Source organism: Marinobacter alkalisoli (genome assembly GCF_045449795.1).
GTDB lineage: Bacteria > Pseudomonadota > Gammaproteobacteria > Pseudomonadales > Oleiphilaceae > Marinobacter.
This window is the reverse complement of sequence record NZ_JBJJLB010000011.1, coordinates 1-57,671: the sequence shown is the minus strand read 5'-3', so window position 1 is coordinate 57,671 and position 57,671 is coordinate 1. Positions and strand designations below refer to the sequence as shown.

The 57,671-nt window shown below is 56.7% G+C and carries 39 protein-coding genes, 1 tRNA gene and 1 pseudogene (1 of these 41 running past the window's edge); 21 read left to right on the top strand and 20 right to left on the bottom strand.

Going from position 1 to position 57,671, the window contains the following annotated elements; translation table 11 throughout:
* Both ACJO3M_RS03855 and purL read right to left on the bottom strand, forming a co-directional pair.
* Window positions 1–206, bottom strand: partial view of a YqfO family protein gene (locus tag ACJO3M_RS03855; RefSeq protein WP_406999867.1) — the 5' portion only. 106 nt of this gene lie to the left of the window's left edge; only the first 206 of its 312 coding nucleotides appear in the window; it begins with the start codon at window positions 204–206; its stop codon lies off the left edge, out of view.
* A gap of 438 nt (window positions 207–644) precedes the next feature.
* Entirely contained in the window at window positions 645–4,550 is a 3,906-nt protein-coding gene (purL, locus tag ACJO3M_RS03850; RefSeq protein ID WP_406999865.1) for a phosphoribosylformylglycinamidine synthase, read from the bottom strand.
* A gap of 377 nt (window positions 4,551–4,927) precedes the next feature.
* Here purL and mltF point away from each other — a divergent pair, with 377 nt between their 5' ends.
* Window positions 4,928–6,406, top strand: coding sequence for a membrane-bound lytic murein transglycosylase MltF (gene mltF, locus ACJO3M_RS03845; RefSeq protein WP_406999878.1), 1,479 nt, complete (start codon window positions 4,928–4,930; stop codon window positions 6,404–6,406).
* An 11-nt stretch (window positions 6,407–6,417) separates the two neighbouring features.
* Here the strand turns inward: mltF and ACJO3M_RS03840 are convergent, their stop codons facing one another.
* Entirely contained in the window at window positions 6,418–6,903 is a 486-nt protein-coding gene (locus ACJO3M_RS03840; RefSeq protein ID WP_406999864.1) for a regulatory protein RecX, read from the bottom strand.
* A gap of 172 nt (window positions 6,904–7,075) precedes the next feature.
* Here ACJO3M_RS03840 and ACJO3M_RS03835 point away from each other — a divergent pair, with 172 nt between their 5' ends.
* Entirely contained in the window at window positions 7,076–9,547 is a 2,472-nt protein-coding gene (locus ACJO3M_RS03835) for a DUF349 domain-containing protein (protein ID WP_406999862.1), read from the top strand.
* Window positions 9,548–9,558: 11 nt separating this feature from the next.
* Here the strand turns inward: ACJO3M_RS03835 and ACJO3M_RS03830 are convergent, their stop codons facing one another.
* Window positions 9,559–9,822 (bottom strand): late competence development ComFB family protein, encoded by a 264-nt coding sequence (locus tag ACJO3M_RS03830; protein WP_406999860.1) that lies wholly within the window; start codon window positions 9,820–9,822, stop codon window positions 9,559–9,561.
* Window positions 9,823–10,009: 187 nt separating this feature from the next.
* On the opposite strand from ACJO3M_RS03830, the gene ACJO3M_RS03825 reads away from it, so the two are divergent.
* From ACJO3M_RS03825 to ACJO3M_RS03810, 4 genes are all read left to right on the top strand, one after another.
* Window positions 10,010–11,218: an acetyl-CoA C-acetyltransferase gene (locus ACJO3M_RS03825; protein WP_406987729.1), complete on the top strand. Its 1,209-nt coding sequence runs from the start codon at window positions 10,010–10,012 to the stop codon at window positions 11,216–11,218.
* A gap of 33 nt (window positions 11,219–11,251) precedes the next feature.
* Complete coding sequence (locus tag ACJO3M_RS03820; RefSeq protein ID WP_406999858.1) at window positions 11,252–13,402, top strand: 3-hydroxyacyl-CoA dehydrogenase NAD-binding domain-containing protein; 2,151 nt, start codon at window positions 11,252–11,254, stop codon at window positions 13,400–13,402.
* Window positions 13,403–13,661: 259 nt separating this feature from the next.
* Window positions 13,662–15,818, top strand: coding sequence for a carboxy terminal-processing peptidase (locus tag ACJO3M_RS03815; RefSeq protein WP_406999856.1), 2,157 nt, complete (start codon window positions 13,662–13,664; stop codon window positions 15,816–15,818).
* Window positions 15,819–15,853: 35 nt separating this feature from the next.
* Entirely contained in the window at window positions 15,854–16,567 is a 714-nt protein-coding gene (locus tag ACJO3M_RS03810) for a helix-turn-helix domain-containing protein (RefSeq protein WP_406999854.1), read from the top strand.
* Here ACJO3M_RS03810 and mtnA read toward each other — a convergent pair.
* The gene (mtnA, locus tag ACJO3M_RS03805; RefSeq protein ID WP_406999853.1) at window positions 16,556–17,620 is read right to left on the bottom strand and encodes an S-methyl-5-thioribose-1-phosphate isomerase; all 1,065 of its coding nucleotides are present in this window, start codon (window positions 17,618–17,620) and stop codon (window positions 16,556–16,558) included. The genes ACJO3M_RS03810 and mtnA overlap by 12 nt on opposite strands.
* Window positions 17,621–17,803: 183 nt before the next feature.
* On the opposite strand from mtnA, the gene ACJO3M_RS03800 reads away from it, so the two are divergent.
* The 8 genes from ACJO3M_RS03800 (at window position 17,804) to rdgC (ending at window position 23,632) form a co-directional block, all read left to right on the top strand.
* Window positions 17,804–19,135 (top strand): TRZ/ATZ family hydrolase, encoded by a 1,332-nt coding sequence (locus ACJO3M_RS03800; RefSeq protein WP_406999851.1) that lies wholly within the window; start codon window positions 17,804–17,806, stop codon window positions 19,133–19,135.
* A 52-nt stretch (window positions 19,136–19,187) separates the two neighbouring features.
* A complete protein-coding gene (gene ubiG / locus ACJO3M_RS03795) occupies window positions 19,188–19,916 on the top strand; it encodes a bifunctional 2-polyprenyl-6-hydroxyphenol methylase/3-demethylubiquinol 3-O-methyltransferase UbiG (protein ID WP_406999849.1) in 729 nt (242 codons plus the stop codon).
* Window positions 19,913–20,572, top strand: a complete 660-nt coding sequence (locus tag ACJO3M_RS03790; RefSeq protein WP_406999847.1) for an HAD family hydrolase — start codon at window positions 19,913–19,915, stop codon at window positions 20,570–20,572. Before ubiG ends, ACJO3M_RS03790 begins: the two co-directional genes overlap by 4 nt.
* A 48-nt stretch (window positions 20,573–20,620) precedes the next feature.
* On the top strand, window positions 20,621–21,370 hold the full coding sequence (locus ACJO3M_RS03785; RefSeq protein WP_406999845.1) for a YciK family oxidoreductase: 750 nt from the start codon (window positions 20,621–20,623) through the stop codon (window positions 21,368–21,370).
* Window positions 21,370–21,603 (top strand): glutaredoxin family protein, encoded by a 234-nt coding sequence (locus tag ACJO3M_RS03780; RefSeq protein ID WP_127331718.1) that lies wholly within the window; start codon window positions 21,370–21,372, stop codon window positions 21,601–21,603. The genes ACJO3M_RS03785 and ACJO3M_RS03780 overlap by 1 nt, the downstream gene beginning before the upstream one ends.
* A 12-nt stretch (window positions 21,604–21,615) precedes the next feature.
* Window positions 21,616–22,386: a peroxide stress protein YaaA gene (gene yaaA, locus ACJO3M_RS03775; RefSeq protein ID WP_406999843.1), complete on the top strand. Its 771-nt coding sequence runs from the start codon at window positions 21,616–21,618 to the stop codon at window positions 22,384–22,386.
* 26 nt (window positions 22,387–22,412) lie between these two features.
* On the top strand, window positions 22,413–22,613 hold the full coding sequence (locus ACJO3M_RS03770; RefSeq protein WP_406987744.1) for a DUF2788 domain-containing protein: 201 nt from the start codon (window positions 22,413–22,415) through the stop codon (window positions 22,611–22,613).
* 89 nt (window positions 22,614–22,702) lie between these two features.
* Window positions 22,703–23,632, top strand: a complete 930-nt coding sequence (gene rdgC / locus ACJO3M_RS03765; protein ID WP_406999841.1) for a recombination-associated protein RdgC — start codon at window positions 22,703–22,705, stop codon at window positions 23,630–23,632.
* A gap of 22 nt (window positions 23,633–23,654) precedes the next feature.
* On the opposite strand, the gene ACJO3M_RS03760 is transcribed toward rdgC, so the two are convergent.
* A complete protein-coding gene (locus ACJO3M_RS03760) occupies window positions 23,655–26,399 on the bottom strand; it encodes a bifunctional acetate--CoA ligase family protein/GNAT family N-acetyltransferase (protein WP_406999839.1) in 2,745 nt (914 codons plus the stop codon).
* 203 nt (window positions 26,400–26,602) lie between these two features.
* Here ACJO3M_RS03760 and ACJO3M_RS03755 point away from each other — a divergent pair, with 203 nt between their 5' ends.
* Window positions 26,603–27,529 (top strand): histone deacetylase family protein, encoded by a 927-nt coding sequence (locus tag ACJO3M_RS03755; RefSeq protein ID WP_406999837.1) that lies wholly within the window; start codon window positions 26,603–26,605, stop codon window positions 27,527–27,529.
* Here the strand turns inward: ACJO3M_RS03755 and ACJO3M_RS03750 are convergent.
* Window positions 27,526–28,386: a flagellar protein MotY gene (locus ACJO3M_RS03750; protein WP_406999876.1), complete on the bottom strand. Its 861-nt coding sequence runs from the start codon at window positions 28,384–28,386 to the stop codon at window positions 27,526–27,528. The genes ACJO3M_RS03755 and ACJO3M_RS03750 overlap by 4 nt on opposite strands.
* Window positions 28,387–28,601: 215 nt before the next feature.
* Between ACJO3M_RS03750 and pyrC the strand changes: the two genes are divergently transcribed.
* Entirely contained in the window at window positions 28,602–29,639 is a 1,038-nt protein-coding gene (pyrC, locus tag ACJO3M_RS03745) for a dihydroorotase (RefSeq protein WP_406999835.1), read from the top strand.
* Window positions 29,640–29,705: 66 nt separating this feature from the next.
* Window positions 29,706–30,362, top strand: coding sequence for a ribonuclease T (gene rnt, locus ACJO3M_RS03740; protein WP_406999833.1), 657 nt, complete (start codon window positions 29,706–29,708; stop codon window positions 30,360–30,362).
* 58 nt (window positions 30,363–30,420) lie between these two features.
* Here rnt and ACJO3M_RS03735 read toward each other — a convergent pair whose 3' ends face one another.
* On the bottom strand, window positions 30,421–32,406 hold the full coding sequence (locus ACJO3M_RS03735) for an SDR family oxidoreductase (RefSeq protein ID WP_406999832.1): 1,986 nt from the start codon (window positions 32,404–32,406) through the stop codon (window positions 30,421–30,423).
* A 379-nt stretch (window positions 32,407–32,785) separates the two neighbouring features.
* On the opposite strand from ACJO3M_RS03735, the gene ACJO3M_RS03730 reads away from it, so the two are divergent.
* Window positions 32,786–33,085, top strand: coding sequence for a hypothetical protein (locus ACJO3M_RS03730; RefSeq protein WP_406987752.1), 300 nt, complete (start codon window positions 32,786–32,788; stop codon window positions 33,083–33,085).
* A gap of 20 nt (window positions 33,086–33,105) precedes the next feature.
* Window positions 33,106–35,958, top strand: a complete 2,853-nt coding sequence (locus ACJO3M_RS03725; protein WP_406999830.1) for an insulinase family protein — start codon at window positions 33,106–33,108, stop codon at window positions 35,956–35,958.
* A gap of 12 nt (window positions 35,959–35,970) precedes the next feature.
* Here ACJO3M_RS03725 and ACJO3M_RS03720 read toward each other — a convergent pair whose 3' ends face one another.
* Both ACJO3M_RS03720 and ACJO3M_RS03715 read right to left on the bottom strand, forming a co-directional pair.
* On the bottom strand, window positions 35,971–36,609 hold the full coding sequence (locus tag ACJO3M_RS03720) for a TIGR04282 family arsenosugar biosynthesis glycosyltransferase (protein WP_406999828.1): 639 nt from the start codon (window positions 36,607–36,609) through the stop codon (window positions 35,971–35,973).
* The gene (locus ACJO3M_RS03715) at window positions 36,593–37,333 is read right to left on the bottom strand and encodes a TIGR04283 family arsenosugar biosynthesis glycosyltransferase (protein WP_406999826.1); all 741 of its coding nucleotides are present in this window, start codon (window positions 37,331–37,333) and stop codon (window positions 36,593–36,595) included. The genes ACJO3M_RS03720 and ACJO3M_RS03715 overlap by 17 nt, the downstream gene beginning before the upstream one ends.
* 96 nt (window positions 37,334–37,429) lie before the next feature.
* Here ACJO3M_RS03715 and ACJO3M_RS03710 point away from each other — a divergent pair, with 96 nt between their 5' ends.
* Together ACJO3M_RS03710 and ACJO3M_RS03705 are read left to right on the top strand one after the other, a co-directional pair.
* Window positions 37,430–38,077, top strand: a complete 648-nt coding sequence (locus tag ACJO3M_RS03710) for an MBL fold metallo-hydrolase (protein WP_406999824.1) — start codon at window positions 37,430–37,432, stop codon at window positions 38,075–38,077.
* A gap of 62 nt (window positions 38,078–38,139) precedes the next feature.
* Window positions 38,140–38,216 (top strand) — tRNA-Arg (locus ACJO3M_RS03705).
* A 422-nt stretch (window positions 38,217–38,638) separates the two neighbouring features.
* On the opposite strand, the gene ACJO3M_RS03700 is transcribed toward ACJO3M_RS03705, so the two are convergent.
* The 10 genes and pseudogenes from ACJO3M_RS03700 to tnpA all read right to left on the bottom strand — a co-directional run bounded on the left by ACJO3M_RS03700 (window position 38,639) and on the right by tnpA (window position 57,589).
* The gene (locus ACJO3M_RS03700) at window positions 38,639–41,986 is read right to left on the bottom strand and encodes a DEAD/DEAH box helicase family protein (RefSeq protein ID WP_406999822.1); all 3,348 of its coding nucleotides are present in this window, start codon (window positions 41,984–41,986) and stop codon (window positions 38,639–38,641) included.
* A 10-nt stretch (window positions 41,987–41,996) separates the two neighbouring features.
* Window positions 41,997–45,320, bottom strand: a complete 3,324-nt coding sequence (locus tag ACJO3M_RS03695) for a DNA methyltransferase (RefSeq protein ID WP_406999820.1) — start codon at window positions 45,318–45,320, stop codon at window positions 41,997–41,999.
* Between the two features lie 45 nt (window positions 45,321–45,365).
* On the bottom strand, window positions 45,366–45,956 hold the full coding sequence (locus tag ACJO3M_RS03690; RefSeq protein WP_406999818.1) for a DUF4276 family protein: 591 nt from the start codon (window positions 45,954–45,956) through the stop codon (window positions 45,366–45,368).
* Window positions 45,956–47,056 (bottom strand): AAA family ATPase, encoded by a 1,101-nt coding sequence (locus ACJO3M_RS03685; RefSeq protein WP_406999816.1) that lies wholly within the window; start codon window positions 47,054–47,056, stop codon window positions 45,956–45,958. Before ACJO3M_RS03685 ends, ACJO3M_RS03690 begins: the two co-directional genes overlap by 1 nt.
* A 143-nt stretch (window positions 47,057–47,199) precedes the next feature.
* The gene (locus ACJO3M_RS03680; RefSeq protein WP_406999814.1) at window positions 47,200–50,073 is read right to left on the bottom strand and encodes an SNF2-related protein; all 2,874 of its coding nucleotides are present in this window, start codon (window positions 50,071–50,073) and stop codon (window positions 47,200–47,202) included.
* Between the two features lie 154 nt (window positions 50,074–50,227).
* Complete coding sequence (locus ACJO3M_RS03675) at window positions 50,228–54,004, bottom strand: hypothetical protein (protein ID WP_406999812.1); 3,777 nt, start codon at window positions 54,002–54,004, stop codon at window positions 50,228–50,230.
* Between the two features lie 276 nt (window positions 54,005–54,280).
* Window positions 54,281–54,843 (bottom strand): annotated as a pseudogene (locus ACJO3M_RS03670) (recombination directionality factor).
* A gap of 419 nt (window positions 54,844–55,262) precedes the next feature.
* A complete protein-coding gene (gene tnpC / locus ACJO3M_RS03665; RefSeq protein WP_406999692.1) occupies window positions 55,263–56,807 on the bottom strand; it encodes an IS66 family transposase in 1,545 nt (514 codons plus the stop codon).
* A 75-nt stretch (window positions 56,808–56,882) separates the two neighbouring features.
* A complete protein-coding gene (gene tnpB / locus ACJO3M_RS03660) occupies window positions 56,883–57,218 on the bottom strand; it encodes an IS66 family insertion sequence element accessory protein TnpB (protein ID WP_406999690.1) in 336 nt (111 codons plus the stop codon).
* Window positions 57,215–57,589 carry an IS66-like element accessory protein TnpA gene (gene tnpA / locus ACJO3M_RS03655; RefSeq protein ID WP_406999688.1) on the bottom strand — a complete coding sequence of 125 codons (375 nt, stop codon included), beginning with the start codon at window positions 57,587–57,589 and terminating at the stop codon, window positions 57,215–57,217. Before tnpA ends, tnpB begins: the two co-directional genes overlap by 4 nt.
* Window positions 57,590–57,671: the final 82 nt, after the last annotated feature.

The window sequence follows — 57,671 nt, the reverse complement described above, 5'->3', positions numbered from 1 at the left end:
TCGACCTTGTATTCATCCACCACTTCCAGCTCGCCCTGCTGACCAAGAAATGGCTGACTGCCATCCAGGGGACGGAACTGCCCCTGCCCCCGACATTGCCAGGCACAACAGTCGTAATCACCGATGCGGCCCGCCCCGGCTTCAAATAGCGCCGCTTTGGTTTGTTCCAGGTGTGTTTCCGGCACGAAATAACAAAGCTTGTACATGGCTTTCACTCCTCGAAACGAAACATCCGCCCCAACAACGTCGGATATTTTTTGTACAGATTAAGCATTTACCCACTTACCCACAGAATCTGTGGATAACTCTGGGGAAAGTTTTTGGGTACACGCCCCCATCCCCCGTGATTACTGCACTTTCGTTAAATTGGCGACAAATTCACCTAAAGCAATAAATCTTTATTTATCAATGAGTTAACAAAGTCGATTAAAAGTTGAACCAAAAATCATCTAATTGCTCATGGATCACACAACAGGGCACCAACAATGTGCATAAACGTAATGAGTCAAGAGAAAAAATAGCATTTCCAGGAGAAATTCCCCTTGAATTATGCACAGACTTGAGACTTGCAGGCACAAAAAAACCGGCCTGAAGACTTGCAGTTTTGCAACTCCTCAGGCCGGTTCCCGATTCAAGCAAAGCGATCAGCCAAACCAGCGACGCGCATTGCGGAACATCCGCATCCAGGGTCCGTCTTCCTGCCACTCGCCAGGACGCCAGGAATGCTGAACCGCCCGGAACACCCGCTCAGGGTGAGGCATCATGATAGTGACCCTGCCATCACGCGTGGTCACACCGGTAATGCCAGCCTCGGAACCGTTGGGGTTATAGGGGTACCGCTCGGTCGCCTGGGCGCGATTATCCACATACCTCAAGGCCACCAGCTCGCTTTCCTCCAGAGCCGCAGCGGAAGCCGCACCACCGAATTCGACGCGGCCCTCACCGTGGGCAACCGCAATGGGCATCTTCGAGCCCGCCATACCGTCCATAAACGCAGACGGAGAAGGCATGACTTCGGCCATCACCAGGCGCGCTTCAAACTGCTCTGACTGGTTGCGCACAAAGCGTGGCCACCCTTCGCTGCCCGGGATCAGTTCATGGAGGTTGGAGAGCATCTGACAGCCGTTACAGACACCCAGCGCCAGAGTGTCCTGACGGTTGAAGAATGCCGCAAACTGGTCCCGGACACGATCGCTGAACAAAATCGACTTGGCCCAGCCTTCGCCCGCTCCCAGTACGTCACCGTATGAGAAGCCACCGCACGCCACAAGGCTGTTGAAACCTTCCAGCGAAATGCGACCGGACAGCAGGTCACTCATGTGAACATCAACCGACTCGAATCCAGCCCGATCGAAGGCCGCCGCCATTTCAACCTGACCATTAACACCCTGCTCCCTGAGCACGGCAACCTTTGGCCGGGCACCGGTGTTCACAAACGGAGCAGCGATGTCTTCATTGATATCGTAACTGAGATCGACACTGAGCCCGGGATCTTCCCGATCCAGCAGGTTGTCGAACTCTTCCTGCGCGCACTCGGCATTATCACGCAGGGACTGGACGCGATAGCTTGTTTCCGCCCACAACCGCTGCAAATCAGCCCGGGCTTCATCGACCACCGCTTTGCCTTCAAAGGTAAAGCGGACGCGATCGTCCTCCCTCAAAGAACCAATCACCGAGGTATGATCACCAAGACCGGCTCCGGAGAACTGTTGCAGTACAAAATCGGTGTCTTCGCGGCGCACCTGGATGACAGCCCCGAGCTCTTCGTTAAACAGCTCCCGGGCAAACTGGGAGGCCTCTTCTGCCAGCCCGTCCAGCTTGATGTCGATGCCGGTGTGACCCGCAAAGCTCATTTCGGCGAGGGTTACGAACAGCCCGCCGTCCGAGCGATCGTGATAGGCCAGCAGTTTATTGTCGCCGTTGAGCCCCTGAATGACAGCAAAGAACGCCTTGATATCCTCAGGGTCGTCCAGGTCGGGAGCAACAGCGCCTACGTGGCGATATACCTGCGCCAGGGCCGACCCACCAAGACGGTTCTGCCCCGCGGCCAGATCAATCAGGATCAGGTCGGTGTCGCCGGCATCCGTTATCAGCTGCGGAGTCAGCGTTCGTGCCACGTCGGTAACCGGAGCAAAACCGCTGATAATCAGGGACAGTGGCGATGTCACGCTCTTCTGTTCACCGCCGTCTTCGTCCCAGACGGTTTTCATGGACATGGAATCCTTGCCCACCGGGATGGTAATGCCCAGCTCGGGGCACAATTCCATGCCCACCGCACGAACGGTTTCGTAAAGGTTTTCATCCTCACCCGGGTGGCCCGCTGCGGCCATCCAGTTCGCGGACAAGCGAATATCTGACAGCTCCGCAATGGACGCCGCGGCGAGGTTGGTGATCACCTCACCCACGGCCATGCGTCCGGAAGCCGGAGCATCAATCACGGCGACCGGGGTTCTCTCACCCATCGCCATGGCTTCACCGGTACGGACATCAAAAGAGCTTGCCGTAACGGCCACATCGCTGACCGGCACCTGCCAGGGTCCGACCATCTGGTCCCGGGCCACCAGCCCGGTGATGGTACGATCCCCGATCGTAATCAGGAAACTCTTGGAGCCAACCGATGGCAACCGTAATACCCGCCTGATAGCGTCGTTCAGATCCACCTTGGTGGAGTCGAAGATCGGCTTGGTAAAGGAAGACCGGGATACGCTACGGTGCATGCGCGGCGGCTTGCCGAACAGCACGTCCATGGGAAGGTCAACGGGCTTGTCATCAAAATAGGAGTCACCCAGCTCCAGGTGATGCGCTTCGGTGGCTTCACCAATGACTGCGTACGGGCAACGCTCACGACGGCACAGCACATCAAACTGTTCCAGGTTCTCCGCTGCCACTGCCATGACGTAGCGTTCCTGGGATTCATTGCACCAGATCTCAAGCGGGGACATGCCCGGCTCATCGCTGGGGATATCGCGCAGCTCAAACTTGCCGCCACGACCACCATCCTTGACCAGTTCCGGCATGGCGTTCGACAGGCCACCGGCACCGACATCATGAATGAAGGCGATGGGGTTGTTCTCACCCATCTGCCAGCAGCGGTCAATTACTTCCTGGCAACGGCGCTCCATCTCCGGGTTATCACGCTGTACCGAGGCAAAATCCAGGTTTTCGTTACTGGCGCCGGAATCCATGGACGACGCGGCACCGCCACCGAGGCCAATCAGCATGGACGGACCACCAAGCACAATCAGTTTGGCGCCGACCGGAATATTGCCTTTCTCTACATGCTCGCCCCGGATGTTGCCGAGACCACCGGCAATCATGATGGGTTTGTGATAACCGCGAACTTCCTCACCGGCCGCGCCTGGCACCAGCTCTTCAAAGGTGCGGAAGTAACCGGCCAGATTCGGACGGCCAAATTCGTTGTTGAATGCAGCGCCGCCGATCGGCCCCTCAATCATGATGTCCAGGGGCGAGGCAATGCGGTCCGGCTTGCCGTAACCGATTTCCCAGGGCTGCGGATCATCGGGGATATTCAGGTTCGACACCGTGAAGCCCGCCAGCCCGGCCTTTGGCTTCGAACCGCGACCGGTTGCGCCCTCGTCACGTATCTCGCCACCGGAGCCAGTCGCGGCCCCGGCAGCAGGCGCGATCGCTGTGGGGTGGTTATGGGTTTCCACCTTCATCAGAATGTGGATGTCTTCCTGGTTGTACCCGTAAATACCGGTCTCAGGATCCGGGAAGAAACGGCCACCACGGCTGCCACGAATAACGGAGGCATTGTCCTTGTAGGCGGACAACACCCCTTCACTGTTCATTTCATAGGTGTTGCGAATCATCGCGAACAGGGACTTATCCTGTCCTTCCCCATCGATATCCCAGGAAGCATTGAAGATTTTGTGGCGGCAGTGCTCGGAGTTCGCCTGGGCAAACATCATGAGCTCCACGTCGGTGGGATCGCGCTCCAGCTCCGTGAACGACTTCACCAGATAATCAATCTCATCTTCCGCCAGCGCGAGCCCCAGCGACTGGTTCGCCTCCACCAGAGCATCGCGACCACCGGCCAGGACCGGCACGCGGTTCAGCAAACGGGGCTCTTCATGACTGAACAGTAATTCCGCGCCGCCCATTTCATGAAATACTTTCTGGGTCATGCGGTCATGCAGGAGGGCGGCAATTTTCTCGCGCTGGGCCAGGTTCAGCTTGCGGTTGGCGCGGACGTAATAGGCAATACCCCGCTCAATCCGACGAATCTGACGCAGGCCGCAATTACGGGCGATATCGGTCGCCTTGCTCGACCAGGGAGACAGGGTACCGGGACGCGGAACAACGAGAAACAAAACGCCCTCGGGCTCCTCCACCTGCACACTCGGCCCGTAAGTCAGCAATCGGTCCAGAATCGCCTGTTCCGGCTCGGAAAGCTCAAACTCCAGATCGGTGAAGTGCATGAACTCGGCATAGACGTGCTCAACCTCTGGCACAATGTCCTGAATGCGAGCATGCAATTTACTGGAGCGGAAAGGCGAAAGCGCGGGAGCGCCGCGAAGTTCAAGCATGATAGAAACCTGTATCGCGCGAAACTGGGAGGTCAGGGCACCTGCCAGAACTGGCAGAAGGCACCCGGCCATCTGAAAGGCCGCCATGATACTTGAAAGCGTGGCAGGGATACAGCGCCACACGTGTAATTACGGCCATGTACAATTGACATTGTTTTGCATATTAATTGACCACGTTTATTGACCGGCACGACCGGACCGGAGATCATGGTTTTGTGGCAATGGACGCCACCATCAGCGAAGAACTCGGATCAACCTGCAATGGCTTCAACGGTGATCGCACCAGCGGGGTTTGGTCGTACACTAAGGATCCTGCAGCAGTACCAGGGGAGACTAGGGATTTGTCAAAACTCAAATGGTATGCCAGAAGCCGATTGATGCACTGGCTCTTGCCTTTCGCTATTGTCATGTTGGCAGGCGGATGCTCCAGGCCGACCACATTGCAGGAGATCCGCTCGGAAGGCGTACTTCATATTATTACCCGCACTGCCCCGTCCATATACTTTGAGGGGCGTGATGGTATCACCGGCTATGACTACGAACTCGCCAAACGTTTTGCAGAGAAGCTGGGCGTAGAACTTCGAGTACGCGTGGCCGAGAACAATACCGAAATCCTGTCTGTTCTCGACCGCAATTTCGCCCACATTGGCCTGACTGGCCTGTCGAATCGTCCCGGGCTGGCTGAGAAATATCACGCATTGCCAACAGGAATTGAGGCCGAGTCCGTGGTTGTCTACCACCGGGGCACTGACCGCCCGGAAACCGTCGAAGACCTGGCCGGCACCACCGTGCACCTGGTGGCCGACAGCAACCACGAGCACCGACTGCTGGAGCTCCGGGAAAAACATCCGGATATGAACTGGCAGGTTCACGCCACGCTGGATGCAGCCGGCGTCCTGGCACGTGTGGAGTCCGGGGAATTCACCACGGCCATTGTGTCGTCGAACGAGCTGGACCTGAACCACGTATACTTTCCGCAGGTGAAGGAATCCTTTTCCCTGGGCGAACCGGAAGAACTGGCCTGGCTTTTCCCCGCAGAACAGGACGATTCATTGACAACGGCCGCACGGAATTTTCTCAACCAGCTCCGTGAAGACGGCACTCTCGCACAGCTGTCTGAAAGGTTTTACGGCCACCTTGACCGCCTCAACTACGTGGGTGCCCGCACCTTCGCTCACCACGCCAATAATCGCCTGCCAAAATATGAAGCGCTTTTCCGCAGCTATGCTGAGGAATACGGCATTGACTGGCGATTACTGGCTGCGATCGGTTACCAGGAATCCCATTGGCGCCCGAATGCCGTGTCTCCCACCGGAGTCCGGGGCCTGATGATGCTGACACGGAATACCGCGGGCCAGATTGGCATCAACAACCGGCTGGATGCGGAAGAAAGCATCCATGGCGGCGCGAAGTACTTTACTTTCGTTCACCGCCAGATCCCTGACCGCATTCCGGAACCAGACCGGACCTGGTTCGCACTGGCTTCCTACAACGTGGGTTTCGGCCACCTGGAAGACGCACGAAGACTGACAGAAGACGCTGGCAGGAATCCGGACCGCTGGATGGACGTCAAGGAATTTCTGCCATTGCTGGCGCAGAAAGAATGGTACTCAAAGACCCGTTATGGGTATGCCCGGGGGCACGAACCGGTGATCTATGTACAGAACATCCGCCGCTACTACGACGTTCTGGCCTGGATGACGGAACCGGAAGAAGAACGCCCCGCACCGAAAGAGCCCTGGTTCGTCGATCTGGACGGGGCTGAGACCAGCGACGGTTCCGCCAGTTCCGGGTCCGAAGACGACATGAGAGCCATGTTACCGCGAGAGCTGGGAATGATTCCTCCCACCCTATAACGGTCGGGGCATCACCACTCCCCGCCTTCCCGCTCCACATAATCAAGCGCTGCCTCGACATGAGGCGAAGCGAACCCACGTCGCGTCAGGAACCTCGCCTGGCGCGCCTTCTCCTCCCAGTCCTCACGGATATCGATTCCGCCAAACCGTTTCAGACGCAACCGGATAGCCCGCTCCGACCAGTCTTTGTCATTCAGATCGTTCACACAGGCCGGGGTATGATGCACGCCTCGCTGCTGAAGCTCGGCAAGGATGCGGAGCGGACCGTAACCAAGATCCATGCGTTGGCGGGCGTAGATATCGGCAAAACGGTCATCATCCAGCCAGCCTTCCGCTTCATAGTCATCCAGCACCGGCTCAATCACCTCACTGGGGATTTTTCGTTGCCGCAACTTGAGACTGAGTTCCAGCCTGCTGTGCTCTCGCCTGGCCAGCAACCGCAGCGCTGCCGAGCGGGCCCTGTATTCCAGATCCTCCGGATTTTCCTGTTTTCCCATTCTGACCCTTCCCGCAAACGCAGACAAAACGCTAGACTAGTGCGCCAAAGCGGATGCCTGATATTCAGGCAACCCCTGACTTCTCCGGCCCCCTGCCATGGGATGCCGATGGTCGGTGCCGGCACACTGTGCCCCACACCGGGAACTGGTTTCAATATTCAAGGATACCCTGATGGCTGCATTCATCCAGAAACTGTTCAAAAACCGTAAATCCACCGGAAAATCAGGTGCGACACCGGGTCGGGCAAAAGCCGCGCCGGTGCAACAGAAAGAGACACCGGAAGTGGACCTGAGGAAAGAGCAGCTTGAGGAACAAAAGCAGCAATTATCGGGCTCTCCAACCGGGGATCAGCTGGAGCGGCTGGCTATCAACGGGTTAACCGCTGGCCTGCGTACCGAGGCAGCCCGCCAGATTACCGACAAGTCCGCTCTGCAACGGGTGCAGAAAGAAGCCAAGGGGCGCGATAAGGCCGTCTATCAGCTGGTACGCCAGGCCCTGCAGGAAATCCGCCATGAAGAAGAACAGCAACAGAAAACCCGGGAACGCATAGAAACGTTGGTGGCCCAGGCGGGAGACCAGGCCCGCAGCGAAGACACCAAACTCTACGAAGCCCGCCTGGACGCTCTGCTCAGGCAGTGGGCCGAAGTAGAGCATGAAGCTTCCAGTGAGCAAACCACCGAATTCCTCGAAGCCGTTCACCGCTGCCGCGAACGGGTCGAGCACCTGAAGGCCGAGGCCGAGCAGACCCTGCGCCAGCAGGAGCAACAGAAACAACGCACCGAAACCCTTGAACTGCTGCAAGCAACCCTGGACGAGCTCCGACAACAATCACCGGACCAGGCACCCTCCCTTTCTACACTGGATGCGCTGCAAAAGACCCAGGAAAACCGCTGGCTGGAAGCCACCCGCGAAACGTCGGTTGAAAAGCACGAACAGAAAACCTACGAAAGCTGCATGCAACCGCTGCGCAATTACATCGGGGCGCTGAAGCGATTTACCCAGCACCGGGACCAGCTGTCTGCCCTGACGGAAAACCCATCCGCGGATGGAGATCCGCAGAACGAGGCCCGGGAACTGATCAAGACCATCGACTGGCCAACAGACTTCAGTCGCCCCGCCCAGTTGGAGACGGTCTGTAAACTAGCCGGCACGGCCAAAACAAAACCGGCCCCCCAGCGGGACAGCAAGGAACAGAAACAACAGGCTGATGCCCTGAAAACCACCCTGGAGAAGCTGGACGCTGCGCTTGAAGCCAAGCAGCTCAAGGAATCCAGACAGCTGTTCAAACACGCCCAGCACCAGTTCAGGGATCTGGATCACCGGCACGGCAAACCATTCCAGGCACGTATGCAACTGCTGGGCGGGCAACTCCGCGAACTGACAGACTGGCAGGGGTTTGCGACCGAACCCAAACAGATAGCCCTGTGTGAACAGATGGAATATCTGGCCACCCAGCCAATGGAGCCGGAAGCCAAAGCCGAGCGCATACACGAGCTTCAGAACGAATGGCGAGAGCTGGGCGGTTCGTCTGACCGGGCGCTTTGGACTCGCTTCAAAGCCGCATCAGACAAGGCATATGAACCGTGCAAAGCCTACTTTTCAGCCAAGTCCGGCCTCAAACAGGCCAACCTGGAAAAGCGCAAAGCGATCTGCGAGGAGCTGGAAACCTTCCTCGGCGCCGCCGACTGGTCCGCGATCGACTGGAAAACCGCGGAGCGTATACACCAGACAGCGCGCCAGGAATGGAAAGCAGCCTGGCCCATTGAGTTCCGGGACAACCGGCCGGTACAGAAACGCTTTGACGCATTACTGAAAAAACTCGAAGACCCTCTGAATACAGAGCGCCATAAGAACGAAGCGCTGAAACAGGACATCGTCGACCGCGCCAACGCGCTGATCAACCATGAACCCCTGACCGATGCGATGGATCAGGCCAAGGCATTACAGACTGAATGGAAACAGATCGGCATCACCCGACACCGGGAGGACCGCAAGCTCTGGCAGGCATTCCGCAAAGCCTGTGACGAGATCTTCGCCCGCCGCGATGCCCGGAAGTCCGAGCAACAACAGGCCGCACGAGAGGCCGACGAGCGGGTGGAATCGGTGATCGCGTCCTGTGAAACCCTGAATGGTGATGAAACCGATACCGGCGTCATCGAAAACGCGCTGGGTGATCTCAAAACCCTGGCGTCGGAACCCGTCTCGCAATCAGTCCGGGATCGCATCGGGGAGCAAAAGCGCCGCTTGTCGGGCATGCTGGAAGACCTTAAAACCCGAAGCAAGGTGCAATCCTGGCAGGACCACGTCCAGGCCCGGCTTGCCGGAAATCAGGACAACGACAGCATCCCGGCAGCATGGCCGGCGCTGGCCGACGAGCCTGACACCATGGACGCCAGGGAGCTGGTCATCCGCGCAGAGATTCTGACCGGCGCGCCCTCCCCTGAATCGGATCAGGGGCGGCGAATGGAAATTCAGGTACAGCGCCTGGCGAACGGTATGGGAAATACAGGAGGTACGGATAGCGACAAGAATCGTCAGTTGGAAAGCCTGGTGGCGAACTGGTGCATCCAGCAACCCCAGGAAGCGCTTGACGATGATCTGGCGACGCGCCTTAACACGGCACTGGAAACGCTGCTGGGCTGAATGTCACGCTCTCAGTCCCTCTGATGGCTCTCCACAAAATCCCTGGCTTCCTTAACGGCAGCCAGGGATTTTTGCTTCATACTCTTTAATTCGTCATCCCCCAGGTAGAACATCATATCGATAGAGTGGCAGTAATATCGCGGTGGTAACCGATTGAGGGCAACGCACATCACATCCGTCAGGAAGTCGGCAGTATCGGAATCCTGCCGGGTGGCATCAATTGCATCCACCACCAGCCTTTCATAGAAATTGTCGACCGCATCTCTCAGGGACATTCTCAGCCTCCTGTTTCGAGTTGCCTGTAGTTAAACCATAGATCTCCCCAGCTCCCTTGTCATGGACCCGGTGAGCACTTTCGCCAATACGATTGGCAGCCCGCGTCATTACCCACGGTGCCTGCAACCCGCTATGGTTAATGCATCGGACTATCGTCCCGAAACAATAACCACCAGAGGAATAGCAATGACCACCGAAGCGTATATCTTCGATGCAGTACGCACCCCCCGGGGGCGCGGCAAGAAAGACGGCTCCCTACACAGCGTCAAGCCCATCACGCTGCTGACCACCGTTCTCAACGCACTGCAGGAGAGAAACAGCCTGGACACTGCCCAGGTAGACGATATCGTGATGGGGTGTGTCACCGCCGTTGGCGATCAGGGGGCAGACATTGCCAAGACCGCAGCCCTGGCCGCCGACTGGGATGAAAAAGTGGCCGGCGTCACCCTGAACCGTTTCTGTGCCTCCGGCCTGGAAGCGGTCAACCTCGCCGCCATGAAAGTCCGTTCAGGCTGGGAAGATATGGTCGTGGCCGGCGGCGTGGAAGCCATGTCCCGTGTGCCCATGGGTTCCGACGGCGGCGCCTGGGCAACGGACCCTGCAACCAACCTGCACACCGGCTTCATGCCGCAGGGTATCGGTGCTGACCTGATCGCAACGATCGAAGGCTTCAGCCGTGAAGATGTGGATGGTTTCGCGGTGAAATCCCAGCAAAAGGCAGCCAGTGCCTGGGAAAAGGGCCATTTCGTCAAATCCATCATCCCCGTGACTGATCAGAATGGCGTGGTTATCCTGGATCGCGACGAACAGGTCCGCGCCAACACCACGGTTGAATCTCTCGCCGGGCTGAAGCCTTCTTTCCAGATGATGGGCGAGATGGGCTTCGACGGTGTTGCACGGGAAAAATACCACTACGTGGAGAAGATCAACCACGTACACCATGCCGGCAACTCCTCCGGCATTGTGGACGGCGCCACCGCCATGCTGATTGGCAGCGAAGCCAAGGGCAAGGCCCTGGGGCTCAAGCCCCGGGCGCGCATCGTGGCAACCGCGGTTACCAGCACCGATCCCACCATCATGCTTACCGGTCCTGCTCCTGCTACCCGCAAGGCCCTGGAAAAGGCTGGCATGACGGTCGATCAGATTGACCTGTTTGAAGTGAACGAAGCGTTTGCCTCCGTGGTTATGCGCTTCCAGAAGGAACTGTCTGTTCCGGATGAAAAAGTGAACGTCAACGGCGGTGCTATCGCCATGGGCCACCCGCTGGGTGCCACCGGCGCCATGATTCTGGGCACGCTGCTCGATGAGCTGGAACGCCGTGAACTGCGCTTCGGTCTCGCCACCCTGTGCGTGGGCGGCGGCATGGGTATTGCCACCATCATCGAACGTATCTGAGCCCGACACTTTTTCTTACAGGAGAACCGAATTATGAGTGCCATCCGATACGAACTGGGTTCAGATCAGATTCTGACCCTGACCATTGATATGCCAGGCCAGTCCGCCAACACCATGAATGCGGACTTCCGCCAGGGGCTTACCGAGACCGTTGCAAAGGTCAAAGGAGACCTCGACAACATCCGCGGTATTATCGTTACCTCCGCCAAGAAAACCTTCTTCGCCGGTGGTGACCTGAAAGAACTGCACAAAGTTACCCGCGATGATGCACAAGCGTTCGAAGATATGGTTAACGGCCTGAAAGCAGAAATGCGGGCACTGGAAACCAGTGGCAAGCCGGTTGTTGCTGCCATTAACGGCTCCGCGCTTGGTGGCGGTCTGGAGATTGCTCTGGCCTGCCATCACCGTATTGTGCTGGACAAAGACAGTATCCAGCTGGGCCTACCCGAGGTCACCCTTGGCCTGCTGCCCGGCGGAGGCGGTACCCAGCGTCTGCCCCGGATGATCGGCCTTGAGGCCGCGTTCCCATTCCTGATGGAAGGCAAGAAGGTCAAGCCCAAGGCGGCCTTGAAAGCCGGCATCGTTAATGAACTGGCATCATCACCCGAAGACATGATGACCAAGGCCCGCGCCTTTATCGAAGCCAACCCCAAATGCCAGCAACTGTGGGATCAGAAAGGTTTCAAGCTGCCCGGCGGCGCGCCCCATCACCCGGCCATGGCACAGAAGCTGGCGATTGCTCCGGCCATGCTCAAGCAGAAGACCAAGGGCTGCTACCCGGCACCGGAGCGCATTCTCTCCGCCGCCGTGGAAGGCGCTCAGGTGGACTTCGACAACGGCAGCCTTATCGAAACCCGTTATTTCGCCGAGCTGGTTATTGGCCAGGTGGCCAAGAACATGACCGGCACCTTCTGGTTCCAGCTTAACGCCATCAATGCTGGTGGCAGCCGACCCGAGGGCGTCGAAAAGGAAACCTTCAAGAAGGTGGGGGTTCTGGGTGCCGGCATGATGGGCGCTGGCATCGCCTACTCCACCGCAGCGCGCGGCGTTGAGGTTGTCCTGAAGGATGTATCGGTGGAAAACGCCGAGAAAGGCAAAAGCTACTCCGAAAAACTGCTGGCCAAGAAAGTCAGCCGCGGCCGCATGACCGAAGAGCAGAAAGCCGAAGTACTGGGCCGTATCAAGGCCACGGATTCTGCCGACGACCTGGAAGGTTGCGATCTGGTGATCGAGGCCGTCTTCGAAGACAGCGGCCTGAAAGCCAAGGTCACCCAGGAAGCCGAACCCAAACTGGTGAACAACGGTATCTTTGCCTCCAACACCTCGACCATCCCTATTACGCAATTGGCCGGGGCTTCCGCCAAGCCGGATAACTTTATCGGCCTGCACTTCTTCTCCCCGGTGGACAAGATGCAGCTGGTGGAAATCATCGTGGGCGAGAAAACCTCCGATGAGACGCTGGCAAGAGCGTTCGATTACGTTCAGCAGATTGGCAAAATCCCCATTGTGGTCAACGACAGCCGTGGCTTCTTCACCTCACGGGTGTTCGGCACCTTCGTAAACGAGGGAATCTCCATGCTGGGCGAAGGGGTGCATCCCTCCAGCATCGAAAATGCGGGCATACTTGCCGGTATGCCCGTCGGGCCCCTGGCGATCTCCGATGAAGTCAGCATGACCCTGATGCAGCACATCCGCGCCCAGAGCAAGAAGGACACCGAAGCCGCTGGCGGCACCTGGCAGCCGCACCCGGCGGAGGCCGTGATCGACCAGATGGTGGATACCCATAACCGCAAGGGCAAGGCCGCCGGCGCCGGGTTCTATGAGTATCCCGCCAATGGCAAGAAGCATCTGTGGCCGGAGCTGGAAAACCTGTACGTGGATGCTGGCAAGGCCAGCACTGTGAAGCTCCAGGACCTGAAGGATCGTATTCTGTTTATTCAGGCCATTGAGACGGTCCGCTGCCTGGAAGAAGGCGTACTCAAAACCGTGGAAGACGCCAACATCGGCAGCATATTCGGCATTGGTTACGCCCCCTGGACCGGTGGCGCCATCCAGTTCATCAACCAGTATGGCGTGAGGGCCTTCGCAGAACGAGCCAAAGAACTGGCGGACCAGTACGGTGACCGGTTTGCCCCTCCGGCACTGCTGCTGGAAAAGGCCGAAACCAACGCCCTGTTCTCGTAACCGGTGCAAGGCGGGGGCTATATGGCCCCCGCCCCTCCCTGCGTTTTCCTGATCCAACGACAAACCTGCCCACATCATGGACAGATTGTCACGAACCGATACGTCGGGGCTATGGCAACCGCCATTACGCTTGCCTACAATAAATTCATAAGCCAAATCCGGCGATACCGTTCAGGCGTATCTGTTTCAGGGGTACCTACCCACGCAGCTTACCCGCCAGGCATATCTGTATTGCCATGCACCGTCAGGTAAAACGTTTATGAGCATTGCGCAACGATTGATCACCAGAAACATGCAAGCCCGGCCGTTGGCAAAAGGCATCACCCTCGCCCTGATGCTGGCCATGCCGTTTTCAGTCTCTGGCGCTATCGATCGGGACGCACAGTACGAACCTGTCACTCCCACGGTAGAGCAGGCGCGCGCCAATATACTGATCGCCCGCCAGCTTCAATTCACCCATTTCCGGGATCTGGGCATCAATGATTCCCTCTCCGGTGATGTCTTCGATGCCTACCTGGACTATCTGGATAGTCAGCGGATCTATCTCACCCAAGAGGACATCCAGAAGTTCTCTGCAATCCGCCTGGGGCTCGGTTCCGCCCTGAAGACCGGGCAACTCCAGCCTGGCTTTGATATTTACAACCTGGTCCAGCAGCGCATTATTGAACGCCTCAACTTTGCCCTCGCACTTATTGATGAGGGTATCGACAATCTGAACTTCGATGCCGAGGAAACCATTCTCCTGGATCGCTCAGAGGCCGAGTGGGAACCCAACAAAGAAGCCCTGGACGAACTCTGGGTGAAACGAGTCAAGAACGCCGTTCTGGCGCAGCGACTGAATGGCTCAGACGACGAAGCCATTAAAGATAGCCTGCGCCAGCGCTATGAAAGCCAGCTCAAGCGTGCCTACCAGGCCCGCAGCGAGGACGCATTCCAGGCCTACATGAACGCCTTCGCTGGCATGTGGGACCCCCACACTTCCTATTTTTCACCGCGCACCTCCGAGAACTTCAACATCAACATGAGCCTGTCCCTCGAGGGTATTGGCGCGGTGCTACAGTCCGACAATGAATACACCAAAGTGGTCCGACTGGTTCCTGGCGGCCCCGCAGCCAAGCAGGGCCAGCTAAAACCGGCGGATCGCATCGTCTCCGTGACCCAGGAAGATGAAGAAAAGCCGGTCAACGTTATCGGCTGGCGCCTGGATGAAGTGGTGGACCTGATTCGCGGTCCCCGGGAATCCACGGTAACCCTGGAAGTTGTTCCCGCCAGCGCCACGGACGAAACCGTCACCAAGACCATCGCCATCAAGCGCGACAAGGTAAAACTGGAAGAACAAAGCGCCAGCAAGGACGTTATCGAGCTTGACCGCGGCGGCGAGAGTTACCGTATTGGCGTTATTAACATTCCCACTTTCTATGCCGATTTCCAGGCCATGCAGGAAGGCGATCCCAACTACAAGAGTACCACCCGCGATGTCCGCAACCTGATTGAAGAACTCAAGGAAGACGGCGTCGACGGGGTGGTGATGGATTTGCGAAACAACGGCGGCGGTGCATTGCACGAAGCCAATGACCTGGTGGGCCTGTTCATCGATCAGGGCCCCACGGTGCAGATCCGCAATTCCAATAACGACGTGCAGGTCCTTACCGATGAAGACCCTTCGATAACCTACGACGGCCCGCTGGTCGTGCTGGTCAATCGCATGAGCGCGTCTGCCTCTGAAATCTTCGCCGGCGCCATACAGGACTATGGCCGCGGCCTGGTCGTCGGTTCCCAGACCTTCGGCAAGGGCACCGTACAGGCAGTGCGCCCGCTGAACCACGGTCAGCTGAAAATTACCCAATCGAAGTTTTACCGGGTATCCGGTGGCTCCACACAACACAAAGGCGTCATCCCCGATATCGAGATTCCGTCCCGGGTCGATAAAACCCGCATTGGGGAAGATGCCCTTGATCACGCCCTGCCCTGGGATCAGATAGAGGCAGTCCCCCACGCCCGGTATTTTGATTTCAGCGGCATTATCGACGAACTGCGCAAACGCCACGACGAGCGCTTTGAAACCAGTCCGGAATTCCGCCTGTTGCAGCAGGAAATTGATTTCCTGAAGGAACAGCGGGAAATGGAATCCGTGAGCCTGAACCACGAACAGCGCAAGGAGCACCAGTCCCAGATCAAGCGCACACGGCTGACCATCGCCAATGCACGGCGCGAGCTCCGCGGTGAAGAACCGTTCGACACACTGGAAGAACTGGATGACTGGCAGGATATGCAGGCCACAGATCTCGACAGCACCGATGAAGAGCTTGATTTCATCATCCGTGAGGGCGGCCATATCATGGCCGACATGCTCGAGCTGGACCAGCGCATGGCGTCTATTCTGAACCCCAGGCAAATCACTGCCCAGGCGCGCTGAGAGCAGCGCCTGGCGCCCGACCAACAAGGCCATCAATGACCGCCACAGACGACGACCGCAAGAAAGCACAGGCGCTTCAGGGCATGCTTATGGACGCCATGCATGCCATGAAGTCTCTGGACGAAGTGGAAGGCCTTGAACAGGGGGCGGAGTCCCGGGATCAGAGGTCCCTGGTGAATCGCATTACCGGCATGACCGGCTCTGCCCTGCGTTTCGCCGCTCGTTCGACCGACACCTCCCTGCGTGTCGGCAAGGCGCTGATAAACTCCCAGGACCAGTTGCGGATGATGCTGACGGCCGGACAGTCCCTCAAGGACATCCGCGAAGTCGCCGGGCTGACATTGTCGGAAATGAGCGAGGCGCTGAATCTCAAGGACAAGTCTGTCCTTGAGGCTGTGGAAAATGGCACCGCCACCCTGTCATTCGAGCTTATTCTGCGACTTGCTGCGCTGATTGCCCGCAACGACCCGATCCCCTTCATCCTGCGCACCACCCGTAACTACAACCCGGAAGTCTGGCAAATCCTCAACGACTGGGGCATCGGTCGGCTGCCGTTACAGTTCGAGCGGGAGCGGGAATTCATCAACATCTTCCGCCGCCATGACGACGCCCGGAACCTCTCGGACGAAGGGTTCCGGAAAGTCCTTGAGTTCACCCGGCAAAGCTTTGAAATGTCCCTGCATTTCGTTGAGGAACAGGAGCAGAAGGTCGCTGAACTCCGGGATAAGTACGAAGACTCAGCCGAATAGCGCGCGCATTCCGGTAATATTGGGGTTATGGACTACGCCCTTCTCGGTCACGATGGCATCGATCAGACTGGCCGGGGTGACATCAAAGACCGGATTGAACACGCTCACGCCTTCCGGTGCGATGGGAACCCCTTTGATCTGCCTCACCTCACTGCCCTCGCGCTCTTCAATGGGAATGTCCTGCCCCGACGCCAGAGCCATATCGACGGTGCTTGAAGGCGCCACCACCATGAATCCAACCTTGTGGTGACGCGCCAGCACCGCCAGGCTATACGTACCAATCTTGTTAGCGACGTCACCATTAGCGGTGATCCGGTCCGCGCCCACCACAACCCATTTAACATCGCCCCGGGCGAGAATCGCAGCGGCTGCACCGTCTGCATTCAGCGTGACAGGAACCCCCTCCCGAGCCAGCTCCCACGCCGTCAGGCGGCTGCCCTGAAGCCAGGGGCGGGTTTCATCGGCGTACACCCGCTTCAACAGTTTTTCCTCATGAAGGCGGCGAATAACCCCCAGCGCCGTGCCGTAACCGCCGGTCGCCAGCGCCCCGGTATTGCAATGGGTCAGCACCGAAAACGGCGTTTCCGGAGCCATGAATTCCAGGGCATGGTCTGCCATGGCCAGATTGGCCGCAAGGTCATCCTCATGGATGCGCACCGCCATCGCCGAAAGGCGCTTGACCGCCTCATCCAGCGAATGACAGCCATGGAATTCCTGCTCCATGATCTGCAGCGCCCAGAACAGGTTGACCGCGGTCGGACGCGACGCCGCCAGTTCACGAATGGCCTGTTTTATTTCCGCCTGCCAGTCGCCACCACCCGCATGGCGGGCGGCCAGGGCCACGCCATAGGCAGCACTGATGCCAATGGCGGGCGCGCCACGTACCACCATATCGCGAATACACTGGGCAACGCCGGATGCGCCTTCCAGCGTAATCCAGTGCTCCTCCGTCGGCAGCAGCCGCTGGTCCAGCAACTCCAGACTGCTTTCATGCCAACGCATGGCAACGGTACCAATTGCACGGTTTGCAGACGGCTTGGAAGACTTCGGCATCAGTGAGCTCCGGTAGATTAAATCCATAACACAGGCCCGCCAGTATACCCACGTTAACGGGGGATTCTCAGCCCTGAATCCAGGGTAGTTCTCCGGGCGGTGGCTGGTTATACTTTCCGGCTACATTCTCCGGGATCTGATCATGGTGACAGACGCCCGTACCGCACCCAAAAGGCAGGGTAAATGACGGCAGATACCATTACTGCAGCCGATATACGCATTAACGCCCGCTGGCTCGTTCCGGTGGAACCCGCTAACACCGTACTGCACAACCAGGCCGTTATCATCCAGGGCGACCGGATTGCAGCGGTGGTATCCCGGGAAGAGGCCGACGCCCGCTTCCGGGCCCGTGAAACCATAGATCTGGACCAGCACGTGGTTTTGCCAGGCCTGATCAACATGCACGGCCACGCCGCTATGTCACTGTTCCGGGGCATGGCGGACGACCTGCCGCTGATGACCTGGCTGAACGATCATATATGGCCCGCCGAGGGCGCCTTTGTCAGTGAGGAATTCATTGCCGATGGCACTCAACTGGCCATGGCCGAAATGCTGCGCACCGGCACCACTACCTTTTCGGACATGTACTTCTTTCCGGAAATAGTTGCCCAGATGGCCCACGATGCCGGCATGCGGGCGCAGGTCTGCTTTCCCCTGCTGGATTTCCCGACCCCCTGGGGCTCCGGCCCGGATGAGTATCTCAGCAAAGGGGCGGCCTTTATCCGGGAATGGCAAGGTGATGAATACATCATGCCCGCCATTGGTCCCCACGCGCCCTACACGGTATCCGATGATCCGATGACGCGCGCGGTGGCACTGTCTGCCGACACCGGAGCGCCCATCCAGATTCACCTGCATGAAACGGCGTTCGAGGTAGCGGATGCGCTGGAAAAGTCAGGCAAGCGCCCCACGGCCAGGCTCGCCGAGCTGGGGGTACTCGGTGCCCACACCCAATGTGTGCACATGACCCAGATCGACGAATCCGATATCGCCTTGCTGCAGCAGACCGGCGCCCATGTAATCCATTGCCCGGAATCCAACCTCAAGCTCGCCAGCGGGCTGTGTCCGGTGCATAAACTGGCGGAGGCCGGCATCAACGTGGCCATCGGTACCGATGGCGCCGCCAGCAACAACAACCTGGACCTGTTCGGGGAAATCAATACCGCCGCCATGGTGGCCAAGGTTGTCGCCGATGATGCCTCCGCCCTGTCTGCCCATCAGGCCATTGCCATGGCCACGATACAGGGTGCCCGGGCGTTGGGACGGGACCACGAACTGGGCTCGCTGGAAGCCGGCAAACTGGCGGATGTCATCGCTGTTGACCTGAGCGATCCCTTCCTGCAACCGGTTTATGATCCGGCTTCCCATCTGGTTTACAGCAACCACGGTCGCCAGGTCAGCCATAGCTGGATCAATGGCATTCCCCAGGTTCAGGATGGTCGGCTGACCCGAATCGATGTGCCAGACCTGATGCTCAGGGTACAATCCTGGTCTGACCGGATTCGTAACCAATAAGACAGGCACTCCCCCTGGCCGCCACCGTATTTTCAATCAGGCAGAACCGACTATGAGTAACCAGAACGTAGACCACAACGAAATCGCCAAGTTCGAGGCCCTTGCCAGCCGGTGGTGGGATCCGACCAGCGAGTTCCGGCCGCTGCATGACATCAACCCGCTGCGCCTGAACTACATCGACGAACGTGCGCCCCTCGCCGGCAAGCGGGTGCTGGATGTGGGCTGTGGCGGCGGCCTGCTGTCAGAGGGCATGGCCCGCCGGGGCGCCCACGTCACTGGGATAGACATGGGTGAAGCGCCGCTGTCCGTGGCCCGGCTGCATGGCCTGGAAAGCGGTATCAAAGTGGACTACCGGCAAATCACCGTGGAAGCCCTGGCGGCGGACCCGGAGCACGCCGGGCAGTACGATGTGGTGACCTGCCTGGAAATGCTGGAGCACGTGCCCGATCCATCATCGGTCATCAGGGCCTGTGCTGCCATGCTCAAGCCCGGCGGCCACCTGTTTGTCTCCACCATCAACCGCAACCCCAAATCGTTCCTGTTTGCCATTGTTGGTGCGGAATACGTGCTGGGCCTGCTGCCAAAGGGCACCCATGAATGGCGCAAATTCATCCGTCCGTCGGAAATGTCGGATCACCTGCGTCACGCGGGGCTGGACGTCCGTGAACTCACCGGCATGACCTATAACCCCGTCACCAAGGTTTACCGCCTCGGCCGTGATGTGGACGTTAACTACATGATGCACGCCCTGGATACCCGGGAAGGTGACCCACAACCGTGAACCAGCAACCTTCAACCGTGCTGTTCGACCTGGACGGCACGCTGATAGATACCGCACCGGACTTCATCCGCTGCCTGAACCTGTTGCGGGTCGATCACGGCATGGAACCGCTGCCGCCGGAAACCATCCGTCGTTCCGTGTCCAACGGTGCCCGTGCCATGGTTCGTGTTGGTTTCGGACTGGAGCCTGAACACCCGGACTACCTGGAAAAACATACCGCCTTCCTCGACCTCTATGAGGAAGGCGTTGCCGTTGAAACGCGCCTGTTCGGGGGCATGGACACCATTCTCCACAATCTGGAGTCCCGGGGCATTCCCTGGGGCATCGTCACCAACAAGCCGGTGCGCTTCGCAGCCCCCCTGGTGGCGGCTCTTGGCCTGGCGAAACGTTGTGCTGTCGTCATCTGCCCGGACCACGTCACCCACCGCAAACCCCACCCCGAAGCCCTTCACCTGGCTTGCAGACATATAGGCGCCGATCCGGCTAAGGGCATCTACGTAGGCGATCACGAGCGAGATATCGAAGCAGGCCGCAATGCCGGCATGACAACCATTGCCGTGCGTTATGGCTACATTGAAGAGCCGGAAACCGTTGACCTGTGGCAAGCAGACCTCATCGCCGACACCGTCCAGGACCTGGCAAAACTGTTACAATAGTTCCATTCAAACGTTGGACTCATCGGTTTCCCAAATCGGAGACAGGTTATGCAAGATTATCAGGCACCGGCAGATCTGCTGAAAGACCGCATCATCATGGTGACGGGCGCCGGCAGCGGTATTGGTCGTGTGGCCGCCAAGACTTTCGCAGCCCATGGCGCGACCGTGATTCTGCTCGGTCGGACGGTGTCAAAGCTGGAATCCGTATACGATGAAATTGAAGCCGCCGGGCACCCCAAGCCGGCCATTGTGCCCCTGAACCTCGAAGGCGCGGCGGTCAAGGAATACGAAGAACTGGCCATGACCATTGAAGACAACTTCGGTCGGCTTGATGGTTTGCTGCACAATGCCGGCATTCTCGGCACCCGCAGCCCGGTGGAAATGTATGACCCCGAAACCTGGAACCAGGTCATGCACGTCAACGCCACTGCCCCATTCCTTCTGACCCGTGCCGCTATTCCATTGCTGCGCAAGTCCACCGACGCCTCAGTGGTGTTTACCTCATCAGGTGTCGGCCGTAAGGCGAAGCCATACTGGGGAGCTTACGCGGTCTCGAAGTTCGCCCTTGAAGGGCTGAGCCAGCTGCTGTCAGAAGAACTGGATGACGAGCGCCACAACGTGCGCGTCAACAGCCTGAACCCCGGAGCCACCCGCACCAATATGCGGGCCCACGCCTACCCGGCGGAAAACCCTCAGCAAAACCCGGCGCCGGAAGACCTGATGCCCATCTACCTGTACCTGATGGGTAAGGACAGCGCAGGCGTCAATGGCCAACAACTGGACGCCCAACCGAAATAATGGAACTGCTGTTTTACACCACATCCCAGTGCCATCTGTGTGAACTGGCGGAAGCCCTGCTCGTAAACACTCCCATGCCGGCCCCGATCCCGGTCGATGTGGTGGACATTGCCCAGTCCGAGGCTCTGGTGGAGCGTTACGGCACCCGTATTCCGGTGTTGCGCCGCAACGACACCGGCGCCGAATTGGACTGGCCGTTCACCCGGGACCAGTTACTGACTTTTCTGCAATGAGGACAGCCTGACATGTTGATGGTTATTTCCCCGGCCAAGACCCTGGACTACGAGAGTCCACTGGCAACTGAACACTTCAGCCAGCCGGATTTCCTCGATGATGCCTGTGAACTGGTGGACCAGCTGAAAACCCTGGAGCCCCATCAGGTCAGCAACCTGATGAACATCAGCGACAAGCTGGGACAACTGAACGCCGAGCGTTTCCAGCAATGGCACACGCCATTCACGCCGGAGAACGCCCGCCAGGCCATTCTCGCCTTCAAGGGCGACGTCTACACCGGGCTGGATGCCGAAAGTTTCAGTGAAAAAGAGTTCGAATTTGCCCAGAAACACCTGCGCATGCTGTCCGGCCTGTACGGTGTGCTCAAACCCCTGGACCTGATGCAGCCCTACCGGCTGGAAATGGGCACCCGGTTCGAGAATACCCGGGGCAAGGACCTGTATGCATTCTGGGGCAACCGGATCACCGACGAACTGAACCGGCTGCTGGCTGAGGATGACGGTGCGCTGGTCAACCTGGCTTCCAACGAATACTTCAAGAGCGTTCGCAAGAAGGACCTGAAAGGTCGGCTGATCACCCCGCAGTTCAAGGACTGGAAGAACGGCCAGTACAAGATGATCAGCTTCTACGCCAAGAAAGCCCGCGGCCTGATGTGCCGCTACGCCATTCAGAACGGCATTACCCAGGCGGACGATCTGAAAGGCTTCAACCTTGATGGTTACTACTTCTGCGAAGAGCAGTCCGACCTGGACAACTGGCTGTTCCTGCGGGACGAGCAGTAACCCTGTCAGCATTTCCGGAGCATTGAATGAACGAAGCAGTGTTTTCCCAGATTGCCATGCTGGTACTACTTACCGGCCTGATTATCTGGATGGGCTTTATCGTCTGGGATCTCGCCAAGAAATCCCAGGCAGGCCGTTTTGGTACCATCGCCCTGTTTACCGTACTGGGCGCGGGTGTTGTCGGCTTTATCGTGAAAACCGTTCTGGTTGAAATCATGCAGCTGTAATGTGACGCCCGCGCCGCCACTTTACGGCCACTGACCGGTGGCCGTATCATCCCTTTCCCATTTTGAAACTCTGACAAGGATCGACCCTGATGTGGTTTCGTAATGCCCGTGTATTTCGATTTACCAAGCCCTTCGATATTTCCGCTGAAGCTTTGGAAGAAAAGCTGCAGAACGATGGATTCAAACCTTGCGGTCCCCAGGAAACCACGCGCCAGGGCTGGGTTCCGCCACTGGGCAAACACAGCGACATGCTGGTGCACAGCACCAACGGCTACCATCTGGTCGCACTGCGCAAGGAAGAGAAAATCCTGCCTGGCCCTGTCGTAAAAGAGTTGGTCGAAGAACGCGCCGAAGCCATTGAAGCCGAACAGGGGCGAAAGGTTCGCCGCAAGGAAAAGGACGAAATCAAAGAACAGGTGATGCTGGAAATGCTACCCCAGGCCTTTTCCAAGAACCGCCGCTGCTTTGCCTACCTGGCACCGAAAGACGGCGTGCTCGTAGTCGATGCCGGCTCCTCCAAGCAGGCCGAAGACTTGGCGTCATTCCTGCGTAAGAGCCTTGGTTCCCTGCCCGTCAGGCCGCCTGCGGTAGAACAGGCTCCGGCCTTCACGTTCACCGGCTGGCTGAATGAGAGCGTTGACCTGCCATCCACCATCGAACTCGGCAGCGAATGCGAGCTCAAGGATCCGTCCGAGGATGGCGGTGTTGTGCGCTGCAAGGGTCTGGACCTGCAGGCCGACGAAATCCGCAACCATCTGGATGCCGGCATGCAGGTAACCAAGCTGGCCGTCACCTGGGACGACAGCCTGTCATTCGTGCTGGATGAGGAACTGGGCATCCGCCGGCTCAAGTTTGGCGACACCCTGCAGGAGAAACTGGACGACGTGGATGCGGATGATGCCGCCGCCAGGTTCGATGCGGCGTTTGCGCTGATGACCCTGGAACTGGCCAGGCTCATTCCGGGCTTGCTGGAAGCCCTGGGTGGCGAGGATCGCTCGGCGATTGTCGAGGAAGCCTGAAGCCTAGTGTCCCGTCTGACTGTCAGTGGGAGCTCTTGAGCAGCCGCTCCCGCTGCCAGTCCTTATCCGGCTCATTCAGCACCAGCCGCAAGTCCATCACTTCCTCTTCCATGTTGTACTGGACCTCGAACCCGAGATGTTCTGCCAATTGCAGCATGGGCCGGTTATCCGGCAATACGTTACCGACCATTTCCACGGTTCCCCGTGACCGGCAGTAATCAATCATCTTCTGCATCAACGCCACACCGAGGCCTTCCCCCTTCATGTTGTCATGCACCATGACGGCGAATTCGCAGCGGAGATTATCGGCGTCCGTCCAGACCCGGACGGTTCCCAGGGTCTCCTCCCCTTCCCCGTCTTCCCTCGGGGCATTGGCGATAAAGACCATTTCCCGGTCATAGTCGATCTGCACCATCTGGGCGACATCCTCGCGGGAGAAATGCTTCCGATACTGAAAGAACCGGTAGCGGATGGACTCCGGCGACTGCAGCTCATGAAAGGCCCGGTGGGCCGGCTCGTCTTCCGCCAGCACCGGCCGGATGATCACCCGCCGCCCGGACTTCGGCAGCATGATCCACTCTTCCAGTTCCCGGGGATAAGGCTGGATGATGGGCCGCCCGGGTTTGTCGGCCAGATCGATGGCAATGTTCACCGCCACAGCACCCTGTTCGTTAAAGAGCAGCGGGGCGATTTCCAGGCCGCGGATTTCAGGGATATCGATCACGATCTGGGACAGAGTCACCAGGGTTTCAGACACCGCCCGAATATCTTCTTCCGGTTTCAGGCTGTGTTCCTTGAGGAGCTTGTACATATAGGTGCGGCGCAGAAGCTCTCGCGCCAGCACCATGTTCAGAGGCGGCAACGCAATCTGGCGATCAGTCATTACGTTGATCTGGGCACCGGCGGCGCCACAGACTACCAGCGGGCCAAACACCGGATCCCGGGTGATGCCAACGCTGAATTCAATACCGCCTACATGCTGATAGGAGCGCTGCACGGCAAAGCCGAGGAACCCGCTGCCCGGAAAATGGTTTTGATACTCCTCCATCAGCACCCGACAGGAATCAATGATCGCCGCTTCGCTATTGAGCTTCTGAATGGTTCCCTTGAATCGGCGCTGCCCGGTGCTCAGCTCCAGAAACGGATAACACGCCTGTTCGTGGATCAGCGTGATATCCACTGGGCGACGCTCCACCGAAAACGCCTCCAGCACCTCTTCCACATCATCGCAGTAGATGGTCTCAATGGTGTTGATGCCGTAATCCCGAATGACCTCCCGTGCTTCGCGATTCGACAGATGCATCCGCCCGGAACGCATGGCCCCCATCACCACACGACGAGTCTGGGTACGGTCGTCAAAATGATCGGTAAACGACTCCGGGGTTTCCGTGAGCAGACGCTGTACCCGCTGGTGACGCACATGCTGCATGAAAGCCATCACCGCTTTTTCCGGATTGAAAAACGACGGCAGCCCGGCGCGGTAAAATTCATCACGGGCATCCATTACGGTGCTCTGCCCCAACCAGCAGGTAAATACGTTCAACCGACTGCCCTTGGCGGCCTGGACCACCGCATCAGCAATCTGCAGGCTGTCTTCCGTCAGGCTGGGAGCGTACATCACCAGCACATTCGCCACCTCCGGATCCTTGGCCAGGATCTTGATGGCTTTGGCATACAGCTCCGGTGAGGCGTCGTAATTGAGGTCAATCGGATTCTTACGGGTCCAGTACGGCGGCAGGTTTTCCGCCAGCGCCTCAATGGTGTGCTCCGACAGGTTGGCCAGCTCGCCTCCCAGATCAATCAGCCGGTCAACCGCCAACACCCCCGGGCCCACACCATTGGCCATGATCGCCAGGGATTCCCGGCGCAAGGGGCGCATCCGGGTCAGTGTCTCCAGGGCATCAAACATCTGCCCCAGGCCATCCACCCTCAGCACACCGGCGCGCTGGAGCATGGCGTCGTATATCGGATCGCTCCGTCGGAGGCCCGCCGGTAGTTGATGGGCGAACCATTCCGATTCCGGCGTGCGGCCACTTTTCACCGCGATGACCGGCTTGGTGCGGGACGCCACCCGAACCGCCGACATAAAGCGCCGGGGGTTGGGGATATTCTCGATGTGCAGCAGGATGGCCCGGGTCTGGCTGTCCTGGGCCAGGTAGTCGATCAGATCGTCATGATCGATGTCCATGCCATCGCCAAGGGTCAGGAAGTAGGAAAAGCCCACGCCCCGGGCAAACGCCCAGTCAATGATGGAGCTGGCCACGGTGCCGGACTGGCCAATGAACGCCACCTTGCCGGGAATGGCCCCCATATGGGCGTAGGTTGCGTTCAGGCTCCGCGCGGGCACCATCAGCCCGATGGTATTGGGCCCCAGAACCCGGATTCCGGTTTCCCGCGCTGCATCCCGTACCGAATACATCAGCGGCTGGCCGGTTTTACTGTGGGTACGGGACATGCCCCCGGTCATGACGATGGCGGTGCGTACCCCGGCCTCCCCGAGCCGGCGCACCATTTTCGGAACCGTGTCCGGGGGCGTACAGATAATGGCCAGATCCGGACTGAACTCCATTTTCGAGACCTTGCGGACACAGGGCACGCCATGAACGTTGTCATAATCGTTCTGGTTGATGACCAGAAGCCTGCCGGGATAGCCGCCGCCCAGAAGGTTACGCAGCACCATGCCGCCCAGGTTGTCTGCCCGCTCGGAAGCACCGATCACCACAATGGACGATGGATTGAAGAGACTTTCCAGATAGCGGGTGCTCAAGCGTAAACTCCTTGCTGTTTTCAATCGTTGACGAGGCTATCCTTATCTTAGGCGGTTGTTTCCTGATGTAAAATGTCGATTACCCCTATAAGACCAAAGAAACACGGCAACCACCTACCATCCCTGATAATATTGGTGGAAATACAAGCATAAACCTCGCGTGCAGGACACACGCATGCAGGAAAAGAGTAGTCAGGACCCGTATGACCACAGCCTTCTTCTCTCATGATGACTACCTGAAGCACAACATGGGCCCGGAGCACCCCGAGTCGCCGGAGCGGCTGTCAGCCATCATCAGTTACCTGGCCGATTCCGGCGTTGGTGATGTACTGGACTGGGTACGCCCGGATGAAATCACCCGTGACCAGCTGCTGACGGTTCATCCTGAAAAATATCTGCACCAGCTGGACCTGATGCAACCGACCCGTGGACGCGTTTTCACCGACCCCGATACCGCCATGATGCCGGACACCTTGCGGGCAGCCCGGCTGGCAGCCGGCGCCAATATCCAGGCGGTGGACATGGTCATGAGCAGCCAGGTGACCAATGCCTTTGTCTGCGCGCGGCCACCGGGGCACCACGCCGAACGCAGCAAATCCATGGGCTTCTGCTTCTACAACAACATTGCACTGGCGGCGATGCGGGCGCTGAACTTCCATCATCTGGAACGGATCGCCATCATCGATTTCGACGTTCATCAGGGCAACGGCACCGCTGACATCATTGGCGGTGACGAACGAATACTGATGTGCTCCAGCTTCCAGCACCCGTTCTACCCGCACTCCCACGTACACCGTCAGCCGGAAAACATCGTCAACATTCCCATTGCCTCCGACTGTTCGGCACTGGACTACCGCAAAGCCGTAGAGGCCGGATGGCTGAAGAAGCTGCAGGATTTCAGGCCCCAGGTGGTCCTGGTGTCGGCGGGCTTCGATGGCCACCGGCTTGATCCGATGGCCGAGCTGAACCTGGAGGTGGAGGATTATCGCTGGCTGACGGAAATGATCACCAGCGTCGCCGGTGACCACGCCAATGATCGGGTCATCTCAACCCTGGAAGGGGGCTACCACCTGAGGGCATTGGCAGAAAGCGTCAATGCCCACCTGGAAGTACTGAGCGCCGTTAACTAGCCGGAATATCCGGCTTCATAACCATTGGCCTGCTGAAGGTCGGGCCGTTCGCCCAGGCGCTGCAGGCGAATGGTGGCACGCCGGTTATCCGCCGGGCGCCCGGAAGCCGGGTACTGGTCGGCGTGGGCGCGGACAGTGATCAGATCCTGGGGAATCCCTTGCCCGATCAGGTAATCCGCCACGGCATTGGCCCGCTCTTCCGACAGGGCGCGATTATCAATGCGACTGCCACTGCTGTCGGTGTGACCATCCACAAAGATACGCTCCACCGTCGAATCCGCCTGCACATAAGCCACGATATTGTCCAGCAACTCACGGTCGCCGCCCGACAGACTGGTACTGCCGGCACGAAACGGGATTCGAGAGCGTTTGATCTGGTCGTAGTTAACCGGTAGCAGGCTGGCGGTACAGGCACGATAGCTTTCGTACTGACCGGCGAAATTGATATTGGAAACCCGTACCCGGACCGGGCTTCGGTCATACCAGGATTCCCGCGTGACGGTCGGGGTCATGCCATCAAGCAGACCCCGGGCAATCACCATGGCCTGACGTGAGCTCAGCGCGACTGGCCGCCGGCCCTCACCGACATTGACCGTCCCCACTTTTCGTGGCGCCGTCCCCGGACGCCAGGCCGGTGCTTCCACCACCAGGCTGCCCCTGCCCGGACGCATCAAGGCGGTATCCGATTCAAGGTAAAACGACAGCTCCTCACCGGCCTTATGACGGAAGACGGCGCGGCCATAACCGGGAACTTCATGCACCATGGCGCATTCAAACACCGACTCCGACACGTACCACTGGCTGTTTTCGATACCGGCGCCAAAACTGGACGGCAGGGCTGTACCACTGATCCCCATCAGCACCGTGAGGGCAAATGCAGCTCTATACGGGAGCAAGGTTGCTAGTCTGACCATGGCGTCTATCCGTCAGTATCTGGGTTTCTGACCGTTTAACGGCGGCATGATTCGTTTCTTTAGCCTTTCACCGGAAACAATCGTAAACGGCATCTGGTATAATCCCGCCAAATTTTCACCGGCATCTGCCCGAGCTGACCTGGAACTGGAATCGCCGCATGACCGAACAACTGACCATCACCCGCCCCGATGACTGGCACCTCCACGTCAGAGACGGCGCCGTCCTGAACGATGTGGTACCGGCCACCGCCCGGTGCTTTGGCCGCGCGATCATCATGCCGAACCTGGTGCCACCGGTGACCACGGCCAGCGATGCCATGGCGTACCGCCAGCGCATTCTGAGCGCAGCTGGCGACACCCCGTTCGAACCGCTGATGACCCTGTACCTGACCGAGTCCACCTCGGCAGAGGACATCCGCGAAGCAAAATCCGCCGGAGTGGTCGCCGCCAAACTTTACCCGGCCGGCGCCACCACCAACTCCGCATCCGGTGTGACCGATATCCGCAACATTTACCCGGTACTGGAAGCGATGGCTGATTGCGGCATGTTGCTGCTGGTCCACGGTGAAGTGACCGATGGGGATATTGATATTTTCGACCGGGAGAAGGTGTTCCTTGAGCGTGTACTGGCGCCCACCCTGGAAGCCTTCCCCAACCTGAAAGTCGTGCTGGAGCACATCACCACCGCTGATTCCGCCGACTTCGTCCGCCAGCACAAGGGCGACAACCTGGCCGCGACCCTGACTCCCCAGCACCTGATGTACAACCGTAACCATATGCTGGTGGGCGGTATTCGGCCCCATCTTTACTGCCTGCCGATCCTGAAGCGAAACAAGCACCAGCAGGCCCTGCGGGATGCCGTTGCCAGCGGTGACAAACGCTTCTTCCTGGGCACGGATTCAGCCCCTCACGGGCGGGACAAGAAGGAAGCCTCCTGTGGTTGTGCCGGCTGCTACTCCGCCTACGGCGCGATTGCCCTGTACGCCGGGATTTTCGAGGAGCTGGGCGTTCTCGACAAGCTGGAGGCCTTCGCCAGTTTCAACGGCGCAGACTTTTACGGGCTGCCACGCAATACCGACACTATTACTCTGACCAGGGAAAGCTGGACTATGCCAACGGAGCTACCGCTGGCAGACGGCACCATTGTTCCGCTTTGCGCCGGCGAAACCCTGAAGTGGCAACTGACAAGCGCCTGAACCAGACACCCTGTACCTTTTTACCCGTACTCTTTACCGTATTCTGGCTAATCCCTAGGAGTTTGAGTGACTGACGAAAACAAAGAACCGCATCCGATGGCCCGACGTTTCCGGGGATTTCTCCCGGTGGTTGTCGATGTCGAAACCGGTGGTTTCAATCCCGAGACAGACGCCCTGCTGGAAGTGGCTGCGGTGCTGTTGACCATGGACGAAGACGGCTGGCTGAGACGCACTGAAACCCACGTCCAGCAAATTGATCCCTTCGAAGGCGCCAACCTGGAGCAGTCCGCACTCGACTTTACCGGAATCGATCCCTGGAGCCTGGAGCGGGAAGCCGTGCCGGAGCGGGAAGGCCTGAGTGAAATCTTCAGCCCTATCCGCAAGGCGGTCAAAGCCCACGACTGCAAACGCGCGGTGCTGGTGGGCCACAACGCCACCTTTGATCACAACTTCGTATTCGCTGCGGCCCTGCGTTCGGACATCAAGCGCAACCCATTCCATCCGTTCTCGACATTTGATACCGCCACGCTTGCCGGGTTGGCCTATGGCCACACGGTACTGGCGCAGGCATGCAAACTGGCCGGCATTCCCTTCAGCAACAAGGAAGCCCATTCGGCAGCCTATGATGCGGAAAAGACCGCGGACCTGTTCTGCGGCATCGTCAATCGCTGGAAGGAACTGGGAGGGTTTCCTCCGCCGCTGATCAGCGAGACAGAGGAATAAAACAAGTTGATAAAAAACGCCTCCCGAGGGAGGCGTTTTTTATCGTCCAACCGGACAACTACCAGTAAATACCCCGCATAATCGCCGCAAAGGCCACCTGTTCCGTGGACACCTTGGGCTTCTCGCCAGACCGGCTACCGGCCGCCGCCGGAGAGTCCGGGAACATGCGATAACCGGTGTTCATCACGATCTCGCCCATCTTCGGCGCGAGTGCGTGCAGAACCTGGGCAAAAATACCCAGTCGGGTAGCGATCCGCTTGGGCCGGTATACAATAGCGTCCGCCACCATTTCCGCCGCCTCATCCGGAGTCAGGGTCGGCACCGAATCGTAGATCTTGGTGGGTGCAATCATCGGGGTCTTCACCAGCGGCATGTTGATGGTGGTGAAGGTAACGTTGCGATCAGACCATTCCGCGGCGGCACAGCGACTGAACGCATCCAGCGCGGACTTGGACGCCACGTAGGCCGAGAAACGCGGTGCGTTGGTCAGCACGCCGATGGAGGAAATGTTCACCACATGGCCACGACGGCGCTCCAGCATGGCCGGGGCAAAGCCCATGATCAGGCGCACGGAACCAAAGTAGTTCAACTGCATGGTGCGCTCGAAATCGTGGAATCGGTCAAACGAAAGTGCCAGTGACCGACGGATGGAACGACCGGCATTGTTGACCAGCACATCCACGTGACCGTGGTTGTCCAGAACGGTTTTCACGAAGCGATCACAGTCTTCCATTTCGGCAAAGTCACACTGATAGGCGTGAACATTGCCCCCACGGGCCTCCAGGTCGGCTGCAATTTCCGCCAGCCGTTCTTTCTTGCGAGCGCCAATCACCAGGATGGCACCCGCATCGGCCAGTTTCTGGGCCGTTGCCAGACCAATGCCCGAAGTACCGCCGGTCACCACACACACCTTGCCTTCCACGGTGCCACGCAACGTACGGTCCTTGAACAGGTCCGGATCCAGGTGACGCTCCCAGAAATCCCAGATCACCGGTGCGTAATCCGGCAGGCGCGGAACCGCAATATCGGTGTCCTTCAGGACCCGCTCGGTTTCCCGGGCATCGAACCGGGTCGGGTAATTGATAAACGAAAGCACGGACGGAGGAATGCCCATGTCATCCAGCACCGCGTTGGTCAAACGCTTCACCGGTGGCAGGTTCTTCAGGCTCTGGCGGATGAATGGTGGCACGAAACCGAACATCCGCGAGTCGATGCGCATCCCCATACGTGGCGCATGACCGGCCTCACAGAAGATATTAAGGATCTCGCCCACTTTGTAAGGATCGGAATCCACCAGATGGAAACAGTTGCCGTCTTCACCGTCCAGATGCGCAATGTGATCCAGGGCATTCACCACGAAATCCACCGGCACCACGTTCAGGCGACCACCCTCAATACCGATCGTCGGCACCCACTGCGGCAGCGCGTGGCGGATTTTCTGGATCATCTTGAAGAAGTAGTAAGGCCCGTCCACCTTGTCCATCTCGCCGGTTTCGGAATGGCCAATCACCATGCCCGGACGGTAGATGCGGAACGGCGCCTTGCAGCTTTCACGAACCACTTTCTCGGATTCATGCTTGGTCAGCAGGTAGGGATGATCCAGCTTTTCCGCTTCCTCGAACATATCCTCGCGGAACGTGCCCTTGAACAATCCGGCGGCGGCAATGGAAGACACATGATGGAAGCAACCAGCGCCCATGGCCTGGGCTGCATTGACCGCGCTGCGGGTGCCCTCAATGTTGGTTGCCTGCTGGGCTTCTTCGTCAGCGCCCATGTCGTACACGGCGGCCAGATGAAAGAAGTGGTCAATATGACCTTTCAGGGAATCCATGGTTTTGTCGTCAATGCCCAGATTGGGGCTGGTCAGATCGCCAATAACCGCCTTTACCTGGTTCTCGTCTGCTCCCCAGCGTTCCCTCAGGGTGTCCAGCTTGCCCAGGGATTGCTCACGTACCAGCACATGTACGGTGCCGCCACGCGCGAGGAGTTTTTCTACGAGAAAACGGCCGATAAATCCGGTGCCACCCGTCAGAAAGTAGTTCATCGATAGTCCACCTTGCCTGTTGTTCAATTGTTATCTGTCCTTAAGCCCGAACGTCTACGACTAAAGTCTTAGATCATTCGGGAGCGCCGGCATTGTACTTAATTGCAACCCTCATGTATCGAACTTTTTTAGAGCATTTACTCTTGCAAGTCATTGTTTTATTTAGAGTAACTACTCTACATTTTTCGCCGGGACAAGCGGGCACGCAGAAAGCACCGCTGAAATCGACACACTGAATTTGAGCCTAGCACAAGGTTTTGGAGCTGACCGAAAAACTGCCGGATTACCAGAAAGAAATGAAACCACCCTATAGCAATGACATAATCCGCCCATACATCCGCAACACGCGAACCACTCACTCCACACCGGATACCCGTATATGAAGAAAGACGACGCCAACGCCGAACGCTATATCGCCATCGCCCGGGCCTGCCTGAAAGCCATTAACGACACCACGGCGGATGCCGGCTCCCGCGAGGAGAAGGTCCAGGCGGTTTACCAGGCGATTGACGACGCCTTCCAGGCGGAATTTGCTGATTACCGGCAGTCCGTCGCAGTGATGGGCACCGTGCTTGAGCGCATCGCATCCGGGCAACTGGATGCTGATACAGCAGCCTCTCTCGCCCGTAAAACTCTTGACCAGCAACCAGAGAGCACAAAGAACGCAATAATCCACTGATTTCCGGAGCGAGCGACACCATGCCTTCAGGTCTGAACCTTATAGCCCGCCATGGGCGCTGTCTGTCCCAGTTGTTGACCCTGCTTCTGTTCCTGGCCGCAAGCGCCCTCACCCAGGCCGCCATCGAGCCGGTGAAAAGCCCCAATGACCGGAACAGCTACCGCTACCTTGAACTGGATAACGGCATGCAGGTATTGCTGGCATCCTCTCCGGGTTCCGATAAGGCGGCTGCCTCCATGAACGTTGCGGTAGGCAGTGGCGATGACCCGGAGGAGCGAGAAGGCCTGTCCCATTTCCTCGAACACATGCTGTTCCTGGGCACCGAGAAATACCCCGAGCCCGGCGAGTACCAGCAGTTCATCAAGAGCCACGGTGGCAGCCACAACGCGTTCACCTCGTTTCAGGACACCAACTACTTCTTCGATATCCAGGCCGACCACCTGGATGACGCACTGGATCGCTTCGCCCAGCAGTTTTCCGCGCCCCTGTTTACACCCGAGCTGGTCGATCGGGAACGGCAGGCCGTGCATTCGGAGTTCACCTCAAAGCAAAAAGACGATGGCCGCCGGATCTATTCCGTCAGGAAAGCCATCAGCAATCCCGCGCACGCCTTCAGCCAGTTCGCAGTCGGCAATCTCAGTACCCTCGAAAACACCGATGAGCGCCCACTGCGGCCGGACCTGATCGAATTCTGGAAGAACCACTACTCATCGAACCTGATGAGCCTGTCGGTGTATGGCCCTCAATCCCTCGATGAACTGGAGCGAATGGTCAGGGGCCGTTTCGAGGCCATCGAGAACAGGAACCTGGAACCGAAAGTTCACAACGTGCCGCTGCTGGAGCCAGACCGCCTGCCGGCCGAGGTAACCGTAGATGCCCTGAAGGACCTGCGCAGCCTGTCGCTGACGTTTCCCCTCCCTTCCCAGCGGGAGAATTACCGCAGCAAGCCTGCCAGCTACATCGCCAACCTGCTGGGTCACGAGGGCCCCGGCAGCCTGTTTGATGTCCTGAAACAGGCCGGCCTGGTGGACAGCCTGTCGGCGGGTAGCGGCATGGATACCGGGACGGAATCCAGCCTGGTGCTATCCATGGCCCTTACCCCCAAAGGGCTGGAGAACAAGGACCGGATCCTCCGCCTGGTGTTCGCCTATATCGAGGACGTCCGTGAGGAAGGTATCTCGGAGGAACGCTTTGAGGAGATGAAGAACCTGGCGGAAATCGATTTCCGTTTCCGTGAGCGGGGCGAGCCAGTCAGCGAGGTCATGCGTCTTTCCAGCCACCTGCGTCATTATGACGCGACCGATGTCCTCCGGGCGCCCTGGATGATGGAAGCCTACACACCGGAAAAATACCGCGACATTCTGCAGCGCCTGACGCCGGATAATGTACTCATCACCGTAGTGGAACCGGAACCCGAGATCGAGACACCCAGCCTGACACAGTGGTACCAGGCCGCCTGGGAACTCAAGCCCGCCGATCCGTCGGTGTTCGCTGCCGCCCCCGACAAGGCGCTGGCCAGCCAGCTTCGCCTGCCCGAGCCCAACCCGTTTGTCCCCGAAAACCTGGACATGGTGTCCGGCGCGGATATGGACAAGCCGGTGAAACTGGCTGACCAGGGCGGCCTCTCTGTGTGGTACGCCCGGGATACCCAATTCGGCACGCCGAAAGCCAATGTCTACGTCAGCATCCGCACCCCGCTGGCGCAAGCCTCCGCCCGCGGCAAGGTACTCACGCAACTGTTGGTGGATGCCGTCAACACCAACCTCAACGCCTGGGCCTACCCGGCGCAGCTGGCGGGGCTGGACTACAGCGTTTACTCTCACCTGCGCGGCGTGACCATCCGGGTGGGGGGCTACAGCGACAAACTGCACACCCTGATGACACGGATCCTGACCCAGGTGGCAGACCCGCACCTGACACAGCAACGCTTTGATATTGCCCGTCAGAATGTGATCGACAACCTGCAAAACAAGGCCAAGGAACGACCGGTCCAGCAGACGTCTGAAAAAGTGCAGACCCTGCTGATCGAAGGCGCGTGGGGCACCGACGAACGCCTCCGGGCAGCTCGGGAAGTAACGTTGGACGAGCTCCGGAACTTCGCCAGCGAACTGTTCGCTCAAACCGATCCGGTGATGCTGGCCCACGGCAACCTGAGTCAGGCGGCTGCCCTGAACCTTGCCCAGCAAGTCCGGGCAGTGGTGCTGAATGGTGCCGAGATCACAGAGGTGCCCCGCAGCACCGTACGGCAGCTCCCCGAGGGCGAGTCCATCGTGCCGCTGTCAGTGGACCACCCGGATACCGGCTATACCCTCTACATGCAGGGAGACAATACCGGCTTCAGCGAACGCGCTGCCTTCCGGCTGCTGGGCCAGATCATCAGCAGCCCCTTCTATGAAGAGATTCGTACCACCCGGCAACTGGGCTACATCGTTTACGCCACACCCTTTGAAATGTTGGAAACACCGGCACTGGGTTTCGTGGTGCAGTCCCCTGAAGCTTCTGGCGAGGAAATCGACCAGGCCGTTCGTGAGTTTTCCGACACATTCGAGGAACGTCTGAGTTCCCTCAGCGACAGTGATCTCGAGCGGGAGAAGCAGGCGGTGATCAGCCAACTGATGGAACAGGATCGTACTCTTGGCGCGGTGTCAGAGCGTTTCTGGCGGGAGATTGACCGGGAAGCTACAAATTTCGATTCGCGGGAACAGCTGGTCAAAGCAGTAAAAGCGGTTGACCGGGACCAACTGATAAAGACCTACCGCAAGGCTGTTCTTGACCGTGAACATGCCCTCAGAGTGGTCACCGGCGCCTCGCTGACGAACGCCAGCACCCTCGTCCAACGCATCCTGGAACAGGCGCCTGTCCCGGACGCCTGATCCCGGGTCCGCTCAGCCTGGAGACTGGTCGAGGAACCGCTGCCAGTCTTCGGGCTCATCCACGTCCCAACGGGGCGGCAACAGCCCCACCGACAGACCCAGCCCCGCCATTCCGGTGCAGGTCTGGTCCAGCACACTCCCGGTGCCCCAGTTCACGCCATCGAGCATCCCGGCGACCACCCGGCGAGCGCCAATCATCACGTACCCCCCGTCATTGGACGGCCCCAGCACCACATCGCTGGTATCCAGCTCCGTCACCGCCTGCCGGACATAATCCGGATCCACCGAGGGGCAATCACTGCCAACCACCAGGGCCTTGTCATGATCCTCCAGCACTCGGGCCAACGCGGCTTCCATTCGTTGTCCCAGATTGTCGCCCTGTTGAATACCCGTGGTGATCTGCGCCGCATCCAGCTTGGACAACACCGGGGCCGCTGCGGCGGGTGCCTGATCCAGCGGGCGATCCCACCAGAACTGAACCGGGAACCCGCTAGCGATGAGATTGTCCAGTACTTCCAGGCTCAGCCTGACATGAGCATCCAGCGCGCCACTGGCACCCAGCGCCGGCATCAGCCGGGTTTTCACCCTGCCCTCTTCCGGCCACTTGGAGAACTGCATAACCAATACTGACGACTCAGGGCTCTTGGGCATTACGGACATCCGAACGATAGGCGTTTGCCAGGGATTCCGGCGATTCGCCGCGCCAATAGCGCCAGCGCAACCGCCACATCAGGAAGATAGTACGCCAGGCCCCACCCTGTTCCCAGCGTCGGCTGTCGGTAACCACCGGGTCAGTGACACAGAACGGGCGGGACACCAGCCTCAGCCGGGAACACAGCTCCACGTCCTCCATTAACGGCATCTCCCTGAAGCCCCTGAGCACTTCAAACACCGGGCGCTGCACAAACAACGCCTGATCACCGGTGGCGATGCCCGTCAACCAGGACCGCTGATTCATGAACCATTCAATGACACGGAACAGAAGGCGCTGGCCGCTCAACCGGACATTGAACCGCCCCCAGGCATTGCGACTGGCGTGAAACCGCTCCAGCGCCGCCAGTGCGGACTCGGGCGGGCACGTGTCTGCATGTAAAAACAGCAGGACATCACCGGTGGCCACCTCTGCCCCGGCGTTCATCTGACACGCACGGCCACGCCCGGACGACAGCACCCTGTCACACAGGGGCTCGGCGAGCTTCTGGGTACCGTCGTCACTGCCGCCATCCACCACAATCACCTGATGGCCAGCCTCACGAATCGGCGCCAGGCGCTGCAGGGTGGCCGTAATGGTCGCCGCTTCCTGCCAGACCGGAACAATCACGCTTAGCCTTAGTGGCTCAGGTTCATCATCCCCTTGCGACGGCTGCTCGCTCATCCGCAACAATCTCCTTACCTTGAAAATTCGAGCCGAGGCTCGATTACCTTTACCATACCCATTCTAAACCAGTACAGCCGTCAGATGAGTATCACTATGCCACTGAAATACAGAATCATTCCTGTGACCCCGTTCCAACAGAACTGTTCCCTGATCTGGTGCGAGGATTCCGGGGTAGCAGCCGTTGTCGATCCGGGCGGCGATCTGGACAGGATCCGCGCAGCGGTCGAGGAAGAAGGCGTGAAGGTCGAAAAGATACTGCTGACCCACGCCCATATCGATCATGCCGGCGGCACCGCTGAACTGTCACGGTCGCTGGGCATTCCCATTGAAGGGCCTCACCGGGAAGACGATTTCTGGATTCAGGGCCTGCCCATGCAGGCACAGATGTTTGGCTTTCCGGCGCCGGAAATATTCACCCCGGACCGCTGGTTGGAAGATGGCGAGCAGGTCACCGTTGGTAACCAAACACTGGAAGTTCTGCACTGCCCCGGCCACACACCGGGCCACGTAGTGTTTTATCACGGTGAATCAAAACTGGCCCTGGTGGGCGATGTACTGTTCCAGGGCTCCATTGGCCGCACCGACTTCCCGAAAGGCGACTACAACACCCTGGTGCGATCCATCCGCGAAAAGCTGTTCCCCCTGGGGGACGACATCGCCTTCGTACCGGGCCACGGCCCCATGTCCACCTTCGGCCATGAAAAGACCAGCAACCCCTTCGTGTCCGATCATCGCGGTTAAATACCCGGGGGCCCTTGAGACACATCAACGGGCCCGCTATCATACCCGCCTTCTGACGATACGCCCCCGTAGCTCATCTGGATAGAGCGTCCCCCTCCTAAGGGGAAGGTAGCAGGTTCGAGTCCTGCCGGGGGTACCACCTCTACTTCTATCGAAATCCACAAAACCACATACCTATCAGTATCTAGAATATATTTCCCATAAAACCGCTATCCAGAAGTCCACCATTCTCCACTGAGAGCCATGACATATGGGAAGCAGGCTGTAGTGGTCCAATCAACAAAACACATAAAGCGTGAGATCGGAATAAGGTTGGTAGCTTCTGGTGCGCTTGATTGGGCGCTGAGGGCGAGGGAAAGTCCAAACTGCTTTTCCATGAATGGCCTAGTACCCAAATATATCTAGCGCCATGACAGAGAAAAGCCACCGGGCTTCCAAATCCCGGTGGCTCTATTCTTTTTACGATGGACTCCATCTCCTGCAGCGCCCTCTTCTTACCATGAGGATCCGAATGCAATGACAATCTGCCCCTGAGGCAATCCAAAGAAGAACGCAGTAAGCCTACAAACCAGAAACACGATCAATCAATTTCTCGACGTAGTGTTCATCTTCGTCCCGAAACAGAATATTCCAACTCTCCATCAGTTCCCGTGTCACAGCCTGGCCAGAAGCGTCCCTCCACTGGCTCACAAGCTGAGAAGAGTGGGTTTCCGAGATCAGGAAAGCATGCAGCTCGATTCCGGCATTCTCCGGCCGCTGCTGACGTAGATCCGCCTCAATGTCCTTAATGGTTTCATGGAAGCGAATCTTAGGATCGTCCGGTTTGTGATGGCGCAGGCCTTTCGGATCGACGAACACCACTTTCTGGGATTGGCCCTTCACCAACCAAAGGATAAAGTCCGGATAGAAACCTCCATCAACGAACACGCCCACGGCGCCCTGGCCAGTCTGGTTGCGAAGCAGGTAAACCTCGTAGCCTTCAAATGCACCAGCCTTGGTTGCCGCCTGAATATCGCGAACGAAATCGGCCTCGCCTTTGTTCAGGGATACCGGAGTCACCTGAAAATCCAGACCCTGGGTGGATGCCAGTAATGGCTGATAGAAATGCCGCTCGCACCAGATAAACTCCAGCCCCTCGGCGATTTTGCCATTCCAGACGTCCACCTCGCCCCTTGCGATGCTCTCTCTCAAACTCGAGAGCTGCTTAATCAGCGACTGATGGCGAACCCGGTCAAGAGTTACCATGTAGCTGCCCTCTGGAGTGGCTTCACTTACACCCGGGAGATACTTCCGGTTTTCGGTGATCGGTCTGTACTCCAGCTTGTCCGCCTCCCACTGTTTCCGGCGGAAGCCGTAAAACAGCTCACAATACTTTCTGAGCAGGGATATCGCCATGTCGTGCCACAACGTCATCTTCTCCAGTCGACCCAGCTCCATGGCCTCATCCGGGGCATAGAGCCGATACCAGTCGTACCGGTTATCGGTGAGGAGCTTTTCAACCACATCCTGGGTGATGGTCAGGTTTGACCAACGCTTGTCCCGCTTGAACGCCAGTAACTCGAAATAAAGGCGCTGCATGTCCAGCAGCGCGATGTGCGTCGGTTTTAGACGCTGGATTTTGGCACCGGTGTTCTGAACGCCTTTCTTGTCGGTGGCAAACAGTCCGACCTGCGGATAAAAATCCAGGCTTACCCTCGGCGGATTGCAGAAGTAGTCGATCTCAGTAGGTTTCAAATCACTTGGCGCCTTCAGGACCACCTGCTCGGCAAGTTCCTGAAACGCCGTACCGGAACCGCCAATGGCCTTATTGGCAATGCTTTCCTTAACCCGAACAACATGGAGATCCTTGCGCAGGTCCTTCATCGGCTTGAGCGGGAGCACGAATTCTTCGAGACCTTCATTAACCGGGATCTCTTCGTCTTCCAGCTCTTTCCGGAACTGAGCAATGTAATCGGCCTTAACTCCAAAGATGTTCAGGGTCTCCATGACACCAATGTGCTCAGGCCGCTCAATACCAGCTTCTTTCAAGCCGGTTGCCAGCTCGGCTGAGCGCTTGAGTGTTGTTTTCCAGCCTTTCAAGCGCACGCCACGGCCGAACAGCTGGATGATCTGGGCACCCTCATTCTTACCGACGTTCATCAACGTCATGTTGGATACACGCCAACTACTCCAGCCTTCGGTGAACTTCTTCGAGCCCAACAGCAGGTTGACCGGTGAACTGTCAGTATTGATGCCGTGGAACAGGCTTTCGCTAAAACGAGAATCCTGAGTGAACAGGTCGTGCTTCTCGCAGAGTTTGACCAGCTTTGTATCATCCCCCACGTTGATGACACCAAACGGCGTGTCTGACGTGCCTGCTCGAAGCGCGATTTCACCAGGAATACCGGTAATATTTTCAATGTGGAGGCGACCACCACTGCTATGGAACACCCTGTCTAGCAGATCGTGGTATAGCGAATCCCCACTCTCACCCAGTTCTTTCAGGTAATTGAACCGACCATGCAGCAGATCGGTACCGCCCTTGGCAACCATGCCACGTTTCAGCAGGTAATCAATCGCAGCAATCGTCTCTTCCTGCTTGTGCAACACCTGGTCGATAAACCCCAACACCTGAACCGTGTCGGAAGCTTCACCGCTGGACAGCGTTGCCGTTACCTTGGAGCTCACAAACACCCACAAGGGCTTCTCCAGGTTGAAGGGCCTGAAGTTGGGCTTTTGCTCCTCAAACAACCGCAGTTGCTGGTAGTAACTCAGTAACGATGCAACCAAGTATCGGAATTCATCCTGAGCATTGGGATTTGCTTGCAGATTCAGGATCTGAGACTGCTTGCCGTAGCCATCCCCGTAGAAATGTCGGTAGGAGTAGTCGAACAGAATGGCTTTGGTATAGGTCTGGCGCAGGTTCTCGTGTTTGGAGCCTGACTGGGCAAACGTAGCGGAGTATTCGAAGGAGAAACCCAGCGAACACAATTTTTGCCGGTAATCGTACCAGCTGCCACCACCACTCGCCGTTCCCCGATGGCCCTCATCCACCAACAGCAGGTTACGAGAGCCGAAGGAGTCGACAGCAACCGTTTTCTTCTTCTCACTGTCGCGCAGCTTGTTGATGTCGATGACTATCACATCCTGAGCGAACAGGTCACCGCCACGGGCAGAGAACTCACTGGCCCTGATTCCGGATTTGTCCAGGTCACGCAAGTGTTGCTGGGTAAGCCCCTCGTTGGGGGTCAGCAGAATAATCTTGTTGATATCCCCGGCTTTGCCATACCGTTGCAGGTAGAAGCGATACTGCAGGATGTTAGCGTGCATGATCAGGGTTTTACCGGAACCGGTCGCGCTCCAGTAGGCCACCATGTTGAGCTGCGGCCACAGATCATCCTCCGGGTTCAGTAAATCCATCGGTCTGTGATTAAAGCCCTGCTCCACAACCCAGTGATCATTCCAACGCTCAATCTGTTGGTTGAGCGCCTCCAGCAACTCATCCGGTTTGGTGAACAGGTAGTCCAGGTAGATCTCGGTGAACAGCAGCATCAAGTACTGGAAATACTTCCATTCAATCGGCTCCTCACCGGAGGCCAGGCGCGCGTTATTGATGGTATCTGTCAGCTGCTTAATCCGGCGGTCGTACTCCAACAGTTGCTCATCGCTCAGCTTGGCATTTTCGTTGAGGTTTTCCCGCATTCTCTGGATCAGCAAGTGCTCCCCCTCGGCATTGCGGCCGCTGGTTTCACCAATCAGCTGGAAACGATCGCGAAACGCCTCAAGCGTTGGCGCTTCCCGATTTCCCACATCAAACTGACCACTGAGCGAGTCGAAGCCGAACAGGGAGAACAACCACTGGTTGAGCACCAGGTGATGGCGGAATGGCAACGTCTGCTTGCTGCCCTTGGCGGATTTCCTTGCTGCCATGATGTTCCCCTTAGTGAACCGCTTCGGTGTCAGCGAACATCAGCCGATGGAAAGCTTCCTCAATCAGCTGGATACGCGCCTGCTCCATGGGTTCACCTTTGCGGGACCGGGGAATACTGATGTTGTGGTCACCATTCACGTAAAGCACATCGATTTCGTCGTCCTGGCTCTCGGTCAGGCGAATAGAGAGCTTCTCGATCAGTACCGCATCCAGCACAGCATTATCCTTCTGGATGCCATCTGCCTGTCCATCAATGACCGACGGTAGGTTTCTCCATACCACCAACACCTGCTGCCCTGCTCGGTTCGTGCCGTAGACGGTTCTGAACCACCACTTGCCGGTTTCACTACGATTGACCTTAGCCTGCCAGCGGCCGTATTCGCCTTGGTTCAGCTCAGCCTCGAAGTGAACTGGCTCAGCGATATATTCTATTGTCAAGCCCAGCAAATAATTGAACGTTTCAAGTAGGTCAACATTTACAGTTTTTGTTTCATCTCCACTAGGAGAACGTACCTGAAGCTTGTAATCTATCGGATCTATAAACTTATTTATGTTAATTAGGGACTGAGACCCACGACTCTCAACCTCTAACATATAATTAATTAAATAGGCGGATCTGACAGCAGCCGCTTCTTTTGACTCATCCTCGACTAATAAATGCTGTTGCTCTTGTTTACGGGAGACCTTAAGGTTTCCGAGCGTATCTTCATAGCTTTCTAGCCGTAGACATTTGACAAGATGCGACACCCCAGAAAAGCTTCCCGATTTTCCTTGACTAGGCGCTCCAAGCTTCCAGTTCTGGGAATACGCTGCTTTCTTGATTCTTGGCTTCAATACCGAATCAAAATAATTACCCATTTCTACCAAGATGTATTTCCTATGTCCGCCATCCTCCCTGTTCAAGTCGATAACCGCATGACCGGTGGTTCCGGAACCAGCAAAATAATCCAATACATTCGAAGATGAATCCGAGCTCATTCTAATAATTCGTTGAACCAAGCTCGTAGGCTTTGGAGTATCGAAAACCGCCTTTGATCCAAAAAGTTTTTCCATTTCGTTGGAAGCATGTTGATTATATCCCAAATCATCCCATATAGAGGGCGTAGCCATGCCCTGTCTTGCCTCGAACTTGAACAATTTCCGCATTGGAGTTTTCGCTTCGCCAGTTACCCCCCAGTAAAGCCTGTTATCTTCTTGCAATCGTTCCATCTCAGATTTACTGTGGCGCCAACATGTGCCTCTGCGCGGCCAAACATCCTCATTCGTGTAGGGGTTTCGGATGGGATAATAAAGGGACTCAACGTAACGTCCTCCTTTACCATTTGCCGTAGTGTCGATCTTTCTAAAAGGCCCTCGGGGGTCAGGACCGTCCGGCTCCTTAAATGTCTGATACTGAGCATCAGCTTTCTCGGTCCGGGGCATCAAGTTCAAACATTTTTCGGAAGAGTTCGTTGTACCCCAGCACAATATATGCTCATGGGTTGAGCCAATGGTTCGATCATTAGGAGCCCCATCACGTTTCTTCCATATGAAATCCATTAGAAATAATTCGCGATCCTTGCTCCCATCCAAAGCACACTTAAAATAATGCGCCTCAGTATCGTCAAGAGAAACCCAAAAAACACCATCATCAGAGCTTAAAGTATTACCTATTGCCGACCGACCAACAATACACGAAAGCCAGCTAGAGTGCTGGTAACTGTCTTTGTATGGAAATCCATCCTTACCGGTGTTATATGGCGGATCGATGTATGTACATCTTACTTCACTGCTATACCGCTCCTTAATGAAATTGACAGCTTGAAAGTTTTCTGAATGCAACAAAACCCCGTTCAACTTATCATCCAAACCATCGATATCCGACACAATTTTATTTTTAAATAATTCTGTAAAGTAAGAGGAGTCTATCGATAAATATTTATAATCAGAACTAAAAATAAACTCCTTTAATTCTTCCAAACTACGCTTAGTTTTAAGCTCTGAAATATCAACTTTGTAGAGTTCCTCCCACTCTTTCAACTGTTCTTTGTTATTGAAAACATCTCGCAATAGTTCTGGGCACCGCTCAAAGTAATCCAGCGTTATGATATAATTGGTCTCGGTAACAAACTTCTTTTTCAACCAAAGCTTCTTCTGGAAGTTCTCGAGCTGCGCTAGAAATGCAATGATCTTCTCTCCCAGAGAACGAATCACCTCAATTTTGCTGATCAGCGGTGCAAGTCTTGCTGTGTCATTCTTTAAAGAGGCGAGGTCATCCCAATCGAGGAGTTCATTCTTGATGTAGAAATCCAGCTCCCGGGTCAAAAAGCCGGCGAGATCTTTGTGGATGAAATAGTCAAACGTATTCTTCTTGGTGTAGTTATTCAGTTGCCCAGCCAGCATTGAATAGTCAGCCCGATTGCCATCAGCCTTGCGGTAGGGCTTTGCCAGCGCACTCTTCCAGGGCTCCGGCAAATCAGAGGCTGCTCCCAGAAGCCTTTCTTCAGCAATCGCTCTGAGCGCATCTTGTGTCGGGGGTTTCTTTTGTGCCGCAGCTGTCGCCTTCTTTTTCTCGGCTTCCGTCCAGTCGCTTTCCGTTGCCGGCCGTAACACGAACCGACATTGCAGTTCAGTGTGCTGGTCACCGTGTTCGGTTGCTTCACCCTCGATCAGCTCAAACGGGTTCTCCACGTCCAGCACGAAGACTCGGCGACTATCAGCGGATTCTTTGTTGTTGTCTTTGGCACCGGCTTCAGCATCGACCAGCTTGAAATGAACGCGCATTGGGTCTTCGTCGGGGCCGACATCCGGATTCAGGCGAAAGCTGTAATCTCGCAAGGTTTCGCTGCTTTTGATGTAGTACTGGTCTTTGTTGGCCCAGTGCAGTACTACTTCTTCCCCCTGGTAGGGAATAGCGTAGGTGCCATCTTTGTAAACCCGGCGTGACAGGAAGTCACCCTCGTTATAGTAACGGCTAAAGAAGGTGACCAATGCGTCGTAGACTTCGCCCTCTTCCCGCGCGAGATCAAACCCACCCTGCAGTTTCTGCTTGAGCTCCTGCACTTTGGGGATCGCGTCCGGGTCCATACCCAAGCCTTTCGCGCTCTTGATGTGCTCTTCCAGTTCGGCTTCCAGCTGAGCTTGATCCTGGCTGGCGTATTGGCTGAACGCTTCCTGAGTGATCCTCGGCAGGTCCTGCTCAATAAACCGGTTAATGTCATCTTTACGGGCATGCATAATGCGATAGAGCCCAAAATCCAGTTCCGGCTGATTGAGCTGGAACATTTCACGCAAAAGGTCGGCAAATTTCTGTCGACGTTGCTGGGCTTTTAACTGCTGTGTCGCGTTACTCATGGTATTCCCTGTTTAAAAATCAAACTTGGCAGGCTGGGGTTAAATTCACGCCAACTCGAGGAGGCTGGAAACCCAACTATTGAATCTGGGGCACTGATTGCGTACGGCATCCAGTGATTGTTCAAGTATTACCGGGCCGTGGAGCTTTTTGTCGTAGGCGGCAGCCAGGCCTTTAATTCGGCGGGAGGGACAGGTTTCATAACCATCGTTAACGTTTTCGGCACCGCCAGCTATGGTCACGATGTCCCTGAGCTGATCGGCGAGGCCTGCCACTCCCAGCGTATGTTCGGCCTGCTCCGGGGCGGCCAAAACCAATGCCTCGAATTCGTAGAGCTGGACATATGGGATCAACAAGCGACGCTGCTCTGGGTCCACAAGCTCCAGAATTGATCGTTCAACGGCTTCTACTCCGCCCTCAGGGCGTTTATGAAAACCGTAGTAGTCATAAAAAGTCGTTACGTAGTCAAAGGTTGGGATCAGCTGTTTCAGCTCATTACCAATTCGGTCCAGCGATACTTTGCCTCGCATATCTACCGGGCTGGCGAAGATACCATGCTGGCTCAAAAAAGGATCGAGAACTTTAGTGACAAATTCCCGCTCTGTTGCGCCCTCAACGCTGACTGCGAGCCTGGTCATCAGGGCGTACCTCCGAGGAGATTTTTCTCCCATAGGTCGCCCAAGCGATAGTCTTCCAGCCAAGATTCAAATGCCTTCGGGTCCAGCCTCCTGAACTGAGAATTGTTGTCTCGGTGTTCCACGACAATCACATTCTCTGGCTCAAACTCATTGGCCAGGGTTACGGACTGGGTGGAGGCAATGATCTGCGTACTCTCGCTCGCAGAGCGCAGCATGGAGCCCAGCAACTGGATTGCGTAGGGGTGCAGGCCCAGCTCTGGTTCATCCAGCAGAATCACTGATGGAAGTCTCGGTTGAAGCAGAAGCGTTGTCAGACAGATAAAGCGCAGGGTGCCGTCTGATAGCGAGTGTGCGTCAAAGTAGGCATCGTTGCCCTTGTGCTTCCAGCGAAGGCGTATTTGGCGCTCGTTATGAAGGTCTCGCTCCAATATAAAGTCGTGGAAAAAAGGCGCTGCACGTTGGATCGTTGAGACAATACGCGCGTATGACTCCGGCTCGTACTCCTTGATGTGATACAGGAATGCAGCCAGGTTTTCACCTTGTTCTCTCAAGCGCCCGGCATCCGCTATGTTGCACGGTTGCTTTACCGGCGCGGACTGGCTCGTGTCATGAAAGTGGTAAACCTTCCAATCTTGAATGTATCCAGCGACGTGACCAGCGATTGTGGTGCTTCCAGGTGAAGGTAGGCCTGACTCTGCTGACCCAGGGTCAGCCAGTTTCTTATGTTTTATTCCTCCTTCATAATTAATCTTGTGTCCATAAAATCGACAGCTTTCAGACTTGAAGACCAGCCGACCGTCGTTAGTCGGCATTAATGCGCAGGAATAGGAATTAGGATCAAACCGTAAATTAGCCTCAAGCAACGGCGTTTGTTTCCGCCCGAAATGCAAAATGGCATCAGCCCCTCCCTGCTCCGCTACATATAGCTGAAGATCTTTCTGAAGCAGCTTGTTCATGAATCGGAAGAAGTTAATGAAGTTGGACTTCCCCGCGCCATTAGGACCGATCAGGACATTGAGCCTGCCGAGGGGCAAGTCCATTTCCTTAATTGAGCGAAAACCACTCAGCTTGAGATGGTTCAAATAACCTAGCTTGGGCATGATTAACCGTTTCCCGTCAGATACCTACATCCATTAAGGACACATCCACATTGGCCAGTTGGACTGGCATACCGGTAGCGTTGAAATGGCCGGGATTCTCCCACAATTGCCGGGGTAATCTCTAATTTGTTTTGAAGATGATTCTATTCCAGCCGCCAACGAATGCGAAATAAATGATGTGTACTACTGCTTTGATGCATCTGGCGCTCCAGGGCATCAATCAAGGCATCCCGGCGGGCCTCTATCTCGTCTTCCACATCAAATATTTCCTGTCGCTGCCGGCGCTGCAACTTACTGAGACGCTTGATCCTCTCCTGAGCGTGCTTCTGACCTTCAACGCTCTCTGCCAGGCGGGACTGGCGCTTTGCCTCCTTGATCTGGGTTTTGGTGTCCTCGAGCTTTTGCTCTGCACTCAACAACTGATCGTCCGCCCAGGCTTCGAGCTTGGTCCGCTCCCGCTGGAAGTATTCGTTGTTCTCGTCGAGCAATCGGCTGAGTCGGGCATCCAGTTGCCGGGTAACGGTTTCACTTAGCTGTCGCCCCGGTTGCTGATCGGGGCCGCCAGGGTCATTGCTCAGCACGTCACCCTGCAGCCGGAAAATGAGTTCGCACTGCTCTTCATCCAGCAGCTGTCCGTCATCCGTGACAGCGGTAAAAACCAGGTGTTCTTCACGCTGAAAGCTTTGCAGCTCAAGCAAATTCAGTTCAAGCCAGCCGGATTTTTCCGGCAGATTCTGGAGTGCGGAAAGTTTCGCCTCGTGACCAGATAGATTGAACACCATATTCGTTACTGGCGTTTCCAGCCTACGGCCTGTGTCCAAAACGTACTCACCGAGGGGATGACTTAACCGATAGAGATGGGCGTGATCTGACGGTTTCTCTCCCTTTCGGATCAGCTCGTAAGAGCCGGCGGGCACCTTGGTTAATGGACTTTCGTTCAACTCAAATGCCAGGCGGTTTTCATCAAAGGTAGCGAATGAGGAAAGTTGATGCCTGGTGAGCTGCCAGAAGAGGCGACTTACCCGGTCGAGCTGCTGCTCTGCTCTCTCGCGCTGGATCTTCAGCAAGTCATGGATTTGGGCATCGAAATGCTCCAGAAGCTTTTCCTGAGTCTCTTGCATTCGCCGGTTGATGCTTTCTTCCAGTTCCTTTTGGAGATCATTGAAGGCCTGTTCGATTTCGGCCTGAGACCGGCAGGTGTCGTAAATAGCCGCTATGCGCTTCTCGAAGTCGACACCGGACTCGATTCGGCCCAGCACTTCGTCTGACGCGCCAAACAGGCCATCAAACAAGTGAAACTTCTCACTGAGCAGTTCAAGAACCCGCCGATCTGCCTCATTCTTCTGGTTGAGGAAGTTGATGACGACGACATCAAATTTCTGACCATAACGGTGGCAGCGCCCTATCCTCTGCTCTACTCGCTGAGGGTTCCAGGGCAGATCGTAATTGACAACCAGGCTACAGAACTGAAGATTAACGCCCTCTGCAGCAGCTTCGGTGGCAATCAGTATTTCTGCATCGTCCCTGAAGTGATCGATAATCGCTGTGCGCCGGTCAACTGCCGGGCTACCGGTAACCTGATCAGAACCTTCGTTACGCGTGAGCCAGCGCTTGTAAATCGCCTGCGTAGTGCTGGAATTGTTGGTACCACTGAATGTGGCGACCTTACCGAGGTAGCCATGGCGTTCCAAGTACTTGAGCAGATAATCCTGAGTTCGCCGGCTTTCGGTGAAGATAACGGCCTTACGCTCCGCGCCCATTTCCGTCATGTGGCTGAAGCCCTGTTCCAGCGCATTCAGCAGGGCCTCAGATTTAGCGTCTTCAGTAATTCTGTGTGCCAGATCCAGATACTGTTCCAGTTCAGCAATCTCTCCACGGAGGCGGTCCAGCTGTATGGGCTCATCCGGTTGTTCAACCTGGTATTCGCCCTCCCCGTCAGCGGCTTCATCGAGGAGGTCATCTTCGACATCCTCACTACCGATCAGTTTTTCCAGCCAGCTGTCTTCATCCTCTTGAGTTTGCTCCAGCCTTTTCAGCCGCTCGATCATTGTCTCAAGCGTATTGATAATGGCACTCGTTGATGACGCCAGCAGTTTCCTGACCACCAGAGTGACCAGGTGGCGCTGCCGCTGGGGGACGCCGTAACTGTTCTCACGCTGCAGGTAGGCAGACACAAGATGGTAAAGCCGCAGTTCATCTTCCGATGGAGCGAAGGGAATCGTGATGGCACGTCGTTGTGTGTAGCGGATGTACTCCAGAACCTGTTTACGCAAGGTCCGTTTGGTGAACTCCTGAAGCCGTTCTTTCAGGCCTTCCAGGTCTTCTCCACCGCGCAGATACTGGCGACGGAAGCTGAGCGCATCACCAAACAGTTGGCTGTCGATGACCGTCGACAGGCCGTACAGCTCCATCAGGGAATTCTGTAGTGGAGTTGCCGTCAGCAGCAGCTTGTTGCAAGCGCCGAAGGCTTCTTTGATAGCCTGGCCAGTACGGTGACTTTCTCGGTGGGCGTTACGGAGTTTGTGGGCTTCGTCGAATACCACCAGATCCCACGGTGTGAGCCGTAGTTTCTCAGACATTCTCGCGGCAAAATTGTAAGAAATGACGTTAACACCGGGCTGGTCGAACGGGTCTGCCACCCCCTGCTTACGCAACTCCTTATAGGTTCGGGCATCCAGAACCTGCGAGGGCAGATGAAATTTCTCTGCCAGCTCGTTTGCCCACTGCTTACGCAAAGCCGCAGGGCAGACAACAATCAATCTTCGTCTACGTTCTGCCCAGTACTGTGCCAGCACCAGGGCAGCCTCAATGGTTTTACCCAGGCCGACCTCGTCCGCCAGGATCACACCTTTTACCAAGGGGTTCTGCAAAGCGAAGAGCGCTGCATCGATCTGGTGGGGGTTCAGGTCTACCGAGGCATCGAATAGCGACTGGGTCAGACGACCAACGTCACCACCACGGCGCTGCCTGGTGAGTTCGTAGGCAAAATACTTGGCGTGGTAGTCCGTTATGGGCATGGAATACTTCCTTATTTTCAAAGAGGATACTTCAGACTGTAGCCTGCTAACGAGCCAGCGTCACGGCATCCCGAGATTGTGACTACGGGTCCTGCCAATACCTGTGATCAAGGGGGAGTGCGCAACGCCGTAAATCTGCATGACAGTTCTTGAGTTATTGTTGCCATCGCTCGCCGAGAACCGCATCGTTATCATGACGCTTCGCATCCCACTCGTAAGACTCGGCAACAGACAGAAGCATGCCGGCAACCCGAGGATGTGTAGTCACATAGTTACTGGCCAGCGTTCGGTACCGTGCTGCAAGCTTTCGTTCCTGTGCACCACCGTCGAAAGGGCTGCGTGACGTGATGCCGCGACTATTTCGAATCCCCAATTCAAACTTGTCTCTTAACCCATCATTTTCTGGTGAGTCCAAAATATTCAGCAAAGGCTCCGGGAGCCAGTCCTCCCACCTGCGGTGTCGAGCATATCGTGCCAGGAGTGCGCCTAGATGCAGTTCAGCAAATCGACCGAGATTCTCATCGGCAGCAATTCTTAATGCGCCTTTTACCCACGTAGTAAATGTTTCGGGGTCAATATTTCCATTTTCATCCGCCCCGGGAACCATGTTCCAGGCATCTAATGTGTAGTACGCTATTTTTCCGAGGGCTTTTCTTTGCTCTTCGTCTGATTGGTCGTCAGGCACTTGATAGCACCAGGACAACAACTGGACAAAGAGTTCGGGATTACGGGCTAGCTCTCGGTGGACGGCCAGTGCTCTCTTTGCACTACGGTGTCCATAGCTGCACAACAGCAACGCAAACGGCATTTCTAGTGCCATGATTCGCTCATCATGGAACCCATCAGCATCATCCAAACACGATAAAACCTCGGACAAATGGTAACTATCAGGTACGGGTGCTGCGGGCTCGTCTCCTTTCGCTATTCCCTTTAAGATTTTTTCCCAGGTTTCCGGATGTACTCTGGTGGGCCTATACTGGAAAGACGCAAACGCGGTTCGCGGACGCCCAACCTCCAGCAATTTACCGATTAGAAACTCAACGACCTCGTCAGGTGTATCATTCCAAACCCTCGGCGACACCCTGCTCCAATAGGCTCTGTCTCCATCCGGGCCCAAAGCAGCCGCAGTGGTCCATCCATGCATGTTACCCGGTAATAGTTGAGCAAACTGGGTTATGGATTGGGTGCCATCCAAACATCCCCACCACTTCAGCGTTGTAGTTATTTCTTCTAATTTCGCAGTTTCAAATGTCGCCAGAATCTGCCGAACAAACGATGTCGTCGCCTCTATCAGCCCCCTGTCCAGCGCTTTCTTGATCCACTCTGCAGCTTCTTCAGGCGGGGTTTCCGGCGTAACCAACACTTCAGCAACGAGCTGAGGCTGCTTCACCTCAAACACGAATCCCAGAAGCCCATCATTTCCCACTTCGTCTTGAATTTCTCTGATCGCTTGGGCTCGTTTGGCCCGAACTCGTGCCTCTCGCTCCTCGTATGAAATCTCTTGCTCATTCTCCTCCTTCAGGAGCTCGCGCCACTCTATATAACTCTCAGCGAAGAGCCATTGGTTTCGAGCCTTCGCACTCTCGGGCTCCAGGATCTGCTCCATTTCTCGAATGGCCAGATCGATGTCGTCTTGATCACTGTCACGCTGATACACCCTAAATGCTTCTTGGCGGCGAAGTGCATGGCGCACATACGCTTTATCTTCGTCTGAAGCCATCGAGCCCCAGTTGTCAACCTCGCCGATCAAGCGAGCCAAGTCTTCTGGGTGCAAGCGCGGAGAGATTTCCACCAACCGCTCGATTTCGTCTCTATCGAATGGAGAAAGATCCAGCAATAGCCGACTAGCTTGGACGGCAGCTTCTCTGATGTGTCCATCAGTCGGCTCTGGAACGGCCTGCATTACCTCCCTCCAACGGGGAACCAACGTTCTCATCGCCAAACCCGGCCAATTATCCGGCAATAACGAGATGCAAACCTCGAAAACTGGCCGCCGAAATTGCACCGAATAGCTGCGTAGAACTGTCATCTTGTCGGACAGCCCTGTTGTGGTGGCAGGTAGCTGAACCATGAATAACGATTTGGCCAAGGCGGATGGCTTGTCAGCCCAGTTGTCGTCGGTCGGAAACCGTTGAAGAGCAAAAGTGATACCTGCCACTCGAGAAAAATACAGCGGGTGCCATGCCAGTATTTCAAGAGCCCATAGCAAGTTCGTTCTTAGGCACTCCCCACCTATGCCGTCGCCGGCAACCCCCATAATGGCTTGAACGGCTGGCTCTTTTCGTTGGAGGTCCTTTTCGAGGGAATCTAGGAAGGCGCTGGGCGAAGCTTCAGCTAGTGTTCTCAAAATGCCTCGGATGGAAAGCCACTCCTCCTCTTCTGCCCCCTGCATCAATTGGCGCACTATCCTCTCTGCTTGAAAGTCGAAGTCTATTTGTAACGCATGTCCACAGATCTCTCTGCCATGTACGGCCAAGATGCAAAGTGCATCGCCGATACCGGACATTAGAGCGCCGGAATATTGCCGGCTTTTACCCAGCACATTAGCCATCCAGCGCTTCTCGGGCGGGAGGTCAAGAGCAGGGTCTCTATGGCCCAAAACCTCCAATACCAGCTCGAAAAATCGCTCAAGCTCGTCCGCCTCGATATAGGGACCGACCGCAAAAAGTGCATCGAGCTGCGAAACAGCGACTGTCACGTTTCCATATTTCGCTAGTGGCGAGTCGTCTAACGACAATAGTTCGTGTCGGTTTTGTCGAGTCGTACAGCTATCAACATCGCCAAGCAGATCCAGGATTGTTTGGTCGCCACAATTTCCGTCTTCTACCCAGGCACCAGCTAACGCAAAGGGAATCATTCTTTTGGCTGCACTACGACTGCGAGACCAAACTGGCCGGTTTACCGCCGGATCTTGAGAAAGCGACCGACGTAAGACCTGAACGGAATGCCCAGTTTTAAGGGCTTTGCTCTCAGCCTCAGCTTCGGAAAATCCCATTGCTTCAAGTTCCGACCGAAATACTGAAGAGGGAACATGAGATAGTACGATGGCGCCTTGAACACCCGGACGTCCCCGAGGGTAGGCCCTTACGATGGTTAATTGGTTTCTGTCGCCATAATCCAAGTCCTGTTCGTCCGGCATGTCTGCCAGCACGATTGGTTTTGAATTGCGGGTAGAAGGAATCTTAACCGCACCTGCGCTTACAACCAGCAGTCTGTCGAGTAAGTCTTCAGCATCGGCTTCCACTAGCGATGCGATAACAAATGCAACCGCTTCTCCTCGGTCATCAGCCTGAACTGTGATTACTGGCTGACCACTGCGGAATTTTTCCAGAAGATCCTTCCCATCTTCATTTCTACGCGTTGCCACCAAGCGAGTGGTCATCGGAAATTCAGAGACCGAAGCCCAACGCTTCCACCATTCATGGGGCGTACATATACCGGGCTCCAAATGCCCAAGAACTTCGCGTAACCACCGCGATGAGACAGGAGCTTCCTCCAGCCAGGTTTCGAGATCCACAGCGTCGTAAACTCGGACATCAGCCCATTGGCCATCTTTTTTTCTTTCTTTAATCCACTGCCGTTTCGTGTTCCAGCGGCGCGGGGTGACGAACACAAAAGTTGAACTGAGCCTGTCGGCCTCCGGAATTTTCTCGGTTCGTTTCTGATAGTCAGCAGTGGCCTTACTACCGGGATTTTGATTGCATCCGATTTCCCAGATGCTGTGCCCCACAGGCACCCAAGTTGATGGCGCATCGGCCTCAACCTCACCATCCAGGCCGGGCAGGTCTACAGCCTCGTGGCCCGGGAATCTCAGAGCGGATAAGGAGGGCGTTGTTTCACGAACGAGTCTTCGAATAAGAACCGGGAGTTTATCGCGACATTCATGTCGATCCGCCCATTGGCACAAAGTAGTTTCGTCGACAGACTGCATTGCCTTTGCTCTCCCGGAGTTCCTGTCTGGCATATTTGACCTGGCATCTGAACCGCGCATAAAGCCCAACCTGTTCTGTTATAACAGGAAAAGGCAGAGCTGCCCCCTTCACGTCCCATTGCCAAGCTACCACGGCGACCCACTTTTTTCAGTTAAGTACCGTGGCCTCCTACGTGATATCTAAGGAAATACTGTTTAAACCAAAAAAATAAACTCGTCAGCCTCTATCCTGCGACGGACTTCTTGGATTCCAAACTTTCATGAACTTAGAGGTTATTACCGAACTTTCGTTGTACGTCCAAGTGACGAGAAAGTGTAAAACTCCTCCACAACTTCAGTCATTTCATCCTCATCATACTCGAACAGCGCATTTCCAAATCCCTTAGCAGCCGCCACGTCTAGCGCGGCCTGGTCAATGCCCTCCTCTGCCACCGGGAACGGCCTGGTAGTATCTCAGGCCGCAAGCGTCCGTATGCTGTTGTAACCGGTTGTGCGGAAAATAAAGGTGCCGAGATCATCGTCATCACCAACCTTCACGTTCAGGCGACCGTAGAGCCCACCTTTACCAAACTCGCACAACCTGGACCTGTGCAAGGCAATGACTGGGCACCTGATTGCGTCAGGCGATTGCAGGTGATGGTTCGCAGCTTATTGTTGGGCGCGTCCTTTCTCAGCTCTTCATCCAGGGGATGCAGCACCCAACCGTCTTTTTCCTGAATCTGGGAGGTAATAGTGAATTGATTGTCTTTCTCCAGCAGCCGGATGCCGTTCTTCTCAACGACCCGACCAATACTGATGCGCCCCAACACGGGAGGCGTGATGGCGAACCCTTTAATCATGATACTTCTCCAGCAAAAAAGGCCACGGGGTACTCGTGACACCGCCTTGCAAACCACTGACCACAGCACTACCAGTACCACTCATCGGGCCAGCCAACGCTCCAACGACAGCACAGGTTCGAACACCTGCAATTGAGGAGGCGTAGCCGCCATAAACGCCAGCGGCAGCGCCAGCCGTGTTCGTTCCGTAGTTGTTCTAACCGATCCGTTTGGACAGGCATCTGGGCCATTGTTTGGACATGGAAATTACCTCTGCGAATTGGGAGGGAGGGCACCGTTGGCGCCCTGGTTCACAGAGGTGATATAGGTTTGAAATTATTTGAGATATTGACTGCGGGTTCGGAGCTAAAAAAACCGGCTCCTTCTATTAGCAGCCGTTTCAAAGAGCATCAGCCATTTCTAGCGTAAGCGTCCGGCCATCACACCTTGTCAGTAATAGCCGGCTTCCAGTTGTGAGGCAATAGCTCATCGATGGCGTTGTTCTTCTGCATCGGGAGACGGGTCAGCACATCCTTCAGATAGGCATACGGATCATGTCCGTTCAGCTTCGCCGACTGGATCAGAGTCATGATGGCAGCCGCACGCTGACCACTGCGCAGTGATCCCGCGAACAACCAGTTGGAGCGGCCCAGCGCCCAGGGCCGGATCTGGTTTTCCACCCAGTTGTTGTCGATGGGCACAGCACCATCGTCCAGGTAGCGCGTCAGCGCTGCCCAGCGTTTGAGGCTGTAATCCAACGCTTTGGCCGTGCCGGAACCATCCGGCACTTTCTGGCGATGCGCCAGCATCCACTGATGCAGCGCATCAGCAATCGGCTTGGCTTTTGTTTCCCGGATTTCCTGCCGCTTGTCCGGTGGCAGGTCTTTGGTGTCCCGCTCGATTTCGTAGAGCCTTCCGATGTACTCCAGCGCCTTAGCGGCTAGCTCGCTCTTGTTGGCTTCGTGCAGATCGTAGAACTTGCGCCGGGCGTGGGCCATGCAACCGATCTCGATGATGCCGTTGCCGAACCCGGCCTTGTAACCAGCGTAATCATCACAGACCAGCTTGCCCTGCCAGTCACCCAGGAAGGTGCGGGCGTGTTCGCCTGCACGGCTGGGCGCGAAGTCATAAACGGTGGCTTTCAGGTCCGAGAACGGTGTGGTGCAGTAAGCCCAGACGTAGGCCTTGTGGGTTTTCTTCTTGCCCGGGGCCAGCATGCTGACCGGGGTTTCATCGGCATGCAGAACGCTGTGGTCCAGCAGGGTGTTTCTCAGCGCATCCACCAGGGGCTGTAACTGCACACCGCAGGCACCGACCCATTCGGCCAGGGTGGAGCGCGGAATTTCGAGGCCGGCGCGACCGAAGATGCGTTCCTGACGGTACAGCGGTAGATGATCGGCGTACTTGGCCACCAGGACCTGAGCCAGCAGACCAGCGGTGGGAATGCCCTTGTCGATCACCTGCGGTGGCACCGGTGCCTGGACCAGGGTCTCGCAACTGTCACAGACCCACTTGCCCCGGATGTGGCGTTCCACCGTGAACTCGCCCGGAACGTAGTCCAGCTTTTCGCTGACGTCTTCGCCGATGCGCTTGAGCTGGCAGCCGCAGCGGCACTGAGTGTTTTCGGGCTCGTGGTGGATCAGGGTGCGGGGCAGTTCCGGCGGCAGCGGGGTGCGCTTGGGCTTTTGCTTTGGCCGGGCAGCTTTCTGCTCCTCGGTCATCGCCTGTTCCAGCTCGACTTCGATAGCCGCCAGGTCGCTGTCGATCAGTTCATCCAGCAGTCGTCCCTGGACGGCGTCCAGTTGCTCGCTGCGCCGGGCATACTTATGGCGCTTGAGGATGGCCACTTCGTGAGTCAGCTTCTCGATGACCGCATCACGGTGCACCAGGGCCCGCTCCTTGTTCTCGACACGATCGAACAGTTCCGTGGCAAGAGCACGGAGCTGATCGGCAGAGAGTTGGTCGAGATCGGGGCGCTGAGTCATGCCCGTCAGTATGCCAAGTCCATGTGCCGCAAGCGATTCGCGGTTCTGGCTATGGCGATATCACTCAGCTTATGGTTACAGAATGGAGATCACGCCTTCAGCGCCAAGGCGTTGCCAGGGCAGGCCCTGAACCAGAGCGGATAACTGTTCCTCAGTCAGGCGCAGTTGGTCACCGCGCCAGGCTTCGCCCCAGTGGAACTTGCCCCGATTCAGCCGGCGAGCACAGAGCCAGATGCCCAGGCCATCGTGGATCAAGACCTTCATCCGGTTGCCCCGTTTGTTGGCAAACAGGTAGGCGCAATGCGGCCTGGCAGAACCGAAGACCTGAATAACCCGAGCCAGCGCTTTGTCTGGCCCGGCTCGCATGTCCAGCGGCTCAGTGGCCAGCCAGATCTCGTCAATGCGGATCATCCCAGCAGATCCCGCAACAGGGCGGCACACTGGTGGGCCTGCTCCGCAGGCCACTCCACCACCACCGCACCACCGGCGCGGGGAATCTCGATGCGGATGGTGCTACGCTTATCCGAGACCGATTGGTTGCCCGGTGCAGAGGTTGCAGCAGGCAGATTAACCGGAACAAATCCCGGTGTTGCTGGTGTTTTATCCGCTCGCTGCGCTTCACTCATCCAGCGCCGGACCATGTTGGCGTTGAGACCGTTATCCAGTGAAATCCGGGAAACGGAGGCCCCGGGTTCCAGGCATTTGGCGACAATCTCGGCTTTGAATTCGCGGGAAAACCGGCGACGGCGTTGGTAGGGCTTGGTTACGCTTAATTCGTTCATGTTAAGTGTCCACTAGAAAATAAGTGGACACTATCCTGACGTTGGCAGCGCCGTGCTCAAGATGGGATCACCGGACGCTTAC

Bases quoted from the DNA above. Each gene is read 5' to 3' on its own strand.
- ACJO3M_RS03690 (WP_406999818.1), bottom strand. From the start codon at position 45,956: ATGACCAGGCTCGCAGTCAGCGTTGAGGGCGCAACAGAGCGGGAATTT.
- ACJO3M_RS03695 (WP_406999820.1), bottom strand. From the start codon at position 45,320: ATGAGTAACGCGACACAGCAGTTAAAAGCCCAGCAACGTCGACAGAAA.
- ACJO3M_RS03785 (WP_406999845.1), top strand. From the start codon at position 20,621: ATGCAAGATTATCAGGCACCGGCAGATCTGCTGAAAGACCGCATCATC.
- ACJO3M_RS03810 (WP_406999854.1), top strand. From the start codon at position 15,854: ATGACCGCCACAGACGACGACCGCAAGAAAGCACAGGCGCTTCAGGGC.
- ACJO3M_RS03815 (WP_406999856.1), top strand. From the start codon at position 13,662: ATGAGCATTGCGCAACGATTGATCACCAGAAACATGCAAGCCCGGCCG.
- ACJO3M_RS03835 (WP_406999862.1), top strand. From the start codon at position 7,076: ATGGCTGCATTCATCCAGAAACTGTTCAAAAACCGTAAATCCACCGGA.
- pyrC (WP_406999835.1), top strand. From the start codon at position 28,602: ATGACCGAACAACTGACCATCACCCGCCCCGATGACTGGCACCTCCAC.
- ACJO3M_RS03800 (WP_406999851.1), top strand. From the start codon at position 17,804: ATGACGGCAGATACCATTACTGCAGCCGATATACGCATTAACGCCCGC.
- mltF (WP_406999878.1), top strand. From the start codon at position 4,928: ATGCACTGGCTCTTGCCTTTCGCTATTGTCATGTTGGCAGGCGGATGC.
- ACJO3M_RS03675 (WP_406999812.1), bottom strand. From the start codon at position 54,004: ATGCAGTCTGTCGACGAAACTACTTTGTGCCAATGGGCGGATCGACAT.
- ACJO3M_RS03685 (WP_406999816.1), bottom strand. From the start codon at position 47,056: ATGCCCAAGCTAGGTTATTTGAACCATCTCAAGCTGAGTGGTTTTCGC.
- rdgC (WP_406999841.1), top strand. From the start codon at position 22,703: ATGTGGTTTCGTAATGCCCGTGTATTTCGATTTACCAAGCCCTTCGAT.
- yaaA (WP_406999843.1), top strand. From the start codon at position 21,616: ATGTTGATGGTTATTTCCCCGGCCAAGACCCTGGACTACGAGAGTCCA.
- ACJO3M_RS03680 (WP_406999814.1), bottom strand. From the start codon at position 50,073: ATGCCCATAACGGACTACCACGCCAAGTATTTTGCCTACGAACTCACC.
- ACJO3M_RS03710 (WP_406999824.1), top strand. From the start codon at position 37,430: ATGCCACTGAAATACAGAATCATTCCTGTGACCCCGTTCCAACAGAAC.
- ACJO3M_RS03700 (WP_406999822.1), bottom strand. From the start codon at position 41,986: ATGGCAGCAAGGAAATCCGCCAAGGGCAGCAAGCAGACGTTGCCATTC.
- ACJO3M_RS03755 (WP_406999837.1), top strand. From the start codon at position 26,603: ATGACCACAGCCTTCTTCTCTCATGATGACTACCTGAAGCACAACATG.
- tnpC (WP_406999692.1), bottom strand. From the start codon at position 56,807: ATGACTCAGCGCCCCGATCTCGACCAACTCTCTGCCGATCAGCTCCGT.
- ACJO3M_RS03750 (WP_406999876.1), bottom strand. From the start codon at position 28,386: ATGGGGATCAGTGGTACAGCCCTGCCGTCCAGTTTTGGCGCCGGTATC.
- ACJO3M_RS03780 (WP_127331718.1), top strand. From the start codon at position 21,370: ATGGAACTGCTGTTTTACACCACATCCCAGTGCCATCTGTGTGAACTG.
- ACJO3M_RS03840 (WP_406999864.1), bottom strand. From the start codon at position 6,903: ATGGGAAAACAGGAAAATCCGGAGGATCTGGAATACAGGGCCCGCTCG.
- ACJO3M_RS03820 (WP_406999858.1), top strand. From the start codon at position 11,252: ATGAGTGCCATCCGATACGAACTGGGTTCAGATCAGATTCTGACCCTG.
- mtnA (WP_406999853.1), bottom strand. From the start codon at position 17,620: ATGCCGAAGTCTTCCAAGCCGTCTGCAAACCGTGCAATTGGTACCGTT.
- ubiG (WP_406999849.1), top strand. From the start codon at position 19,188: ATGAGTAACCAGAACGTAGACCACAACGAAATCGCCAAGTTCGAGGCC.
- ACJO3M_RS03825 (WP_406987729.1), top strand. From the start codon at position 10,010: ATGACCACCGAAGCGTATATCTTCGATGCAGTACGCACCCCCCGGGGG.
- ACJO3M_RS03770 (WP_406987744.1), top strand. From the start codon at position 22,413: ATGAACGAAGCAGTGTTTTCCCAGATTGCCATGCTGGTACTACTTACC.
- ACJO3M_RS03730 (WP_406987752.1), top strand. From the start codon at position 32,786: ATGAAGAAAGACGACGCCAACGCCGAACGCTATATCGCCATCGCCCGG.
- tnpB (WP_406999690.1), bottom strand. From the start codon at position 57,218: ATGATCCGCATTGACGAGATCTGGCTGGCCACTGAGCCGCTGGACATG.
- ACJO3M_RS03725 (WP_406999830.1), top strand. From the start codon at position 33,106: ATGCCTTCAGGTCTGAACCTTATAGCCCGCCATGGGCGCTGTCTGTCC.
- ACJO3M_RS03830 (WP_406999860.1), bottom strand. From the start codon at position 9,822: ATGTCCCTGAGAGATGCGGTCGACAATTTCTATGAAAGGCTGGTGGTG.
- ACJO3M_RS03715 (WP_406999826.1), bottom strand. From the start codon at position 37,333: ATGAGCGAGCAGCCGTCGCAAGGGGATGATGAACCTGAGCCACTAAGG.
- ACJO3M_RS03735 (WP_406999832.1), bottom strand. From the start codon at position 32,406: ATGAACTACTTTCTGACGGGTGGCACCGGATTTATCGGCCGTTTTCTC.
- purL (WP_406999865.1), bottom strand. From the start codon at position 4,550: ATGCTTGAACTTCGCGGCGCTCCCGCGCTTTCGCCTTTCCGCTCCAGT.
- ACJO3M_RS03720 (WP_406999828.1), bottom strand. From the start codon at position 36,609: ATGCCCAAGAGCCCTGAGTCGTCAGTATTGGTTATGCAGTTCTCCAAG.
- tnpA (WP_406999688.1), bottom strand. From the start codon at position 57,589: ATGAACGAATTAAGCGTAACCAAGCCCTACCAACGCCGTCGCCGGTTT.